Annotated in this window: 43 protein-coding genes, 1 tRNA gene, 1 pseudogene and 1 riboswitch; of the genes and pseudogenes, 26 read left to right on the top strand and 19 right to left on the bottom strand. The window is 64.3% G+C overall.

Translation table 11 applies throughout. The features are described 5' to 3' along the window. Window positions 1–315, top strand: a 315-nt coding sequence (locus tag L630_RS0115365) for a transposase (RefSeq protein WP_024848669.1), incomplete at its 5' end; no start/stop codon positions are given. Window positions 316–700: 385 nt separating this feature from the next. Here L630_RS0115365 and L630_RS0115355 read toward each other — a convergent pair. From L630_RS0115355 to L630_RS22240, 3 genes are all read right to left on the bottom strand, one after another. Beyond that, a complete protein-coding gene (locus L630_RS0115355) occupies window positions 701–2338 on the bottom strand; it encodes a VWA domain-containing protein (RefSeq protein ID WP_024849131.1) in 1638 nt (545 codons plus the stop codon). 148 nt (window positions 2339–2486) lie between these two features. Then, window positions 2487–3383 carry a bifunctional methylenetetrahydrofolate dehydrogenase/methenyltetrahydrofolate cyclohydrolase FolD gene (gene folD, locus L630_RS0115350; RefSeq protein WP_024849130.1) on the bottom strand — a complete coding sequence of 299 codons (897 nt, stop codon included), beginning with the start codon at window positions 3381–3383 and terminating at the stop codon, window positions 2487–2489. Between the two features lie 130 nt (window positions 3384–3513). Then, window positions 3514–5760, bottom strand: coding sequence for a GumC family protein (locus L630_RS22240; RefSeq protein WP_024849129.1), 2247 nt, complete (start codon window positions 5758–5760; stop codon window positions 3514–3516). Window positions 5761–5929: 169 nt separating this feature from the next. Here L630_RS22240 and proC point away from each other — a divergent pair, with 169 nt between their 5' ends. Continuing rightward, window positions 5930–6742, top strand: coding sequence for a pyrroline-5-carboxylate reductase (proC, locus tag L630_RS0115340; RefSeq protein ID WP_024849128.1), 813 nt, complete (start codon window positions 5930–5932; stop codon window positions 6740–6742). A 9-nt stretch (window positions 6743–6751) separates the two neighbouring features. Here proC and L630_RS0115335 read toward each other — a convergent pair whose 3' ends face one another. Continuing rightward, window positions 6752–8071 (bottom strand): NAD(P)H-dependent oxidoreductase, encoded by a 1320-nt coding sequence (locus L630_RS0115335; RefSeq protein ID WP_024849127.1) that lies wholly within the window; start codon window positions 8069–8071, stop codon window positions 6752–6754. A gap of 180 nt (window positions 8072–8251) precedes the next feature. Here L630_RS0115335 and L630_RS0115330 point away from each other — a divergent pair, with 180 nt between their 5' ends. After that, complete coding sequence (locus tag L630_RS0115330; protein WP_144703329.1) at window positions 8252–9223, top strand: hypothetical protein; 972 nt, start codon at window positions 8252–8254, stop codon at window positions 9221–9223. A gap of 9 nt (window positions 9224–9232) precedes the next feature. On the opposite strand, the gene L630_RS0115325 is transcribed toward L630_RS0115330, so the two are convergent. Then, window positions 9233–10105: a MurR/RpiR family transcriptional regulator gene (locus tag L630_RS0115325; protein ID WP_024849125.1), complete on the bottom strand. Its 873-nt coding sequence runs from the start codon at window positions 10103–10105 to the stop codon at window positions 9233–9235. A gap of 176 nt (window positions 10106–10281) precedes the next feature. On the opposite strand from L630_RS0115325, the gene L630_RS0115320 reads away from it, so the two are divergent. Next, complete coding sequence (locus L630_RS0115320) at window positions 10282–11052, top strand: N-formylglutamate amidohydrolase (protein WP_024849124.1); 771 nt, start codon at window positions 10282–10284, stop codon at window positions 11050–11052. 679 nt (window positions 11053–11731) lie between these two features. Beyond that, window positions 11732–13276, top strand: a complete 1545-nt coding sequence (locus L630_RS0115315) for a globin-coupled sensor protein (RefSeq protein WP_024849123.1) — start codon at window positions 11732–11734, stop codon at window positions 13274–13276. On the opposite strand, the gene L630_RS0115310 is transcribed toward L630_RS0115315, so the two are convergent. Continuing rightward, a complete protein-coding gene (locus L630_RS0115310) occupies window positions 13273–14025 on the bottom strand; it encodes a Crp/Fnr family transcriptional regulator (RefSeq protein ID WP_024849122.1) in 753 nt (250 codons plus the stop codon). The two genes, L630_RS0115315 and L630_RS0115310, sit on opposite strands and share 4 nt — an antisense overlap. A 235-nt stretch (window positions 14026–14260) precedes the next feature. On the opposite strand from L630_RS0115310, the gene L630_RS0115305 reads away from it, so the two are divergent. After that, window positions 14261–14689, top strand: a complete 429-nt coding sequence (locus L630_RS0115305) for a L,D-transpeptidase (protein ID WP_024849121.1) — start codon at window positions 14261–14263, stop codon at window positions 14687–14689. On the opposite strand, the gene L630_RS0115300 is transcribed toward L630_RS0115305, so the two are convergent. From L630_RS0115300 to L630_RS0115290, 3 genes are read right to left on the bottom strand one after another with little or no spacing between them, the layout of a single operon-like run. After that, on the bottom strand, window positions 14673–15839 hold the full coding sequence (locus tag L630_RS0115300; protein ID WP_024849120.1) for an osmoprotectant NAGGN system M42 family peptidase: 1167 nt from the start codon (window positions 15837–15839) through the stop codon (window positions 14673–14675). The two genes, L630_RS0115305 and L630_RS0115300, sit on opposite strands and share 17 nt — an antisense overlap. Next, window positions 15839–17596: an N-acetylglutaminylglutamine synthetase gene (gene ngg / locus L630_RS0115295; protein WP_024849119.1), complete on the bottom strand. Its 1758-nt coding sequence runs from the start codon at window positions 17594–17596 to the stop codon at window positions 15839–15841. The genes L630_RS0115300 and ngg overlap by 1 nt, the downstream gene beginning before the upstream one ends. Before the next feature lie 4 nt (window positions 17597–17600). Next, window positions 17601–19376 carry an N-acetylglutaminylglutamine amidotransferase gene (locus L630_RS0115290; protein ID WP_024849118.1) on the bottom strand — a complete coding sequence of 592 codons (1776 nt, stop codon included), beginning with the start codon at window positions 19374–19376 and terminating at the stop codon, window positions 17601–17603. Window positions 19377–19643: 267 nt separating this feature from the next. On the opposite strand from L630_RS0115290, the gene hemA reads away from it, so the two are divergent. Then, complete coding sequence (gene hemA, locus L630_RS0115285) at window positions 19644–20924, top strand: 5-aminolevulinate synthase (RefSeq protein ID WP_024849117.1); 1281 nt, start codon at window positions 19644–19646, stop codon at window positions 20922–20924. Window positions 20925–21005: 81 nt separating this feature from the next. Here the strand turns inward: hemA and mscL are convergent, their stop codons facing one another. After that, window positions 21006–21428 (bottom strand): large conductance mechanosensitive channel protein MscL, encoded by a 423-nt coding sequence (gene mscL, locus L630_RS0115280; protein ID WP_024849116.1) that lies wholly within the window; start codon window positions 21426–21428, stop codon window positions 21006–21008. 104 nt (window positions 21429–21532) lie between these two features. Further along, the gene (locus tag L630_RS0115275) at window positions 21533–25090 is read right to left on the bottom strand and encodes a peptidoglycan-binding protein (RefSeq protein WP_024849115.1); all 3558 of its coding nucleotides are present in this window, start codon (window positions 25088–25090) and stop codon (window positions 21533–21535) included. 446 nt (window positions 25091–25536) lie between these two features. Between L630_RS0115275 and L630_RS0115270 the strand changes: the two genes are divergently transcribed. The 6 genes from L630_RS0115270 (at window position 25537) to L630_RS0115240 (ending at window position 33649) form a co-directional block, all read left to right on the top strand. Beyond that, on the top strand, window positions 25537–25977 hold the full coding sequence (locus L630_RS0115270) for a MerR family DNA-binding transcriptional regulator (RefSeq protein WP_024849114.1): 441 nt from the start codon (window positions 25537–25539) through the stop codon (window positions 25975–25977). Between the two features lie 238 nt (window positions 25978–26215). Then, the gene (locus tag L630_RS0115265; RefSeq protein ID WP_024849113.1) at window positions 26216–28006 is read left to right on the top strand and encodes an acyl-CoA dehydrogenase C-terminal domain-containing protein; all 1791 of its coding nucleotides are present in this window, start codon (window positions 26216–26218) and stop codon (window positions 28004–28006) included. Window positions 28007–28232: 226 nt separating this feature from the next. Next, window positions 28233–29405 (top strand): acyl-CoA dehydrogenase family protein, encoded by a 1173-nt coding sequence (locus L630_RS0115255; protein WP_024849111.1) that lies wholly within the window; start codon window positions 28233–28235, stop codon window positions 29403–29405. Window positions 29406–29437: 32 nt separating this feature from the next. Continuing rightward, window positions 29438–30646 (top strand): acetyl-CoA C-acetyltransferase, encoded by a 1209-nt coding sequence (locus tag L630_RS0115250; protein ID WP_024849110.1) that lies wholly within the window; start codon window positions 29438–29440, stop codon window positions 30644–30646. Between the two features lie 72 nt (window positions 30647–30718). Further along, complete coding sequence (locus L630_RS0115245; protein WP_024849109.1) at window positions 30719–32935, top strand: 3-hydroxyacyl-CoA dehydrogenase NAD-binding domain-containing protein; 2217 nt, start codon at window positions 30719–30721, stop codon at window positions 32933–32935. Window positions 32936–33103: 168 nt separating this feature from the next. Beyond that, window positions 33104–33649 (top strand): thioesterase family protein, encoded by a 546-nt coding sequence (locus tag L630_RS0115240; RefSeq protein WP_024849108.1) that lies wholly within the window; start codon window positions 33104–33106, stop codon window positions 33647–33649. A 1073-nt stretch (window positions 33650–34722) separates the two neighbouring features. On the opposite strand, the gene L630_RS21570 is transcribed toward L630_RS0115240, so the two are convergent. Continuing rightward, a complete protein-coding gene (locus L630_RS21570) occupies window positions 34723–35724 on the bottom strand; it encodes an oxygenase MpaB family protein (RefSeq protein WP_024849107.1) in 1002 nt (333 codons plus the stop codon). A 125-nt stretch (window positions 35725–35849) separates the two neighbouring features. On the opposite strand from L630_RS21570, the gene L630_RS0115230 reads away from it, so the two are divergent. Both L630_RS0115230 and L630_RS22235 read left to right on the top strand, forming a co-directional pair. Further along, a complete protein-coding gene (locus tag L630_RS0115230; RefSeq protein WP_024849106.1) occupies window positions 35850–36476 on the top strand; it encodes a helix-turn-helix transcriptional regulator in 627 nt (208 codons plus the stop codon). A gap of 11 nt (window positions 36477–36487) precedes the next feature. Beyond that, complete coding sequence (locus L630_RS22235; protein ID WP_024849105.1) at window positions 36488–37222, top strand: thermonuclease family protein; 735 nt, start codon at window positions 36488–36490, stop codon at window positions 37220–37222. Here the strand turns inward: L630_RS22235 and L630_RS0115220 are convergent. Further along, window positions 37211–38869, bottom strand: a complete 1659-nt coding sequence (locus L630_RS0115220; protein ID WP_024849104.1) for a lysine--tRNA ligase — start codon at window positions 38867–38869, stop codon at window positions 37211–37213. The two genes, L630_RS22235 and L630_RS0115220, sit on opposite strands and share 12 nt — an antisense overlap. 162 nt (window positions 38870–39031) lie before the next feature. Here L630_RS0115220 and L630_RS0115215 point away from each other — a divergent pair, with 162 nt between their 5' ends. After that, complete coding sequence (locus L630_RS0115215; RefSeq protein ID WP_024849103.1) at window positions 39032–39448, top strand: tellurite resistance TerB family protein; 417 nt, start codon at window positions 39032–39034, stop codon at window positions 39446–39448. Here the strand turns inward: L630_RS0115215 and L630_RS0115210 are convergent. Next, window positions 39442–40299 (bottom strand): transporter substrate-binding domain-containing protein, encoded by an 858-nt coding sequence (locus tag L630_RS0115210; protein ID WP_024849102.1) that lies wholly within the window; start codon window positions 40297–40299, stop codon window positions 39442–39444. The genes L630_RS0115215 and L630_RS0115210 overlap by 7 nt on opposite strands. 287 nt (window positions 40300–40586) lie before the next feature. Here L630_RS0115210 and L630_RS21560 point away from each other — a divergent pair, with 287 nt between their 5' ends. The 3 genes from L630_RS21560 to phoU all read left to right on the top strand — a co-directional run bounded on the left by L630_RS21560 (window position 40587) and on the right by phoU (window position 44592). Continuing rightward, window positions 40587–42647, top strand: a complete 2061-nt coding sequence (locus tag L630_RS21560; RefSeq protein WP_024849101.1) for a glycosyltransferase family 2 protein — start codon at window positions 40587–40589, stop codon at window positions 42645–42647. A gap of 96 nt (window positions 42648–42743) precedes the next feature. Continuing rightward, window positions 42744–43799, top strand: a complete 1056-nt coding sequence (locus L630_RS0115200; RefSeq protein WP_245263760.1) for an ATP-binding protein — start codon at window positions 42744–42746, stop codon at window positions 43797–43799. Window positions 43800–43869: 70 nt separating this feature from the next. Further along, window positions 43870–44592 carry a phosphate signaling complex protein PhoU gene (gene phoU / locus L630_RS0115195; RefSeq protein ID WP_024849099.1) on the top strand — a complete coding sequence of 241 codons (723 nt, stop codon included), beginning with the start codon at window positions 43870–43872 and terminating at the stop codon, window positions 44590–44592. A 90-nt stretch (window positions 44593–44682) separates the two neighbouring features. Here the strand turns inward: phoU and L630_RS0115190 are convergent, their stop codons facing one another. After that, the gene (locus tag L630_RS0115190; protein WP_024849098.1) at window positions 44683–45192 is read right to left on the bottom strand and encodes a GcrA family cell cycle regulator; all 510 of its coding nucleotides are present in this window, start codon (window positions 45190–45192) and stop codon (window positions 44683–44685) included. A gap of 360 nt (window positions 45193–45552) precedes the next feature. On the opposite strand from L630_RS0115190, the gene L630_RS0115185 reads away from it, so the two are divergent. The 5 genes from L630_RS0115185 (at window position 45553) to L630_RS0115165 (ending at window position 49757) form a co-directional block, all read left to right on the top strand. Continuing rightward, on the top strand, window positions 45553–46746 hold the full coding sequence (locus L630_RS0115185; RefSeq protein ID WP_024849097.1) for an aspartate aminotransferase family protein: 1194 nt from the start codon (window positions 45553–45555) through the stop codon (window positions 46744–46746). Next, the gene (gene argF / locus L630_RS0115180; RefSeq protein ID WP_024849096.1) at window positions 46746–47663 is read left to right on the top strand and encodes an ornithine carbamoyltransferase; all 918 of its coding nucleotides are present in this window, start codon (window positions 46746–46748) and stop codon (window positions 47661–47663) included. The genes L630_RS0115185 and argF overlap by 1 nt, the downstream gene beginning before the upstream one ends. A gap of 189 nt (window positions 47664–47852) precedes the next feature. Continuing rightward, on the top strand, window positions 47853–48842 hold the full coding sequence (locus L630_RS0115175) for an Hsp33 family molecular chaperone (RefSeq protein ID WP_024849095.1): 990 nt from the start codon (window positions 47853–47855) through the stop codon (window positions 48840–48842). A gap of 163 nt (window positions 48843–49005) precedes the next feature. Continuing rightward, entirely contained in the window at window positions 49006–49173 is a 168-nt protein-coding gene (locus L630_RS22915; RefSeq protein ID WP_156941767.1) for a hypothetical protein, read from the top strand. A 314-nt stretch (window positions 49174–49487) separates the two neighbouring features. Next, window positions 49488–49757: a hypothetical protein gene (locus tag L630_RS0115165; protein WP_024849094.1), complete on the top strand. Its 270-nt coding sequence runs from the start codon at window positions 49488–49490 to the stop codon at window positions 49755–49757. A 421-nt stretch (window positions 49758–50178) separates the two neighbouring features. Here L630_RS0115165 and apaG read toward each other — a convergent pair whose 3' ends face one another. Together apaG and L630_RS0115155 are read right to left on the bottom strand one after the other, a co-directional pair. Next, window positions 50179–50571 (bottom strand): Co2+/Mg2+ efflux protein ApaG, encoded by a 393-nt coding sequence (gene apaG, locus L630_RS0115160; protein ID WP_024849093.1) that lies wholly within the window; start codon window positions 50569–50571, stop codon window positions 50179–50181. A 44-nt stretch (window positions 50572–50615) separates the two neighbouring features. Further along, the gene (locus L630_RS0115155) at window positions 50616–51800 is read right to left on the bottom strand and encodes an O-succinylhomoserine sulfhydrylase (protein WP_024849092.1); all 1185 of its coding nucleotides are present in this window, start codon (window positions 51798–51800) and stop codon (window positions 50616–50618) included. A gap of 43 nt (window positions 51801–51843) precedes the next feature. Beyond that, window positions 51844–51921, bottom strand: a riboswitch (SAM riboswitch). Window positions 51922–51997: 76 nt separating this feature from the next. Between L630_RS0115155 and L630_RS0115150 the strand changes: the two genes are divergently transcribed. Further along, entirely contained in the window at window positions 51998–53089 is a 1092-nt protein-coding gene (locus L630_RS0115150; RefSeq protein WP_024849091.1) for a 2'-deoxycytidine 5'-triphosphate deaminase, read from the top strand. A gap of 3 nt (window positions 53090–53092) precedes the next feature. Here the strand turns inward: L630_RS0115150 and L630_RS0115145 are convergent, their stop codons facing one another. Then, window positions 53093–53875: an ion transporter gene (locus tag L630_RS0115145; RefSeq protein ID WP_024849090.1), complete on the bottom strand. Its 783-nt coding sequence runs from the start codon at window positions 53873–53875 to the stop codon at window positions 53093–53095. Between the two features lie 134 nt (window positions 53876–54009). On the opposite strand from L630_RS0115145, the gene L630_RS0115140 reads away from it, so the two are divergent. Beyond that, window positions 54010–54083: transfer RNA gene (locus tag L630_RS0115140), tRNA-Gly, on the top strand. 44 nt (window positions 54084–54127) lie between these two features. On the opposite strand, the pseudogene L630_RS0115135 reads toward L630_RS0115140, so the two are convergent. Next, a pseudogene (locus L630_RS0115135) lies at window positions 54128–54365 on the bottom strand (IS481 family transposase); the annotation flags it as partial.

The raw sequence follows: 54365 nt of genomic DNA, 5'->3' as shown, positions 1-54365 counted from the left end.
ACGCTTCTTGCCCACATGCCGGAACTGGGACGGCTGTCGCCGAAGACGGCGGCGGCACTTGCCGGGCTTGCGCCGTTCAACGACGACAGCGGTCAGAAGCGCGGCCGGCGCGCCATTGCTGGCGGAAGGCCGCGGGTGCGCAAGGCACTCTACATGGCAGCGCTTGGAGCCATCCGGGCAAACCAGCGCTTCAAGGACTTCTACAGTGNCATTGCCCNGCGCTCNGGCTCGAAGAAGGTCGCCATCATCGCCGTCGCCCGAAAGCTCGTCACCGTCCTCAACGCCATGCTCCGGGACGGCAAAGCCTTCGCCTGACAAACACAGTTGCCATGCCGGAACGCTTCGGCAGCGTGCCAGCGTTGCGGGATAGGCTACAGGAGGCAGCGCGCCATCGGTGCAGGAAACGCGCTATCCGGACAACACAAACGTCGCGCTCTGGCAGCCCCCTCCACCATGCTTCGCATGGTCCCCCTCCCCCACTTTGTGGGGGAGGACCCGGGCGTCGAGGATCTTAAATACGTTATGCCCCGCCGTCTTTCCTGAGGGCTTCCTCATGGAGCGCTTCCCAATTGAGTGAGCTGTCCTCCACCGGCACGCCCCAGATTCTCCCCCCGAAGCGGGGGAGGTGCCGCCGCAGGCGGCGGAGGGGGCTGATGCGTACGCCCCTCGCGAGCAAAAGCCCCCCACTCACGGCCTGTTCTCAGGGGACGGTAATCTCGACCCGTTCGCCTTCCCTGACCGAAATGGCCTTCTCGACCTTCGGCTTGTCGCCGCTGTACTCGACCTCGACGACATAGTCGCCGCCGTTCAGGGTGGTCTGGAATTCGGCGTCGTAGCTGTAGTCGACCTGCTTGCGGTTGCCCTGAAGGTCCTTCTGCGCCTTGTAGACCCGGGTGATCGCCGCTTCGGGCGCCGTGACGGCGAGAACACCGGCGTTGAGGGGGATCTCGATCTCGGTCCGCTCGCCGACCTTCACGCTGAACGGCGCACCGCCGGCCGCAGCCTGGTAGCTGACCTCGGCATAGTAGTCGCCAGCCGGAAGCGCGACGTCGGCAGAGTTGTAATCGGTGCGGACGGTCTCGCGGGTTCCGTCGATGCGCTTTGCCGCCTTCTGGATGTGGATGGTTGCGCCGCTTTCAAGCACCATGCCCGGGACATAGGAGACGGTGATCGCCGCACGGCCGAGACCCACGACAATGTCCTTCTCGACGGTGCGGCCCGCCTCCAGCCGGAAGGTCTCGGTAGTCGAACCTTCGCCGATCGTCACCGTCGCCTTGATCTCGCCGGCGGGCAGGATGACGTCGGTCTCGCCGTATTCGTTCTCGGACTTGCCGTCATATTCGAAGCGGATTGTCGCACCTGAACTGACCTCGCCGCCCTCATGCTCGCGCGGGCGGATGATGACCCTGCCGGCATTCAGGATGAAATGCGGAGCGTTGAGCTGGTTCTCCTCGACCGTGACAAGCTGCGTGCTCTCGGCGTGCCCGTACCGGACTCTGAGGACATAATTGCCCGGCTCGAGGTTGGTCTTCCAGTCGTTGAATTGGGTTGTGATGCGCTCACCTGCCGAACCATCCGGCTGCGCCTTGTAGAGTTCCCAGGTCGGGCCGTCCTTGAGATCATCCGTGTCTTCTGACAGGGCAACGGTCGGCACGAAGTTGTACTCGAGCACGGCCTGCGTCGGTTCTGGCTCGGGTTCAGGTTCCGGCTCCGGAGCCGCCGCCACGGTCTGCGTCAGCGCATCTTTCAGCGACCCCGCATCCTTCGCCTGGATGAATTTGCCGCCGGTGTTTTCGGCAAGGCATGCGACCTTGCGGCCTTCTGCCTCGGACAGGCCGAAGCCGACGACATGCGCGGTGAAGTCTACGCCCGACTGCTCAAGCTCGCTGGCGAGCGCGCAGGGGTCCGCATTGCAGGTCTCGATGCCGTCGGTGATGAGGATGACAGTCGCCTTCTCCTCGGTGTAGCGCAGCGACTCGGCAGCCTGCTTCACGGCATCCGACAGCGGGGTCATGCCAATGAAGCGCATCCTGTCGGCAGCGTCGGCGATTTTCGATCCCATGCCGGCGGCCGGCTCGACGATCAGCTCGATGTCGGAGCAGACGCCCTTCTGGCGGTGGCCGTAAGCCATCAGGCCAAGTTCGAGATCGTCCGGCAGGGTGGAGAGCACGTTGCGCAGCGTTTCACGCGCGATCTCCAGCTTCGGCTTACCGCCGATCTGGCCCCACATGGAGCCGGAACCGTCGAGTACGATGATGGCGCGGTCAGCAGCAGTGGCCGCAGTGCCCGAGACTGCAAGCATCCCGCCGAGCAGGATGCTTCTGAGTAGTCCTCTCATAAAGTGTTGCCTCCCTGAGATTGCAGAACCCGCCCTTCGCAACCGAGGCTAGTCGAGGAAAATTCGCGTCGCAATCGGGAAGAAGAAGATGAAGAAGCAAAAAGGCCGGGAGTGACCCGGCCTTTGCTGTATCTGCTTAAAAGAAGTCTCAGAACTTCGGCGGCTGGACGCCGGCAACGCGGCAGGCGGACACGAGCGTATTTGCCATCAGCATGGCGATTGTCATCGGGCCGACGCCGCCCGGAACCGGGGTGATCGCGCCAGCGACCTTCGAGGCTCCCTCGAACTCGACGTCGCCGACGAGGCGCGACTTGCCCTCGCCCTTCTCGGGCGCCGGGATGCGGTTGATGCCGACGTCGATGACGGTCGCGCCTTCCTTGACCCAGTCGCCCTTGATCATCTCCGGACGGCCGACGGCAGCGACGAGGATGTCTGCGGTGCGGCAGAGCGCCGGCAGGTCCTTGGTGCGCGAGTGCGCGACAGTGACGGTGCAGTTGGCGGCGAGCAGCAGGTTCGCCATCGGCTTGCCGACGATGTTCGAGCGGCCGACGACGACGGCGTTGAGACCTGACAGGTCAGCGCCGCGCACGCGCTCGATCAGCAGCATCGAGCCGGCCGGGGTGCAGGGTACGAAGGCGGTCTCGACCTCGCCGGTGCCAAGCTTGCCGACATTGGCGAAGGTGAAGCCGTCGACGTCCTTTTCCGGAGCGATCGCCTGGATGATGGCGCCGGAGTCGATGTGGCCCGGCAGGGGCAACTGGACGAGAATGCCGTGGATCGAGCTGTCGGCGTTGAGCTCGTCGATCAGCTTGACCAGCTCGGCCTGCGATGTCTCGGCCGGCAGCGTGTGCTGGACGGACTTGAAGCCGCACTCCTTCGCCTTCTTGGACTTCGAGGCGACGTAGACCTGGCTTGCCGGATCCTCGCCAACGATGATGACGGCCAGACCGGGCGTTACACCCTTTGCCGTCAGCTCCTCAGAGGCTTTCTTCACCGTCGCCACGACGTCTTCGGCGACTTTCTTACCGTCGATAATTTCGGCCATTTCTCTTCCCGATCGCTGCGGATGGCGCCTCCCCCCGAGAGGCGAAGACGGCGCAGGGTATAGCACCTTGCGCCGCGAACAACGCGCTCTATTGCGTCGCGGGTTCTTTACGCTGCGACAGGAAGAAATCTCAAGAGCCGAAGCGGCGATGCTTCGGATTGTATACAGATCTCTCGTCCGCGAAGTCCTCGATGGCTTCGCGGAACTCGCGCAGGCTGCGGCGGATCTCGTTGATCGCCGCGTCGGTGCGCTCGTCGACATAGGCGTCCTGGTCGGTCCACCGCGACTCGTTGGCCGCCTGCGGATGCTGCGGCGTATGGGTCGAGACGTGCTGGGGCACGGCGTGGATCACTTGCGGTGCGGGCAGCGCGGCCGCCTGCGGCTGCACCGGCTGCGGAACCTGGACGACGATCACCTGCGGCATCGGCTGGGGCTGCGGTGGCGGCACCATCTGTGCCCAGCCGCGCATCGCCGCCCACGGATCGTAGGGCATGGGCATTTGCGGCATCGGCATTGCCGCATAGGGATGCTGCGCCGGTTGCGGATAAGGCCATGCGGGCACCGGCTGCGGATGCATCGGCTGCGGCATCATCTGCGGCTGCATGGGCGGCATCGGCGCCGGATACAGCGGTGCCGCGTGCATCTGCGGATAGCCGGGCGCTGCCGGATAATGCTGCTGCGCGGCGGGCGCTACGCCATGTGCGGTCTGCGCCGGCTGTTGCTGCGGGGCGGCGGGATGCTGGTGGTGCGGATAGGCATACATGGTGGCGGGGTCCTTGCCTGTGTCCTGCGCGTAAAGGTCGGAATATTCGGGGATTTCCTGATGCTCCGTCGCCGAAGCGTCGCTGCCTGCTGCCACTTCCTCGCGCCTGCGACGACGCAGGGACGAAAAACCGAAGCCGAACAGGAGACCTGCGAGACCGCCAGCCCCCGCAAGATGCGGAACCGAGGGGCTGCTGGAATTGAGAGGCGGCTCAGCCTGCGAGATGATGCTCGGCGCACCATCGGGCGGCGTGCCCGGCTGCGTTGCCTGCAGCGCCTGCTCATAGGCGGAACGCTTGACCGCGGCCTGGCGCTCGAGTTCGCGAAGCTCGACCAGTTCGTCGCCGATATTGCCCTGGCGCACCTTCATCTGCGCGAGCTTGGCGGCAAGCTGCTGTTCCTGCTCGACGGCGCGCTTGAGTTCAGTCTGCAGCGAAGAGGCAACGCGGCGCAGCTCCGCAGAAATCTCCTGGCGGGCTGCCTCGACCTCGGCTTCGGCGGCAAGGCGTTCCGGATGGCGCGGCCCGAGCTTGACCCGCAGCCGGTCGAGCTGCTGGCGGGCGGCGGCATAGCGGGCGCGCAGCTCGGTCAGCGTCGGCGAGGCAACCTGCTCCGGCAGCGAACCGGTGACGATCGAGTCGACATTGGCATCGCGCGTCGAGGCGGCGCGGGCGTTAAGCTCGACGGTGCGGGCGCGGGCGGCTGAAAGCTGCTCGCCGAGGCGCTGGATCTCCTCGTCGGTAATCAGAGTGCCCTGCGCGTCGATGAGTTCATGGCGGGCCTTGAAGGCTTCGACCGCGCGTTCGGCCTGCGCAACCGCATCGCGCAGCTCGGTAAGGCGGGCCTCGTCGGCCACCTGGCCGCCGCTCTTCTCGACGAAGATCGCTGCGACGGTGTTGGCGATCAGCGCCGACTTCTGCGGATCGGCGGTCTTGGCCGAAACCGTGATGACGGAAGAATTGCCGCTCTGTTCGACGGAAAGCGAGCGACCAAGCGAGGTGATGGCGCGGCGTCGGCGCTGGTCAGCGGCATCATCGCCGGTGAAAAGCGCCAGGATGCCGTTCGGCGCGCCGTTGAACTCGGGGTCAGCGGCGAGGTTGAGCTTGTCGGCCACCGCCGACAGCGTCGAGCCGGAGCGCAGCATGCGCAGCTGGTTGTCGACGCCGCCCTGCTCGATTAGCAGTTCGGAGGTCGCGACATAAGACTGCGGCCAGGCAAGCGCGATCGCGGCGCCAGCCAGCGCGCCGGCGAGCGCCAGCGCCAGTGGGCTTGCGAGCCTGCTGCGCACCGTCGGCGTCTCGGGAGCGATGACCGGCTTTGCCAGCAGTTCGTCGGCAATCGAGGTACGGATTTCGCTTACGGACTGGTCCAGCGCGGGTTCGGGCTGCGCGTAGAACTGCGGCTGAGGCTCGGGCTGATACTGCTGCTGCGGCGCTTCCATCACCGGTTGAGGCGCAACGGTCGGCCGCGCGTCGCGCGCCTCGCCAGCGTTAACAGCAGCAATCGATTCCTTAACGTCTTCCCGCGCACTCGCGCGCTGATCGGCATAAAGCGAAGCCATCGTCAGAAGCGACGGCGCCCGACCCTGCTTGAGATGTCTTTCGGAACCCGCCATTGGAGCCTGCAAATTCGCGGAACGCGGGCGGCTGCCCGCAATCGTTAAGCCAAGCTAAACAACGATGGGTAACAAAAGGTTAATCCGCAGTACAACCAGAAGTGGCAGGCACTAGACGCGGGCTGGCCGGAGTGCTGTTCTCACGCCACGCGACTCACGGAGAAGAACAATGTCAGCGAAACTGGTGCTCGTCGGATGCGGCAACATGGGCTACGCCATGCTGGAAGGCTGGCTGAAGTCCGGTCTTATCAAGGCGGCCGAGACCGTCGTCGTCGAACCCGCCGATGCCCTGCGCGAACGCGCCGCAAAGCTTGGCGTCACGGCGCTTGCCTCGGCAGATGAAACTCCCGCCGACGCGGCGCCGAAGCTCGTCGTCTTCGCGGTCAAACCGCAGGTGATCCTCAACGTTATCCCAGCCTACGCGAAGTACAACGCAAACGCGACGTACCTCTCCGTCGCAGCAGGCACGCCGATCGCCGCCTATGAAAAAATCCTCGGCAGCGACACGCCGATCGTCCGTTGCATGCCGAACACCCCCGCCGCCATCGGCAAGGGCATGATGGTCACCGTCACCAACGGCAAGGTATCGGCGGAAGCCGAAAAATTCGTCCGTGATCTGCTGGCGACAAACGGCGAGGTGGCTTCCGTGGACGACGAGTCACTGATGGATGCGGTGACAGCCGTCTCGGGCTCGGGCCCGGCCTATATCTTCCACTTCATCGAGTGCCTGACGGCTGCGGCGGAAAACGCCGGGCTTCCGCTTGAAACCGCGAAGCTGCTGGCGATGCAGACCGTGTTCGGCGCAGCCTCGCTTGCTGCCGAAAGCCGCACGGAGCCGGGCGAGCTGCGGCGCCAGGTGACCAGCCCGAACGGCACGACCGCCGCTGCGCTCGACGTGCTGATGGGCGAGGACCGGCTGAAGAAGCTGGTGACCGAGGCCGTGGAGGCAGCCCGGCTGCGCTCCATCGAACTTGGCAAGTAAAACGATCGATCAGCCCAGCGCCGCGACCATCTCATCCTGCTTGCGGCGCAGGGCAACCAGCGGGGAATCCGGCCGCGGAGCGGCATTGGCGTAGGTGATGAGCTCGCCCTTCGCGATCGGCGCAGTTACGGTGCCGCCCTCAAGCAGGCCGCACGGAACGGCGTTCGCCGCGCGCGCATCCTCGACCGACATCGCCCACGAGCGATAGGTGTACTCGCCAATCGCATCGAGATGTTCGCCAGGCTTCAGGTCGCGCTTGGCGACCGCGCAGACTTCGGCCACCGGCTTGATCAGCGGCACCATGTCGGCCTTGCCATAGAGCACGGCGCGGGCGCAGGACAGCGGCACTTCCAGGCTGGTAAGGTGATACGGACGGTAGAAGGTGAAATACGGCCCTTCGCCAAGCTTCAGGTCGTTCATGCGCTCCCGCAGGCGCGGATGCGCCATTTCCGCGATCACGAACACGCCGGGCGCCACGCCCTTGCCGATCGAATAATCAACGACGCCCTTGCGCGAGAGGATGCCACCATCCTCGACCGGGCAAAGAACCCGCGGCAGGTCTTCCAGCGAAGCTGCCGGTCCGTGCATGCCGGGAAGATCCGGCACGAGGCCAGTCGCGTTTGCGATCGCCGTCATCTCGACCATGGTCTTGGAGCCGTCGACAAACTCGACCAGCATGCGCGGGTTCATGTTCCGGCGCTCGGCTTCCTCGCGGTACTGGTCGGGCGTCGCGTCGTGGTTGAGCGGGTTGTTCTTGCCCTTGCCGGCGGCGACGACCGTGTGGCCCATCGCGGTGACGAACTCGATCAGCTCCATGCAGGACGACGGCTCGTCACCGGCACCTACGGTGTAGACGACGCCGGCCCTGTCGGCGGCCTGCTTCAGGTAGGCGCCGACGGTCACGTCCGCCTCGACATTCATCATGACGAGGTGCTTGCCGTGCTCGATGGTTTTCAAGCCGATCTCGGCGCCCGCAACCGGCTTGCCGGTCGCATCGACGACGACGTCGATGTGGGGGCTGTTCATCAAGAGGTCGGCGTCAGGGATGATCGCGGTCTTGCCCTGCTCGATCAGCTCGGCCATGCGCGAGGAATTCTGCGCCTCGCCGGCGCTGTCTGCCTCACGGCCGGCAATGGCGATTGCCTCCTGGGCGCGGCCGCCGCGGCGGTCGACGATCGCGGCAACCTCAAGGCCGGGCATCAGCGCGACCTGGGTGACGATATCCGTTCCCATCTCGCCGCAGCCGACTACACCGATACGCACAGGGCGGCCCTCAGCGGCCCGTTGCGCCAGATCACGGGCAAGCCCCGTCAGGGCGACATTGGTCATGCGGCATCCAGTCTTTGGCAGGAACGAGAACTAGACCCGGCGAGATAGACGAGCGCTGGCGATTGTCAACTCTCGCCAGGCCGCCCGGCACCTTCCGCACGGTTCGTGCAAGCTTGCACTGCTAGGCTCCGAAAGGAAACAGGAGCAGGAAGGCGTTAGCCCAACATGGTCAGGCGTATCATGATTCTACTTACCCGCCAGCTTTCGCCGGCGGTGCGGTTCGCGATCATCATCACCGCGGCGACGTGCTGCGTGCTGACGATCAATCTCTTGTTATGGTGGGGCCTGTCTGGCCTCAGCACGCTGTTGTCGGCGCTGCTCCTGGGGCCGGTCTTCCTCGCGTCCCTCAGCGCTGTCGGCACCCTTGCCGGCTATCTTGCCTTCAAAGAACTTGAGCCGCGCGGCCTCGAAATCGAGCGGCTTGAAACCAACCTGCGCTGCTATGAGGCCGAGCTTGAGGAGCGCCAGCGCGCCGCGCGCGCGCATGCGGCCATCGCGCGCCTGATGGAAGCTGGCGTGCGCCACCTCGCCGACGGCACCTACTCCTCGCGCATCACGGTCGAGCTGCCGCAGCCGTACCGCTCCTTCCCAAGCTACTTCAACACGGTTGCGTCCCGTCTCGAGGGCATGACCAACCGACGCGAGGAAAGCATCCACGTTTCCGAGATGATCGATGCCAAGGCGCACGAAATCATCGAGGCTGCGGACACGCTGAAGCGCCGCGCCGAAAAGCTCGCCGAGCGGGTCGTCACGGACCTAGAGGCCATCGAGAAGGGCGCCGAGAAGCACACGGCCGAAGCCCTGAAGCTCGCCCAGTACACGATGGGCGGCGTGAAGATCGCCACCAACCGCAACATCGAGGCAGCAACCCAGCTTGCCGAGATGGGCCGTCTTGTCGCCGAACAGGCGGGACAGCTGCGCGCGATTGTCGAGGAAGAGATCAAGCCGGAGATGAGCGACGTTTCCGAGGGCGAGGAAGAAGTCGTCATCGAGGAAGAAGTCATCTTCGCCGAGAACGAAGAGTTCGCAGCCGAGGTCGTGGCTTCTGAGGACGTTGAGACCGAGGAAGCTGTTTCCGACGAGGAGACCATCATCCCCGCCAAAACCGAGGGATCGGAAAACAGGCAGCTGCCGGCGATTGCCGCCGCCTGACTTCTTCGATCAGACGAACTTGCGGAACATCTTCGTCTGATCGAACAGCTCTTCGAGCGTCTTGACGCGGGCGCTCGTTTCCTCCCAGCCCGCGTCCTGCACCGCGGCGATCACCGCCTCGACGATAAACAGCGTCACGACCGACGAGTCCCACGCCGACGGCGCCTCGATGCGCGCGTGGAACGCATGGGCCGCCTGTTTCGCCAGCGGCGAGCCCCACTGGTCGGTAAACAGTACGATCTGCGCACCCTTCGCCCGCGCCATTTCAGCCAGCCGCATCAGCTCCTGCTCGTAGCGGCGCACGTCGAAGGCAACGAGCACGTCGCCCGGCTTCATGTCGAGCACATAGTGCGGCCAGGTGTTGGCGTTGGGCGCGATCAGTGTCACCCCACTGCGAATGACCTGCATGTGCGTGAACAGGTAATCGGCAAGTGAGCGGGTGATCCTGCCGCCGACGATATAGACAGAGCGTTCACGGTCGCCGAGCAGGGCAACAACCTCGTTGAACGTCTCGGGCGACAGCTGGCGCAACGTCTGCCCGAGGTTTTCCATCACCTGTTCGGCAAAACGATTGAGGATGTGCGTGTCCGGCGCCGGCGCCCAGCGGTCACGGCGCGCAATCGGGTTAGAGATCGTCGCCTCGAGCTCGCTGCGCAGCGCCGCCTGCATTTCCGGGAAACCGGCAAAGCCGAGCTTCTTTGCCATCCGCACGACGGTCGGCGTCGACACGCCCGAGCCCTGCGCCACCGCCGTGATCGAGTCGAGCCCCAGCACCGGGTAGTTTGCCAGCATCGCGTTTGCGAGCTGCCGCTCGGCGCGTGTCAGACGGTCGAAACTCGCCCGCATCCGCTCGGCAACAGTGAGGTCCTGCGTCTTCTTCATTCACGCTCCCCAGGTTGCGTCCGACACCCGCCTTCCGCGTCTGAATAGAATGCATCACCGCACTGCTTTTGGAAGAGAAAGTTTCAGTTCCGTCTTGACTATCACCTAGCGTCTGAAATGATGCTTTTAGTTCAACCGCATGAACCGGTTGCGCGGTTCAGCTACGAGGCGTTGGAATGAGCGACAAGCGTGCTGCCGGACAATATGTCGAAACCAGAAATCCCTCCGGTTCCGGGCCTTACCTGCTCGTCTGCGAACACGCGTCCAAGCATATCCCGCCTGAATTCGCGGACCTTGGCCTGCCAAAGGAAGCGCTGACCAGCCACATCGCCTGGGACCCGGGCGCATTGGCCGTTGCGCTCGAACTGTCGCGGCTGCTCGACGCACCGCTGATCTTCCAGAACGCTTCGCGCCTCATCTACGACTGCAACCGGCCGCCGCACGAGCCGTCGGCCATGCCCGCCGTCAGCGAGGTCTACCAGGTTCCGGGCAACGCCAACCTGACGCAGGAAGACCGCGACCGCCGCGCCGAGGAATTCTACTTCCCATTCCGGGGCGCCCTTGCCGCCCATCTCGACGCGCGCAAGGACACGCCGACAATCGTGACAGTCCACTCGTTCACGCCGATCTACCATGGCAAACAGCGTGCGGTTGAAATCGGCATCCTGCACGACACGGACGACCGGATCGCACAGGGCATGATGAAGGCCGCGCGCGGTGAAGCGACTTCTTACAATGTCCAGCTCAACGAGCCCTATGGCCCGGCTGATGGCGTTACCCATACCCTGCGCGAGCACGCCCTGACGCGCGGCCTGCCGAACGTCATGATCGAAGTCCGCAACGACCTGATTGCCGACGAGGCATCGCAGAAGGCCATGGCGCAGACATTGTGCGGCTGGATCCGGAGCGCACAGGACGGCCTGAGCCACCCGGAAACGGAAGACTGAACCGGCATGGCGCCGGCGCAGCTGGCGCCTTCTTCCCCATCTTCAACACGGACGGCCGAAAACCATCTTCGGGCCTCGGTACTTGGGAACTGCGGCATCTCCGCTTCGCTCCTCTCCCCGTTCACGGGGAGAGGATGCCGGCAGGCAGGTGAGGGCCAGTTTCGGCGCCGGCGGCAGATGGCGACGCTGGCACTTCCTCGCCAGTGCCCCATCCCTGATTCGTGTCCCTGCGTCCATGCTGGCAATGGCCAGGCGCGGCGCTCCTCTGCGCAACTGCCGCAGCCTTGGCGAGGAACTTCGAAGAAGAAGTTTCGCCAAACTAAGATTTTTTATTATATTTCTGCGAACTAATGCGGCATCCGCGCGTCAAATGGGCACTTTCCTGACTTATGCAAAAATGGATGCTTGGGACAAGCGCAGTGCAGTTAGCGAATTACCACAATCACTTATTACACCGAGGCCGAGTAATTCGACACACAACAGAAGAAAATGTCGCTTTAGTTGGGATGCGATCTTCGAGTAACAAGAAGTCATTTGGATTTTCGGGTTCTGTAAATTTCATTGACAGATTTCGGAAATTATTTGTGGCGTCTTGACGGCAGCTTCCGTAACGTTAACTATACGAATGCACGGTATCGTACAAACGGTAGCGTGCATTACTCCGAGCGGGGGCTGGAGCATGATCGGACAGGAGCGAGTGAGGGAGCTCGAGGAACGCCTCGACTTCATCGGCCTTGATGCGCAGGGCAAACAGGCGCTGCAGGACACTGCGCCTCTCGTCAACAAGCTGATCAGGCCAGCACTCGAGAGCTTCTACCGCAAGGTTCGGGGCAGCGAGAAACTCCGGAGCTACTTCGCCGACGAAGCGCACATGAACGTCGCGGCCGATCACCAGGCACGACATTGGGCACTGATCCTCAAGGGCGAATTCACCAAAGACTATCACGACGCCGTGCGCAGGATCGGCGCGATTCACGCGCAGATTGGGCTCGAGCCGCGCTGGTACATTGCCGGCTACGCGATCGTCCTTGAAGAACTGCTGATGGGCCTGCTGAGCGACAGCAACTCGCAGAAGCAGCAACCTTCGTTCCTGCGGCGTTCACATGCAGAAGTCGACGAGAGCCTGCCCGCACGCGTCAGCGCGCTGGTGAAGGCCGCACTCCTCGACATGGAAATCGCCACCTCCGTCTACCTCGACAACCTCGAGGCCAAACGGCAGGAGGCTGAGTCGCAACTTGCCTTTGCGCTGGACGGCGTTGCCGCTGCACTCGACCAGCTCGCGCAGGGCGACCTCTCGGTTTCGGTCAACGCGTCGATCTCGGAGAAATCCGGACACCTCGCGTCCAGCTTCAACGCAGCAGTGGCTAGCCTGCGCAGCGTGATTTCAGCGGTCAACACTGCCGCCAGCAATGTGCGCAGCGGCGCCGCCGAAATTGCCAATGCCTCCTCGGAAGCCGGACGGCGTTGCGAGCGGCAGGCGGCAGCGCTGGAAGAATCGGTCGCGGCCATTTCGGAACTTGCCTCTGCCATCCGCGAAACCGCGTCGGGCGCCACCGATGCTGCGGCCACCGTTTCCGGTATCATGAAGAAGGCGGATGCCGGTGCGTCGCTCGCAGCCAAAACCGTCGCGGCGATGGGCGAGATCAGCGCCTCGTCGAGCCGCGTTTCACAGATCATCGACGTCATCGACGACATCGCCTTCCAGACCAACCTGCTCGCGCTCAATGCCGGGATCGAGGCGGCGCGCGCTGGTGAATCCGGCCGCGGCTTTGCCGTCGTCGCCTCCGAGGTGCGGGCGCTCGCCCAGCGCTCGGCCGAGGCGGCGAAGGAGATCGCCAAGCTGATCCGTTCGAGCAACGAACAGGTGTCCGAAGGTGTAGGTCTTGTCGGCGAAACCGAAACCGCGCTGTCGGGGATTGCCGACGAACTGCGCAGGACCGAAGAACTTGTTTCCAACATAGCAAAGCTCGCCAGTGCCCAGGCGGCGAGCATCGGCGAACTGTCCGCGACGATCGACCAGATCGACCGCGCGACGCAGCAGAACGCCGCGATGATTGAAGAAAATAGCGCCGCGAGCCGCTCGCTGGCGCTTGAATCGGAGACCCTGGCCGACATCGTCGCCAGGTTCCGAGCCACCGGCGGTGAGGCGGGGGGTGTAAGCCGGGGGGGCAACTATGCTCCCCGCCCCGCCGGTTGGTCAGAAGAACTCGCGCAGTCGGCCTAGAAGGAACCGACCTCCGTCGCCTCGAATGTCGTCGCCGTTCCACCGAGCGGGCGCTCGGACGCGATCCGGATGCGGCGGTAGCATTCGCAGGAGCGCTGTTCGAGAATGTCGCGGCGGACGACGTTCATCTCGCCGCGATGGTAGGAGATCGCGCCTGCTTCCATCAGGTCGATGCAGATCGCATTCACCGTCGCGCGCCTCAATGCCAGCAGCGAGGCGATCGCCTCCTGCGTGATGTGGAAATGATCGCTCGCAACCCGGTCGTGCGCATGAAGGAGCCAGCGGACCACGCGCTGCTCGGCCGAATGCAGGCTGTTGCAGGCAACCGTCTCCATCAGCTGGACGATGTGCGCCTTGGCGTAGCGAAGCATGAACTGACGCACGCAGACGAACCGCTCCAGAGCGACGTCGAGGTCCTGCATCGAGACCCAGGCTGCGGTGCCGCCGATCTGCACCACCGAGCGCCCAAGCGTCTCGCCACCGCCCATGATCAGCGAAAAGCCAACGAAGCCTTCGGGGCCGATTGACGATTTTTCGACACTGTGGCCGCTTTCCATCTGCGAGATCAGCGAAATGACGCCCTCATGCGGAAAAATGGCATGAGTAACCGGAGCGCCTTCCTCGTAGAGGACTTCGCCCGCCTTCAACTCGCGCACCTCGGCACATTGCTCGAAAAATTCCCTCGCGTGCGGCTGAACAGAGGCCAGGAGCTTGTTGCCCTTGGTGGATCGCACTAGCGGCATAGTCATCGGCCGAAAGTCTCCTCGCATCTCTGCCGTTTTAGCCACGGTTATTCAGCGATTCTTAAACCACGATTAACCACCACAACCTGTAGGCGACAATACGCCGGGCTCAAACAGAAGATCATGCGTATTCCAATGAAAAAACCCGCATGAAATGCGCCTGTATTTGTAAGATCTCAATATTTTTCGGGGACACTTCCGGCCCAAACGCATTTGAGCGAGGCAGGTCACAGAAATGCGGATGCGCTTTTTTGCTCTTGTTTCGATGCTTCTGTTGTCGGCGGGGATCGGCTTGCATGAAGCGGAAGCCGCGACGGTTGTCGCGAAGGTCGACATCAGCACCCAGACGATGACCGTCACCCACAACGGCAAGGTCAAGTACCGCTGGAAGGTCTCGACCGCGCGCGCCGGCAAGGTGACGCCGACCGGCAGCTGGACCGCGAAGTGGCTGTCACGCAACCACCGCTCGAGCCGCTACAACAACGCGCCGATGCCCTATTCGATCTTCTACAACGGCAACTACGCCGTCCACGGGACGAACCAGATCAGCAGGCTCGGCCGTCCAGCCTCGGCCGGCTGCGTCCGCCTCAACCCGGCCCATGCGAAGATCCTCTACGAGCTCGCCCAGCGCGAGGGGCTGAAGAACACGCAGATCATCGTCCATCGCTAGGGCTTGAGTTCGCGCCGCCGTCGAGATCGATCGGCGGCTGCTCGGCCTCAGCAAGCGGCTGGCGCGGGAAGCCGGCGATGGTCGACACATCCTTCACGTCGCGCGCGATCTCCAGAGGGCTTCTGGCGTAGGCGGTGACAAGGCGCGCGACCGACACAAGCGCATGGGTATGGATGCGCTCGTAACCGTGCGAAGCGTCGATGCCGAAGGCGACCAGCGCGGTGCGGATATCGTGCCCCGCCTCGATCGCCGAGGCAGAATCCGAGCGGTAGTAGCGGAAGACGTCCTTCTGGAACGGGATATCGTTCTCGCGGCAAAGGTCGACCAGCTTCTTCGTCAGGTGATAGTCGAACGGGCCCGACTGATCCGCCATCGCGATCGTCGCGCCGAATTCGGACGAGTTCTGGCCCGGCGCGGTCGTGCCATTGTCGATGGTCACCATAGCCGCGATGTCTTCGGTGACGATGGCCGCGGCACCGACGCCGACTTCCTCCGCGATCGTGAACAGGAAATGGACGTCGACCGGCGTCTTCGCGCCTTCCCGCTCCAGCGCCTCAAGACAAGCAAGCGCGATCGCCACTCCCGCCTTGTCGTCAAGGTGACGCGAAGAGATGAAGCCGTTGTCGAGGAACTCGGCATTGGTGTCGAAGGCAACGAAGTCGCCGACGTCGATGCCAAGTTCCAGCGTCTCCTCCTTCGAGCGCGTCACCGCATCGATGCGCAATTCGACGTGCTGCCAGCCGACCGGCGCGGTATCGACTTCCTCGTTGTAGGTGTGGCCCGATGCCTTCAGCGGCAGGACCGAGCCGCGAAAGCTGCCGCGCTCGCTGTAAAGCGTCACACGCGCGCCTTCGGCAAACCGCGCTGACCAGTGACCGATCGGCACGAGTTCCAGCCGGCCATTGTCCTTGACGAGCTTTACCTGTGCGCCGAGCGTGTCAAGGTGGGCGATGATCGCCCGCGCACCCTTGCGGCGGCTGCCCTGGCGCACGGCGCGGATCGCGCCGCGCCGCGTCAGTTCCGGTGTCAGCCCCAGCCGCTCGATCTCGCGATAACAGTAGCGGACGACCTGATCCGTATAGCCAGTCGGGCTGTCGATCGCGAGCAGCGCCTTCAGCTGCGCCACCAGATATGCTTGGTCGATCGGCATTATGCCCGGCCCAAAGCCATCGCCGCTGCCCGTGCACCCGAAAGCGGGAACAAGAGGTCGAGGAAGCGCTCGGCTGTCGGCTGCGGTTCATGGTTGGCAAGGCCTGGCCGCTCGTTCGCCTCGATGAAGACGTACTCGGGCTGGTCAGGACTTTTCACCATGAAGTCGATGCCGACGACCGGGATGTCGATGGCCCGCGCCGCTGCAATCGCCGCCTCCACCAGCCGCGGATGGACGATGTCGGTGACGTCATGGATCGACCCGCCGGTGTGAAGGTTGGCGGTCTTGCGCACCATGATCTCCTTCCCGCTCTCCGGGACGCTGTCGAGCGTGTAGCCCGAAAGCGCCAGGCAGCGCTCCGTCTCGCCATCGATCGGGATCTTGCTCTCGCCCCCGGTCGCAGCTTCGCGGCGGCGTGACTGCGCCTCGATCAGGGTGCGGATCTTCTTGCGGCCATCGCCGACGATATGCGGCGGCCGGCGTACGGCGGCGGCAACCAGCTTGAAGTCGATCACCACGAGACGAAGGTCCTCTCCTGCGAAGCAGGCCTCAATCAGGACGCGGTCGCAGACTTCCTTGGCCGCCGCTATTGCCGCCTTGGTCTCTTTCAGCGTCTCGAGTCCCACGGCAATGCCGCGTCCCTGCTCACCCCGCGCGGGCTTCACGACGACGCGCCCATGCTTGTCGATGAACGCCTGCAGCGCCTCGTCATCGTCGCTCGCGACCATCTGCTCGGGCACCGACAGGCCTGCCGACTCGACCACCCGGCGCGTCACCGCCTTGTCGTCGCAGATCGACATCGCCACCGCCGAAGTCAGTTCCGACAAGCTCTCGCGGCAGTGGACCGAGCGCCCGCCATGCGACAGGCGGAAGAAGCCGCCCTCTGCATCCGTGATCTCGACATGCACGCCCCTGCGGTGCGCCTCATCAACGATCAGCTTCGCGTAGGGATTGAGCTGGTCGTAGTTTTCGAGCGGCCGCGAGAAAAGCTTTTCATTGATGGGGTTCTTGCGCTTGACCGCGAACACCGGAACCCGGCGAAAGCCGAGCTTTTCGTAGAGCCGGATCGCGTTCTCGTTGTCGTGCAGGACCGAAAGGTCCATGTACGCTCGCCCGCGAGCCGAAAAATGCTCTGCCAGACGCCGCACCAGCATCTCGCCAATACCGGGATGTTTTGCTTGCGGGTCGACCGCTAGGCACCAGAGCGACGAGCCCTGCTCGGGATCGGAAAAGGCACGCGGATGATCGACACCGGTTACGGTACCGATGATTTCGCCGGTGTTTTCATCCTCCGCGACGAGATAGGTGAGCGCGCGACTGTCACGGTTGCTCCAGAAGAAGTCGGGCCGCACCTGCACCATGCCGCGCGAGCCATAGATGCGGTTCACCGCGCGTGCATCGGCTTCGGTCGACAACCGGCGGATGAAGAAGCCGCGCGTCTGGCGGCGGCTGGCGCGATAGGTCGCGAGATCCAGCCGGTAGGTGTGCGACGGGTCGAGGAAAATCTCCTGCGGTGCTGCCGCCAGAAGCACATGCGGGTCGCGGACATAGAAGGCGATGTCCCTTCGCTCCGGTCCCTCCTCGCGCAGTGCGGCAACCACGTCCTGCGGGTTGTCGAAGGTGTGCGAGAAGATCAGCCGGCCCCAGCCGCAATCGACACAAGCCGCTGACTGCGGCGGCTCCAGTCCGGCGGGACCGCGCGACTGTGCGTGAAAGCGCTGAAGCCGGTGCGCCTGCGGCCGTTCGCTACGCGCCATTCGACTAGATCCCATGGCTCTGCATCCACATTTCGAGAAGTCCGACCTGCCAAAGCTCCGAGCCGCGCAGCGGCGTGATGTGGTCGGAAGGGTTGGTGAAAAGTTCGTCGAGATAGTCGTCGCGGAAGAGCCCTCGCTCGCGTGCCACGCGGGAGCCCAGCGCATCGCGCACCATCTCGAGGTACGGGCCGTCGACATATTTGAGCTGCGGTACGGGGAAGTATCCCTTCGGCCGGTCGATGACCTCATGCGGCACGACGAGCCGCGCGGCTTCCTTCAGGACGCCCTTGCCGCCGCTGTGCAGCTTTTCCTCGGGTGGGATTTTTGCAGCGAGCTCGACCAGCTCGTGGTCGAGGAAGGGCACGCGCGCTTCCAAGCCCCACGCCATCGTCATGTTGTCGACTCGCTTGACCGGGTCGTCGACCAGCATCACCTGGCTGTCGAGCCTGAGCGCCGCGTCGACCGGCGTATCTGCACCCGGCATGTTGAGATGTTCGGCGACAAGCTCACGGCTCACATCCGCGTCCGGCAGCCAGTCGGCATTCACCTGCCGCTGCAGCGTCGCGTGCGAACGGTCGAAGAAGACGCGGGCGTAGTCCTCAACCACGTCATTCGAGTTCGCGAGCGGCGGGTACCAGTGGTAGCCGCCGAAGACCTCGTCCGCGCCCTGCCCCGACTGCACCACCTTCACATGCTTCGAAACTTCCTGCGACAGCAGGTAGAAACCGGCATTGTCGTAGGAGACCATCGGCTCGGACATCGCTCCGATTACGCCGGGCAGCGCCTCGATGAGCCGGTCGGAACCGACGAAGATCTTGTGGTGGCGCGTGTCGTAGCGCTGCGCGATCAGGTCGGAGTACTGGAATTCATCGCCCTTCTCGCCGTTGGCTTCCTCGAAGCCGACGGAGAAGGTGGCGAGGCCGTGCTGGCCTTCCTCGGCCAAGAGGCCGACGATCAGGCTGGAATCGACGCCGCCCGACAGCAGCACGCCAACGGGCACATCCGCGACCATGCGGCGCCTCACGGAAGTGCGCAGCGCATCCAGCACCATGTCGCGCCAGTCGGTCGACGAGAGCCCCGCATATTGCGGATCGCGCTGGTAGGGTGGCGCCCAGTAGACGCTGTCTTCCCTGGTGCCGTCCGGTTCGATGACGCGGATCGTCGCTGGCGGCAGCTTGCGCACGCCCTTGATGATCGTGCGCGGCGGCGGGACGACCGCGTGAAAGGTCATGTAGTGGTGCAGCGCATGGCGGTCGATCGAGGTATCAACCTCGCCCGCCTGCAGCAGTGCCGGCAGCGACGAGGCAAAGCGCAGCGAATGCGGCGTTTCGGCGATGTAGAGCGGCTTAATGCCGAACCGGTCGCGCGCCATCACGACGCGCCCCGAGTCGCGCTCATGGATCACGAAGGCGAACATGCCGTGGAAGCGCTTCACACACTCCTTCCCCCAGGCATGCCACGCCTTGAGGATCACCTCGGTGTCGCCGGTCGAGAAGAAGCGGTAGCCCTTGTCCTCGAGCTCTGCCCGCAGTTCGGGATAGTTGTAGATGCAGCCGTTGAAGGCGATGGCGAGGCCGAGTTCTGCGTCGACCATTGGCTGGCGCGCCTTTTCCGACAAGTCGATGATCCTGAGCCGCCGGTGCCCCAGCGCGACATTGCCGTGAATCGCTAGTCCTGATCCATCGGGTCCGCGCGGCGCAAGCGCGTCCATCATCCTCGTCTGGGCTATCGCAGAAGGCTGCGCGCCATCGAAACGTACTTCACCACAAATCCCACACACGGTTCCGGGAAATCTCCTGTTGCAAAACATCAACGTGCCGGGGGGCACGACTCGAAAGGCCCGTCGTCAGGCGGACCCGTCTTGCGAACGTGGGTAGTGGGGGATGGTTCCGAAATTTTCGGGATCCATTTGCGTCAGATCAAATGGATGTCAGGCTTAAGGGCCTAGAAACGCGCAAAATCTGCCGTGGCAATTTGACCACACGCTGTGCGTGGACGCGGCGAGCCGGTGGTACTATTTTCCGGCCGCATTTCTTAGGAAAGCGAAATGAATTACCAGCGATTTTTCGAGGAAGCGATCCGTCAACTCCACGAGGAGCGGCGCTATCGCGTGTTTGCCGATCTGGAACGGATTGTGGGCCGCTTCCCGCAGGCGATCTGGCGCTCCGAAGGCGAGGCGCGCGAGATCACGGTCTGGTGTTCCAACGATTATCTCGGCATGGGCCAGCATCCGGACGTCATTGCAGCGTCGCAGAACGCGACCGGGAACATGGGTTCCGGCGCGGGCGGCACGCGCAACATCTCCGGCACCAACCACCCGCTGGTCGAGCTTGAGCTTGAGCTCGCCGACCTGCATGGCAAGGAAGCCGGCCTCGTCTTCACCTCGGGCTTCGTCTCCAACGAAGCTGCGATCTCGACGATCGGCCGCCTGCTGCCGAACTGCCTGATCCTCTCCGACGAGCTCAATCATGCCTCGATGATCGAGGGCGTGCGTCGCTCGGGCGCGGAGAAGAAGATCTTCCGCCACAACGACGTTGCGCATCTGGAAAGCCTGCTGCAGCAGGCTGGCAACGAACGCGCCAAGCTGATCGTGTTCGAGAGCGTGTACTCGATGGACGGCGACGTCGCCCCGATCAAGGAGATCGCGGACCTCGCCGACAAGTACAACGCGATGACCTATATCGACGAAGTGCACGCGGTCGGCATGTACGGCGCGCGCGGCGGCGGCATCACCGAGCGTGAGGGCCTCGCCCACCGCATCGACGTCATCGAGGGCACGCTGGCCAAGGCCTTCGGCGCGCTCGGCGGCTACATCACCGGCACCCGCGAAGTCATCGACGCCGTGCGCTCCTACGCGCCGGGCTTCATCTTCACGACCGCCCTGCCCCCTTCAATCGCCGCAGCGGCGACCGCCTCGATCCGTCACCTCAAGACGTCGCAGGTCGAGCGCGACGCGCAGCAGCGCCAGGCGCAGCGGACCAAGGACGTTCTGTCGGCTGCCGGCCTGCCGGTCATGCCGTCGCAGACGCACATCGTGCCGGTGCTGGTCGGGGATCCGGAGCTCTGCAAGATGGCGAGCGACCGTCTGCTCGCCAAGCACAACATCTACATCCAGCCGATCAACTACCCGACCGTCCCGCGCGGCACCGAGCGCCTGCGCATCACGCCGACGCCGTGCCACGACGACAAGCTGATCGAAGTACTTCGCGACGCGCTGGTCGAGACCTGGACCGCGCTCGGCATTCCCTTCCGCGACGCATCGGCTCCGAGCGAGCCTGCCCGTTCGGATCGGGTCGTTCCGCTGGTCGTCTCCAAAGCCGGCGGCTGATCCGACCCTTCATGTTTGCCTCCCAAGCAAAAAGCCCCGGTGCATCGCGCCGGGGCTTCTTCTTTGTCTGTTAGCCGGAGCTTACTTGCGGGCCAGCAGGTCGCGAATTTCCGTGAGCAGCTGGACGTCGGCGGGCGGCGGAGCTGCCGGCTCCTCGGCCTTCTGGCGCTCGAGGCGGCGGCGCATCGTGTTCACGCCCTTGACCATCAGGAAGATGATCCATGCCAGGATCAGGAAGTTAATGACGACGGTGATGAAGTTGCCATAAGCGAACACCGCGCCCTGCTCGCGCGCAGCAGCAAGCGAGGTGGCGGTAACGTTGGAAGACAGCGGCAGGAAGTAGTTCGAGAAATCGAAGCCGCCAAAGATCGCGCCGACGATCGGCATGATGATGTCATCGACCAGCGATGAGACGATCAGGCCGAACGCACCGCCGATAATCACGCCGACGGCAAGGTCCATGACGTTGCCCTTGGCGATAAATTCCTGAAATTCCTTGAGCATCATCTCCCTCCTGGAGAATGAGTGTTTGCGAATCATCGGCAGCGGGGGCAACCGACGGTCGTTAAGATAGCAAAGTTGGCGTCTCGCTTACCATATGGCGCGCGTCAGGCACCCTTGGCGTCGCGCTTTGCCAGAAGGGCGCGCACCAGCGGCTCGTCGACCTCGCCGGTCGGCTGTATGCCGTTCGCCTTCTGGAAGGCCTTGATGGCATCCTTGGTGCGCTGGCCCATGACGCCATCCTCGACGCCGGCATCAAAGCCCTGCAAATTCAGGATGCGCTGGATGTTGCGCACCGCCTGCTTCATGTCGATGCTGGCGGTCGTCTCGTGGCCGGTGGTCCAGCTTTCGGGAATTTCAACCGTGTTCGCCTCGGGGTCGATCTGGCGCTGTTGCCAGAGTTCGGCCGAATTGCGTGCGCGCTCCAGCGCCTCAGGCTTCATCACCTTGGCGACCTCGTCGCGCTTTTCGGCAGCGTCCTTGTCGCCCTGGCGGGCAACGATGTCGAACCACTTGTAGGCATCCTCGAGGTTCTGCTTCATCCCGACGCCCTTGGCGGCGAGAATGCCAAGGTTGAACTGGCTGTCGCGCACTCCGAGCTCGGCTGCTTCGAGGAACCAGCGCGCGGCCGACTCATGGTCGCTGACGCCATCGGCGCCCATCGCGAACAGGACGGCGAGGTTGTGCATGGCGCTGGCATTGCCCTGCGCTGCGGCGAGCTGGTACCAGGTCTTTGCCCTCGCGACGTCGCGCTCGACGCCAATACCCTTCTCATAAAGATTGCCGATCCGGTACTGAGCCGGTGCAAGGCCAGCGTCAGCCGCCTGCTCATACCACTTTGCCGCCTCGGCCATGTCAGCGGGAACGCCCCTGCCCTCGGCATAGCGGCTGCCGATCTCGAACAGAGCCTTCGGGTCGCCGGAAGCTGCGGCCTCGCGCAGTGCGACCGGGCCGATGGCATCCGGGATCGCGGCAAGCTGCTCTTCGGTCGGCTCGGCTGGAATATCGATCTCTTCCACCGGCTGGGCAGCAACGGCAACCGGCCCCGGCATCGGCTGCGATGCGTTCGGATCAAGCCAGGCCATCTCGTCCTGCTTCGGCGCCTCCGCAACCGGCTCAACCGTCGTTTCGGCCCGCTCTGGGATGGCGGCGACCGAACCTTCGACCGGAAGTTCCCGGTTGATCGTCGGCGTGCCGGCGGCTTCCGCGTTGTCGGTGCCTTCAGCCGGGACGTTCGCCTGGAAGGCGTCCTCGCTCTCGTAGGCGGCCTGGTCGACGACCTCGCCACCGCCCATGAAATTCTTGCCGATCTGCAGCGCGAGCACCGTGATCGCGAGCAGCGCGACGCCCATCAGCAGCGGCTTGCGGCTGCGGCCAAGGATGCGGCTCACGGCAGAGCCTTCCTTCGCAGGCTTCTCGGCAGCGGCGGCCTTCGCTGTGTTGCCCGCCTCGGCGGCGGCAGCCTGTGCGGCACGGCGCGCGGCGGCGATGAAGTCCGCCTTGGCAATCTCGTTGTCGGCTGCAGATCCCGTACCGCCCTTGTTGCCGCGAACGCGCTTCATGATCGCGTTGAGGTCAGGCGCGCCCGAACCCGGCGCCAGCGGCTCGTTGACGATCCTCGGATCGATCGCGGCATCGATTTCAACCGTCGGCGCGGCGAACTGCTGCTCCATGACAGCCGTCGGCGAGGGCTCAGCGATGTCGGCCTCGTCCTTGCCGCCCTTGCGGCCCAGCGCCTTCGTCAGGCCCGACAGCACCGACTTCTTGCCGGTATCCTTGGCGACAGCCTCCTCGCGCGCGGCCTGGATCGCAGCGGATGCCTTGGCAGCAGCCGCAACCGCCACAGCAGGCTCAAGCGCCAGTTCTTCCTCGACGGGCGCAAAAGCGGGGGTCTCGGCAATCGCGGCGCGCACGCGCTCGCGCTGCTCGCCGTTGCCGCCCTCATGTGCGGCTTCAAGCATGCTGAGGCGGTCGACGATCTTCAGAAGCGTGTCGTGGATCGCCTCGAAGGTCTTCGTGTTGCGATCCTCGGAGCGTCGCGCAAGCGCTTCCAGCGTCTTCAGGTCGTCGGTCAGCGAGGCGATGACGGCGTCGTTGGCCGCGCTCGTCGGCGCGATGTTGCGCACCGCCTCCTCGGCCGCCAGACGCGCGGCCTCGACGACGAGACGACGGTTCTCCTCGATCGTATCCTCGATGCGGTCGAGGCGCGGATTTATCTGCGAGAGATCGGGGCTCGAGATCTGGGAAGCGAGGCCGGCGATCTGCGCCTCGAGGCTGCGGATCAGTTCGGGATCAACACCCGGCGCCGGCTGTGCGGCGACCTGCTGGCGCTCCAGCCGGCTCGCAAGTTCCGCGAAGCGGTCGTCCATTGCCTGGAGCAGATGCTCGCTCTGGACGAAATTTGCGTTGGTCTCGCGTTCGCTGAGGCGCGAAGTGACATCCCCCAGACGGCGTTCGAGATCGCGGAACAAGGCCTGCCCCTGCTCCTGCGCATCCTCGTGGCGCTGCTCCAGCATCGCGGCAAGCGTCGCGAAGCGGCGGTCGATGCCCTCGAACACGGCATCAAGGTCCGGGCCAGCCGGCGTCTCATCGAGCTTGCGCGAGATGATGTCGATCTGGCCGGCGAGCCGGTTGACGATTTCGTCCGGCATGTCGACGCGGCGGGCGATCTCCTCGACGCGATGGCCGAGGTCGGCGAGCTGGCTTGCAAGCGCATTGGCCGGATTGTCCTCGACCACCGAGCCCAGCTGGCGCGCGAGCGACGAGATGCGGGCCTCGATGCGCTCGAAGGGCTCCGGATCGAACGATACCGAATTGGCGGTGACGGCGGTCGCGGCGACCGCGCGCGAAATCTCGTTGAGGCGTTCCTCGATTGCCTCCAGCGCTTCGGAACTGATCCGGTCCTGCTGGTGGGTGAACTGGTCGACTGCCGAGGAGAGGATCTTCATCTTCTCTTCGAGCGAGCGCAGCGTAACCGAACTCGGCAGCCGCTCGATCAGGCCGGCGATCTCATCCACACGCATGCTCAGGGCCTGCAGGGCCGCGTCATCGGCCGGATTGCGCTGCGGCGCGGTGAACTTCTGGGCAATGTCGTTCCAGCGACGGTCGAACTCGTCCCAGCGGCGATCGAAGGACTGGATCGTCTCTTCGCGCGCAAGCTTGCCGAGGGCGCCCTTCACCTCCTCCATCTCCTGCCGAAGCAGGTTGATGTGGCGGTCGTCGCTCTGCTCGGCGAGATGGTGGATCATGCCGGAAAGGCGCTCGAACTCGGCGCGGAGCTCCGCGGCGTGCTGAGAGTTGCCGCTGCCGCGCAGCGCATGTTCGATCTCGTCGCGCAGTGCGGCGAACTCGCGGCGCAGGCCCGTGGTCATTTGCGTGCGCACTTCCTCGCGCAGCGAACGCAACTCGTCGACCATGCGCTCATCAGTGCGCGGCGCCGCGCGACGGGAGAGTTCATCCCAGCGGCGTTCAATGGCTTCATCATGCGGCGCATCACGGAAAGGGCGATCACGGTCGGAACTCCTGCCGCTTTCACGGAATTCGGACGGACGCCTGATCCGGCTCTCCAGCTCGTTCAGGGTCTCATTCAGCTGCTCGAGCGAGGTGCTCGGGCGACGACGCCGGCCTGCATTTATCGAATCCAGATAAGAGCGCCTGTTGTTCATCGACACGTCCGCTGCCGCCTTGCTGACCGGATATCCGGCGCGTTCCCAAACCTAAGCCCTGGAGACGCCGGAACTTGCGCAAGCCGTGCTTGGCCAGGCGTCATCCCCCGACGAATCCCCCGATGACAAATCCGTGATCAACAACAGACAAAATCACACGGATCACCGATGCCCGCACAATCCACTGCACATGGTAAACAAGCCGTTAACCAAGGTTGCTAAGCCGCTACGTGATATTCTTGCATCCGCAATTTTTTACGTGTTAAAAATTTTGTGACCGTGCGACTTCATTTCGCACTTGCAGCATAATTTCCGTGGGAATATATGCCCGCGCAATCGATGCGGTTAACGCCGGTCGGGCAGTGAGCCGGATGCCTTTCGCCCCGAGGACATCCAAGTTTGCGTTCCGCAGCCATGCGGGCGCGAGTACGGGGAATTGTGAAATGATGAACATGATGCCGGCCAGCGAAAGCGTGGCCAATACGGCTGATGTTGCCGAAACCTATATCCGTATCGGTGACATGGCTAACCTGTTCGGCGTGACGTTGCGCACTCTTCGTTTCTACGAAGACAAGGGCCTGATCTCGCCGAAGCGTGAAGGCAATACTCGTCTTTACTCGCGTCGTGACGTTTCGCGTCTCAAGTTGATCATGCTGGGCCGCAAGGTTGGTTTCTCGCTCCGCGAGGTCAAGCAGATCATGGACCTCTACGACCCCGAGGGCCGCAACATCAAGCAGCTGCGTACGCTGATCGACAAGTCCGAGCGCCAGATGGTCAAGCTCGAGAAGCAGCGCGAAGCGATCGAGGAAGCCATGAGCGACCTCCAGAACGCCCTGGACGACTGGCGTTCGGTTCTCGCATCGCGCATGCAGGCGCAAGCTGCATAAGTTTGATCCCCCACCCGATCAGACAGTTCTTGAAGGGCCCGCCGCCGCGCGGGCCCTTTTTTCTTGCCGGGATTCTTCCCCGCTCACCCAATTTTCCTGCCTGGTCGAACAGATCTCCCAATGAGCCAGCGCACAACTCCAAAGTGACGTTTACGCAAACGTCAAAATCCGCTAAGTTCCCGCCCGACGCGTAGTGCCGCCACGTTGCGGCGCGCACCAATGGGATCAGGAGGATTTGATGACGATCTACAAGGCGCCAGTTGCAGACACCCTTTTCGTTCTCAACGACGTGCTTGGCTACGAGCGCTATTCAAATCTTCCCGGGTTCTCCGACGCCTCGGCCGACCTTCTCGACGCCATTCTCGGCGAGGCCGCGAAGCTTGCGGAAAACGTCATCCATCCGCTGAACCAGGTCGGCGACCGCGAGGGCTGCATTCGCCATGAGGATGGCTCGGTCACGACGCCGAAGGGCTTCAAGGAAGCCTACGACCAGTATCGCGAGGGCGGCTGGATGTCGCTCGCAATCCCGGCCGAGTTCGGCGGCCAGGGCCTGCCCTATACCGTCCACACCGCCGTCGCCGAGTACATGTCCTCGGCCAACATGGCGCTGATGATGTATCCGGGCCTCACACAAGGCGCGATCGCCGCGATCATCGAGCACGGCTCGGACGAGCAGAAGCAGACCTACGTTCCGAAGATGGCCGAGGGTGTGTGGACCGGCACGATGAACCTGACCGAACCGCACTGCGGCACCGACCTCGGCCTGCTGCGCACCAAGGCCGTGCCCAACGGCGACGGCTCCTACAAGATTTCCGGCCAGAAGATCTTCATCTCGGCCGGCGAGCACGACATGAGCGAGAACATCATCCATCTCGTTCTCGCACGCATCGAAGGCGCGCCGGAAGGCACCAAGGGCATCTCCCTCTTCATCGTGCCGAAGTTCAAGCTGGATGCGAACGGCAACCCCGGCGAGCGCAACTCCGTCTCCTGTGGCTCGATCGAGGAGAAGATGGGCATCCACGGCAACGCCACCTGCGTCATGAACTATGACGAGGCGGAGGGTTACCTGCTTGGCGCCGAGAACGGCGGCCTCAAGGCGATGTTCGTGATGATGAATGAGGCGCGCCTCGGCGTCGGTCTGCAGGGCCTGTCGATCGGCGAGATCGCCTACCAGAACGCCGTCGCCTACGCGAAGGAGCGCCTGCAGGGCCGCTCGATCTCGGGCGTCAAGGCGCCGGAGCAGAAGGCCGACCCGATCATCGTCCACCCAGACATCCGCCGCAACCTCATGAACATGCGCGCCTTCAACGAGGCCGGCCGAGCGCTCATCCTCTGGACCGCGCTGAAGTCGGATGTGGCTCACCGCTCCGGCGACGAGGCCGACCGGCAGGCGGCTGAAGACCACCTGGGCCTGATGACGCCGATCATCAAGGGCGTGCTGACCGACAAGGGCTTCGAGCACGCCGTCATGGCGCAGCAGGTCTTCGGCGGCCATGGCTACATCGAAGAGCACGGCATGAGCCAGTTCGTGCGCGATGCCCGCATCGCCATGATCTATGAGGGTGCCAACGGCATCCAGGCGCTCGACCTCGTCGGCCGCAAGCTCGCCATGAACGGCGGCCGCGCCGTCCAGTCCTTCTTCAAGGAAGTCGGCGAGTTCTGCGAGCAGTACCGCAGCGACGAGAAGATGTCGCCCTACACCAAGGGCCTCAAGAAGGGGCTCAACGACCTGCAGGCGGCCACCATGTGGCTGATGCAGAACGCGATGCAGAAGCCGGACAATGCGGGCGCCGCCGCCACCGACTACCTGCACCTCTTCGGCCTCGTCGCCCTCGGCTACATGTGGGCTCGCATGGTCAAGGCCGCGCAGGACAAGATTGCCGAAGGCGCCGGCAGCGCGATCCACGAGCACAAGCTGGTCACCGGCAAGTACTTCATGGACCGCATCATGCCGGAGACGGCCGCCCACCTCGCGGGCCTCTCCTCAGGCTGCGATTCGATGATGGCTCTGCCGGAGGATGCGTTTTGATCGGTTCCGCCACCCTCTCCCTCCCCCTTGAGGAGAGGGTGGACAGCCGCCGCAGGCGGCTGGACGGGTGGGGTTGCCTCGGAAGCGCGTCAACGCTTCTATGCAAATCCCGCTCGGGGAGGATTGGGACGATGCCACGCACGCGTGTCAGTTTCGAAATGCGCCAGAAGGCGCGGCCGCTTCGCGGCCACCCTCCCCTCAAGGGGGAGGGAAAGGAAGAAGGCATATGAATACAAATCCCGCGACCGTTCTCAATCTTCCCAAGCCCGCATGGGCGGACGAGGAAGTTGGGATGCTCTACGACATGGCCACCCGCTTCTTCGAGGCGGAGATCGTGCCGCATTACGAAGAGTTCGAGAAGAACGAGATCTTCGATCGCGAGAGCTGGCTGAAGGCGGGCGCGAACGGCCTCCTGTGTGCCTCAATGCCGGAAGAGTATGGCGGCGCGGGCGGCACCTTCGCGCATGAGAGCGCGATCCTCGAGGCGATCAGCCATGTCGGCGTCGACGGCTTCGGCATCGGCCTGCACAGCGCGATCGTCGCGCCGTACATCCTCCACTACGGCACCGAAGAGCAGAAGAAGAAGTGGCTGCCGAAGATGGCGAGCGGCGAGCTGATCGGCGCCATCGCCATGACCGAGCCGGGCGCGGGCTCCGACCTGCAGGGCGTCAAGACGCGCGCGGTCCGCGAAGGCGACTTCTACCGCATCAACGGCTCAAAAACATTCATCACCAACGGCCAGCTCGCCAACCTCATCGTCGTCGTCGCCAAGACCGACCCCGAGAAGGGCGCCAAGGGCACCTCGCTGATCGTCGTAGAGACCGATGAGGTCGAGGGCTTCGAGCGCGGCCGAAACCTCGACAAGATTGGCCTCAAGTCGAACGACACGTCGGAACTCTTCTTCAATGACGTGCGCGTGCCGGCGTCGAACCTCATCGGCACCGAGGAAGGCCAAGGCTTCGTCCAGCTGATGCAGCAACTACCGCAGGAGCGCCTGCAGATCGGCGCGACCGCAATCGCCATGTGCGAGCGGGCGCTGGCGCTGACCATCGACTACGTCAAGCAGCGCAAGGCGTTCGGCAAGCAGATCATCGACTTCCAGAACACCCAGTTCAAGCTGGCCGAGCTCAAGACCGAGATCACCGTTGGCCGCGTCTTCTACAATGACTGTGTCGCGCGCCACGTTCGCGGCGAGCTCGACACCGCCACCGCCTCGATGGCGAAGTACTGGCTGTCCGACTTGCAGGGCAAGGTCGTCGACCAGTGCCTGCAGCTGTTCGGCGGCTATGGCTACATGAACGAATACCCGATCGCCCGCATGTTCCGCGACGCGCGCGTCCAGCGGATCTACGGCGGCACCAACGAGATCATGAAATTGCTGATCGCCCGCACGCTCTGAGCGGTGCGGCCGGCAAACCAAGGGAGAGACTGATGGCAGACGCATTTGTCTATGACGCGGTGCGCACACCGCGCGGACGCGGAAAGAAGGACGGGGCACTCCACGAGGTGCCGGCCGTCCGCCTCGCGGCGAAGACGCTGGAGGCGATCCGCGACCGCAACGGCCTCGACACCTCGACCGTCGACGACATCATCTTCGGCTGCGTCGATCCCGTCGGCGAGGCCGGCTCCGTGATCCCGCGCTCGGCCGCCTTCGAGGCCGGCTACGACAACAAGGCGCCGGGCATGCAGATCTCCCGCTTCTGCGCCTCCGGCCTCGATGCCATCAACCTCGGTGCCGCCAAGATCGCCGGCGGCCTCGACGAGATCGTCATCGCCGGCGGCGTCGAAAGCATGAGCCGCGTCGGCATGGGCATGTCGGGCGGCGCCTGGTTCATGGACCCGTCGGTCGGCCTGCCGGGCTACTTCGTGCCGCAGGGCGTCTCGGCCGACCTCATCGCCACCAAATACGGTTTCTCGCGCGACGACGTCGACGCCTATGCTGTTGAGAGCCAGCGCCGCGCCGCGCACGCCTGGGAGAACGGCTACTTCAGCAAGTCGGTGATCCCGGTGAAGGACCAGAACGGCCTCACCATCCTCGACCGCGACGAGCACATGCGCCCCGGCACCGACATGCAGTCGCTCGCCTCGCTCAACCCGTCCTTCGTGATGCCGGGCGAGATGGGCGGCTTCAACGCGGTCGCCATCCAGCGCCACCCGGAAGTCGAGGCGATCAACCACGTCCATCACGCCGGCAACTCGTCGGGCATCGTCGACGGCGCGGCCGCCGTGCTGCTCGGCTCCGAGACCGCCGGCAAGACGCTTGGCCTGAAGCCACGGGCGCGCATCCGCGCCTTCACCAATATCGGTTCGGAGCCGGCGATCATGCTGACCGGCCCGGTGGATGTCACCCACAAGCTGCTCGACAAGGCGGGCATGACGCTCTCGGACATCGACCTGTTCGAGCTCAACGAAGCCTTCGCCTCGGTCGTGCTGCGCTACATGCAGGCATTCGAGATCCCGCACGACAAGATCAACGTCAACGGCGGCGCGATCGCCATGGGCCATCCGCTCGGCGCGACGGGTGCGATGATCCTCGGCACCGTCCTGGACGAGCTGGAGCGCCGCGACCTCAACACCGCGCTCGTCACGCTCTGCATCGGCGCGGGCATGGGCACCGCGACCATCATCGAGCGCGTCTAGCGCGGTTACCCTCCCCCTTGAGGGGAGGGAAACCGCGGCCCGGCCGCAACCGATTTCGAGGAGGAACTCTCCATGGCCAACTACACCAACTTCACCGTCGAGACCGACAGCGACGGCATCGCGCTCGTCACCTGGGACATGCCCGACAAGTCGATGAACGTCTTCACCGAAGAGGTGATGGACGAACTCGAGCAGATCGTCGACCAAGTCACCGCCGACGAGGCCGTCAAGGGCGTCGTCTTCACCTCCGGCAAGGAGACCTTCTCCGGCGGAGCGGACCTGACCATGCTGCAGAAGATGCTCGCCCTGTACGAGCAGAAGAAGGCCACGAACGAGCAGGAAGCGATCCAGTTCCTGTTCGACAATGCCGGTCGCATGACCTGGCTGTTCCGCAAGATCGAGACCTCCGGCAAGCCGTGGGTATCGGCGATCAACGGCACCTGCATGGGCGGCGCGTTCGAACTCTCGCTCGCCTGCCACGGCCGCGTCGCCGCCGACAGCGACAAGGTGAAGATGGCGCTGCCTGAAGTGAAGGTCGGCATCTTCCCCGGCGCCGGCGGCACCCAGCGCGTGATGCGCCTCACCGACCCGCAGTCGGGCCTGCAGATGCTCACCTCCGGCCAGAACCTGACGCCCAAGAAGGCGAAGAGCATGGGGCTGATCCACGAGATCGCCGCGCCCGACCAGCTGATCGAGGCCGCCAAGGCGATGATCAGGAATGGCCTCAAGCCGGTCCAGCCGTGGGACGAGAAGGGCTTCAAGCTGCCGGGCGGCCCGGTCTATTCGGCCGCTGGCGCAAACCTCTGGCCGCCGGCAATTGCCATCCTGCGTCGCGAGACCTACGGCAACTATCCAGGCGCGGCCGCGATCCTCAAGGCCGCCTATGAGGGCCTGCTGGTGCCGTTCGATACCGGCCTTCGCATCGAGCAGCGCTACTTCACGCAGATCCTGCGCTCGACCGAAGCGCGGATGATGATCCGCTCGCTGTTCGTCTCGCTGCAGGAGCTCAACAAGGGCGCGCGCCGTCCGCAGGGGATCCCCGAAACGAAGTTCACCAAGATCGGCGTCCTCGGCGCCGGCTTCATGGGCGCGGGCATCGCCTTCGTCACCGCCAAGGCCGGCATCCCGGTCGTCCTGCTCGACCGCGAGATCGCCTTTGCCGAGAAGGGCAAGGCGCATTCGGCCGGCCTGATGGACGCTGCCATCAAGAAGGGCCGCGCAACGGCGGAAGAGAAGGAACAGCTTCTCTCTCTCATCACGCCCATCGTCGACTACAAGGATCTCGAAGGCTGCGACCTCGTCATCGAGGCCGTGTTCGAGGATTCCGAAGTCAAGAAGGGTGCGACCGAGCAGACCGAGGCGGTCATTGCCGAGAGCGCGATCTTCGCCTCCAACACCTCGACGATCCCGATCACTTCGCTCGCAAAGAACTCGTCGCGTCCGGCCAATTTCATCGGCATCCACTTCTTCTCGCCGGTCGACAAGATGATGCTGGTCGAGATCATCCTTGGCGAGAAGACGGGCGAGAAGGCGATTGCCACCGCGATCGACTATGTCCGCGCGATCAAGAAGACGCCGATCGTCGTCAACGATACCCGCGGCTTCTACGTCAATCGCTGCGTCCTGCGTTACATGGCTGAAGCGTTCCAGATGGTCATTGAAGGCGTCCCGCCGGCGATGATCGAGAACGCCGCGCGCATGGCCGGCATGCCCGTCGGCCCGTTGGCGCTGACCGACGAGACCGCGATCGACCTTGCCCAGAAGATCATGAAGCAGACGATCCGCGACCTCGGCGAAGGCGCGGTCGACCCCGAGCAGTTCAAGCTCATCAACACCATGGTCGACACTCACGGCCGCCTCGGCCGCAAGAACGGCAAGGGGTTCTATGAATATCCGGAAAAGCCGGCGAAGAAGTATCTGTGGCCGGATCTCAAGACGCTCTACCCGCAGCAGGACGCCGACAAGATCGACGTCGAGGAGCTCAAGCAGCGCTTCCTCGTCACCATCGCGCTCGAAGCAGCGCGCGTGATGGAGGAAGGCATCGTCACCGACCCGCGCGAGGCCGATGTCGGCTCGATCCTGGCCTTTGGTTTCGCGCCGTACACCGGCGGCACGCTGAGCTACATCGACGGTATGGGCGTGAAGAAGTTCGTCGAGCTCGCCGCGCGCCTTGAGGGCAAGTACGGCGCGCAGTTCAAGGCGCCGCAGCTGCTCCACGACATGGCGGCGAAGGGCGAGACCTTCTACGAACGGTTCAACCCGTATCCGAAGGCCGACAAGGCCGCGTAAGGCGCGGCTTACCTCATCTCCGCTTTGCCCGTCCCCCTCCCGGGGGCGGGTCACGCCGGTTGACGGGACCGGCGTTCCTGACCAAAGGACCAGCGAGAGCTTTCCCCTGCAGGGGAAGATCCGCCGGCCAGGGCGGCCCTGCCCGCCCCTTCCGAAAGGTTGACGAGAATGTATGTCTGGCTCCGCCTTGCACGGATGATGGCGACGGCCAGGTCGCGCGGCACCTACCGGATCGGCGGCGAGAGCCGGCTTGCGTTCCGCTGCCTGCCGACCGACATCGACTCCAACATGCACCTCAACAACGCCCGCTACATGATGCTGGCGGACGTTGGCCGCATCGACATCTTTGCGCGGGCTGGCCTGCTGAAGCTCGCGCGCCAGAACAAGTGGGCGCCGATGATGGGCGGCCTGCAGGCCGTTTACGTGCGGGAAATCCGGCTCTGGACGAAGTTCGAGGTGGTCTCGACCGTCGAGACCTGGGAGGATACGCAGGTCATCGGCCGCCACCGCTTCGTGCTGGAGGACGGACGAACCGCCGCCCTCGTCATGACGACCGCCGGCGTCTACGACTTCCGCAACCGGCAGTTTTTGAAGATCGACGACCTTTTTAACGCGCTCGGCGAAACCGCCCGCCCTCGCCCGCCAAGCGAGGAAGAGCGCATCTTCATGGCCTCGCACGCTGGGCTCAGGCAGCTGGCGAAGGGGGCGGTGTAGGGAAGCAGGGGCTTAGGGGTGTAGGGGTGTAGGGGCTTAGCAGCGCAAGGGGCAGGCCTTCGGCTGCTGGGCACCATCTCTGACGGCCACCGCAGAGGACCTAAGAAGCGGCAGCATCCGGATAAGGTGGCTCAGCTGCAAGGGTTGGTGAGTGCGGGGTCGCTGCGAGAATCGCGACCGCCTCATCGGCCTTTTTCGTGGAAACCCCTCAGTGCCGCCGCCGAATGAAGCGCCCAGGGGAAACATTACTGGCCCGCGCTCTACGAGCCCCCTCCGGCGCTTCGCGCCACCTCCCCCATAAATGGGAGAGGATCCGGGTCGTGCAGGTGGAAATTACGGCCCCTTAACTGCAAGCTTGGCCGATCACCAATGCATCAGGTCAGGAAAACCCACAGCGCTGCTGAAGCACTCGGCCTGAGGATCCTCCCCCATTTATGGGGGAGGGGGACCATGCGAAGCATGGTGGAGGGGGCGTGACGGAGCGCGGCGGCGGAGGCGGGCCACCGACCTGCCGGTCCCGGCTTTTTTTTCGTGCCCCCTCAGCCCCGCCCCCGAATGAAGCGCCCAGGGGAAATACTACTGCCCGCGCTCTACGACCCCCCTCCGGCGCTCCGCACCACCTCCCCCATAAATGGGGGAGGATCCGGAGGCCGTGCCTGCTGCTACGCCTCGTCCACTCATCGGCGTTCAGGCATGGATCGTCGGGTCAAGCCCGACGATGACGAGCTGGGAGGTGTACGCTTCTGCTATCCGCGTCCCGCCAACTGAAGCTGCAATGGCTCACGGGCGTCAACGACTATCCCTTCCCCCATCCCATCGTCATCGTCGGATCAAACCCGACGATGACGAAGCTGGGACGTGTGCGCTTCTGCTATCCGCGTCCCGCCAACTGAAGCAGCAATGGCAAGCTCTGCCGCCGCCGACCATCCCTCCCCGTCTTTCCCATCGTCATCGTCGGGCCTGACCCGACGATCCATGCCTGAACATTTCCTCTCCACCAGCGGTGGGTGGTTTGCGCTTACCAGCCTAAGCCAAGAGGGTTTGCCCCTTGCAGGGCGCGCTCATTAAACACCTCACCCCCTCCCCGACCCCGACGTCGCCCTCAGCGCCGGGGGCGGGGTAAAGTCGGGCAGCGCGTCCGGGATCCAGTGGTAGAGATAGTCGGCCGGCAGGCCGAGGCGCAGGCACGATTGCGCCGGCGGCAGCGAGGGAAGTACCAGTCGATCGGCCATCGAGCCCGCCTGCCGCAGCAGGTTCTCCTCCCCAAGCCGCATGCGGTAGCGGTGCGGCAGGCCGAGCATGTGCTGCACGTCCTGCGGCACCAGCGCGACGGCTGCCCGCACCATCGAGCGCTGCAGCGGGCGCAGCACGGCCGGAAACGCCTCCGCTTCGGATACCAGCCACAGGAACTCGTCGATGATCGCCGACGGCTCGAGCCGCGGCTTCATCTCGGCGAGCATCTTCTCCCAGCCGGAAAGCGAGGTAGGCGTGTTCCGCGCGCCATAAAGACGGCCCGGCACCTGCGCCTCGGCGAAAGCCTGCGAGATTTCCTCCGCGCTCAGCTGCGAGACATAGCGGCTGTAGGCCATGGTGAAGCCGAAGGTGGCGGTCGCCTGCACCCAGTCGAGCAGATCGGGATCGTTCGCCTTATAGCTTCGGCCATCGGGCGTGGTGCCACCGACGCGGTCGTGCTGGCGCACGACGCCGGCGATCATCTTTTCGGCGCGGCTCCTGGCGCCATAGACGGTGATCATCGCCGCAAGGCCGGTGCGCTGCAGACGTCCGACGGTGTCCTTGCGAAAGGACGAGTGCTCCCACACGCCCGTGCGCACGGCAGGTTCGGCAAGTTCGAGGATCACTGCAGCAACGCCGCCGATGAACAAGGAGATCGGGTTCTTGAAGATACGCCACGACACCGAGTCCGGCGGCAGCAGCGCCTCCTCGCCGAGCGGCTGGCGGAAGTCGAAGCGCGGCGCGCCGTCGGGCTGCATCAGGCGCCGTCCGACGCGATCGAGCTGGCTTTCAAGCGGCAGAAGCAACAGTCTCGGCAAGGCCGAGCCATGGATCTTTCTCATGCGGGGCTTCCTCCTGAGGGTTAAGAAATCCCCCGCCGAAGTTTTCGTTCCCCCTCTTCTGGACCCCGCCCGATCAAGGTTGTAACCTCTTGAAAAGGCAATTTTCCTGCTCCGACGGATGAGCCATGCTTTCGCATCACCAGTTATGGGCAGCGATTGACGCCCTTGCAGAAATGCATTCGCTGACTCCCTCGGGTCTGGCGCGGCGGGCGGGGCTGGATGCCACCTCATTCAACAAGTCGAAGCGAACCTCGCCGGACGGCCGCCCGCGCTGGCCGTCGACTGAATCTCTTGCAAAGATCCTGAGCGCGACTGGTGTTACCCTGGACGAAATGGTCTCGCTCATCAGCGGCAGCGCCAGCAAGGGGCAGACCGTGCCTCTGATCGGCTTCGCCAAGGCCGGTGCTGGCGGCTATTTCGACGATGCCGGCTTCCCGCAGGGCGAAGGCTGGGAAGAAATCGCGGTGCCGCCGGGAACGCCCGAAGGCTCCTATGCGCTGCAGGTGCAGGGCGACTCGATGCTGCCGCTCTATCGCGACGGCGACATCCTGATCGTCGATCCGTCGGCCAGTGTGCGCAAGGGCGACCGGGTGGTGGTGCGCACACGCGGCGGGGAAGTCACCGCAAAGCTGCTCGCAGCACGCACCAGCGAGGCGGTTGAGCTCGTCTCCCTCAATCCCGAGCATCCCAACCGCACCATCCCAATGCGGGAGGTCGAGTGGATCGCCCGGATCATCTGGGCAAGTCAGTAACAGGTGACGTCATGCGCCCGCTCGCCATCGGAGTAGGTCTGGCCGGACTGGTCGGCGCAACCGCAATCTTCCTCGCGCATCCCACCGTGCCAACACCGGGCGCTTCCGCTAATGAGACCGTCACGGCCGCGCCGGAAGCGCCGGCGGAACCAGCCGCCAGCGCAACAGCTCAGGCGCCGAAGGCGCAGCCGAACATTCAGGTGCGGCCGGCGAGCCCGGACCTCATCACCATCCCCGTCCTGTCGCCGCAGGAGCTCGAGCGGATCGAGCCGCCGAAGGAAGTCCAGGTGGCGCAGGCCGGGCCGTCGGAGCAGAAGCCAACGCTGCTGCACCGCCCGGTGGCGACGAGCTCGGGTGAGTTCACTTCGAAGGACATCACGGTGCGGCTCGCCGGCATCGTTCCGGTCGGACCGGACGAGGAATGTGAGGCCGACGGCAGGAAGTGGCCGTGCGGCATCCATGCCCGCACCGCCTTCCGCAACTGGCTGCGCGGGCGTGCGCTGAGCTGCGTGCTGCCGGCTGAAAGCTCCGGCACGGTCGTTGCCGGATGCCAGCTCGGAAAGCAGAACCCGGCCGAATGGCTGGTCGCGCAGGGCTGGGCACACGCGGAAGCAGGCGGCCCATATGCCGAACTCGAAGAGGAAGCCAAAAAGCAGAAGCGGGGCATCTTCGGCCCCGCTCCCTTCGTTCCTGCTGTGCCGGCAGCGACCTCGCTGCCGGAAGTTTCCCAGCCGTCAGGCGACTAGCTCGCCAGCCAGCGCCTTACCGATCAGAGCCCGGGTGTTGTCGATTCCGTAGAGCGCGGCGAACGAGCCGAAGCGCGGGCCGCGTTCCTGGCCGATCAGCACCTGGTAGATCATCTGGAAGAACGCCACCGACACGCCCGGGCCGCCGTCCGGACCCTTCTTGTTGTGGTCCTGGTAGCGCTCAATTGCGCGAGCAACGTCGAGGGCCGCGTTCTGGATCGTCTCGCCGTCCGCGTCGGCTGCAAGCGAGCCGAGCTTCTCCGACAGCGCCTTGAGTGCGTCCGCCTCGACCTCGTCCGCCGCACGGAACACCTTGGTCGGCTGCACGAAGTCATTGAAGTAGCGGATCGCATAGCCGACGAGGCGGTCGAGCTCCGGATGGGTTTCCGGCGTGACACCCGGCGCATGACGCGAGATGAAGCCCCACAGCACCGACGGCTCGTGCGCGTTCGACGCGCTGACGAGGTTGAGCAGCAGCGCGAAGGAGACCGGCATGTCGACCACCGGCACGTTGCCGCTGTGGATGTGGTAGACCGGGTTGCCGAGGCGCTCCTTCCAGTCCTGGCGGTGATAGGCCGACAGGAAGGTATAGTACTCATCGACGGCGCGCGGGATGACGTCGAAGTAGAGCTTCTTCGCCGTGCGCGGCTTCTGGAACATGTAGAGAGCAAGGCTCTCGGTCGGCGCGTAGGTCAGCCACTCGTCGATGGTCAGGCCATTGCCCTTCGACTTGGAGATCTTCTCGCCATTCTCGTCGAGGAACAGCTCGTAGACGAAGTGCTCCGGCGGCTGCCCGCCCAGCGCCTTGCAGATGGCGTCGTACACGCCCATGTTCGGGCCGTGGTCCTTGCCGAACATCTCGAAGTCAACGCTGAGCGCTGCCCAGCGAGCGCCGAAGTCCGGCTTCCATTGCAGCTTGACACTGCCGCCGAGGATCGACTGCGTGACTTCCTCGCCGTCCGGATCGTCATAGGTGATAGTCGCGTTGACCGGATCGACCTTCTTGATCGGCACGTAGAGCACCTGGCCGGTCTTCGGCGAGATCGGCAGGAACGGCGAATAGGTCGCGCGGCGCTCTTCGCCGAGCGTCGGCAGCATGATCGCCATGATGTCGTCATAGCGCTCAGCGACGCGGCGCAGGATGTCATCGAAGCGGCCGGACTTGTAGTAGTCGGTCGCGCTCGCAAACTCATAGTCGAAGCCGAACGTGTCGAGGAAGCGGCGCAGCATCGCATTGTTGTGATGCCCGAAGCTCTCGTAGTCGCCACCGAACGGGTTCGGCACCGAGGTCAGTGGCTTGTGCAGGTGCGGCTCGAGGAACGAGCGGTCCGGCACGTTGTCCGGGATCTTGCGCATGCCGTCCATGTCGTCCGAGAACGACAGGAGGCGCGTCGGCACCTTGTCTTCGGTCAGAACGCGGAAGGCATGGCGCACCATGGTCGTGCGTGCCACCTCGCCGAAGGTGCCAATGTGCGGCAGGCCAGACGGGCCATATCCGCTCTCGAACAGCACAGCTTCCGGCCAGTCGCGACCCTCATAGCGTTTGACGATCTTGCGAGCCTCCTCGAACGGCCACGCTTTGCTTTCGCGTGCCGCGGCAAGGATTTCCGGCGTCACATGAATCGAATTCGATCGCGAAGAACTCATTTCTGGCTTTCCATGAGGGTTTGGCGGCACTCTGCACGCGCGTGAACCTCTAAGGCTGCAGGTGCGGTGCGTCAATCTTTGCGCCGCTTTTTCGTTGCGGCGAACGGGCCGGCTTCCTACCTTGCGGTGCGTCACGCCTACCCTTCAGGACAGGAGCAGTTCATGGCTAAGCCGACCCCGCAGGAAGCGCTGGTCTACATCATGGTCATCGTGTCGGCATCCGACCGAGTAATGCGCGACGAGGAGCTTTCGCGTATCGGCGCGATCATTCGCACGCTGCCGGCCTTCGCGGGCTTCCCGCAGGCGAAGACGCTCGAGGTGGCGCAGGACTGCCAGAAGCTGCTGAGCAAACCGTCGGGCTTCGAGAGCGTGCTAGCAATGGTCAAGGACGTCCTGTCGCCGGAGATGCGTGAGACCGCCTATGCGCTGGCGGTCGATGTCGCCGCAGCCGACCATGCCTTCGAGCTGGAGGAGGTCCGCATCCTCGACATCCTGCGTCAGCATCTTGAGGTCGATCATGCGGCGGTCGAGGCGATCGACAAGGCGGCGAGCATCCGCCACCGCACCTTCGCTCAGTAGAAGCTGACCGGGAAATATTTGAGATAGAGCTCGGCGAAGGTGCCCTTCGCGGCGATCTCGCGCAGGGCGTGATCGAACGCCTGCACCAGCAGTTCGTTCTCCGGCCGGACGGCAATCGCGAGCCCTGCCCCCAGGAACTCCGGCGCGAGATAGGGCCCGCCGGCGAAGCGGCAGCAGCCGCCGGCACCGGATCCCGCAAGCCAGAACGACAGGCGCATGCCATCTCCGAAGACGCCGTCGATCGTTCCCTTGCGCAGAGCTTCCATCATCCATTCCGGGCGGGCAAAGGTCACCGGCCGTGCGGCAGGAAAATAGCTGCGCAGCATCGCCTCATGCGCAGACGAAGCCAGCACGCCGATGCGCTTGTTGGCGACGCCTCGATAAAGCGGCTCGGCAAGCGGCTTGCCTTCCGGCACCACGAAGCGCGCGGGAAAACGCAGGTGCGGGCGGGTGAAGATGTAGCGCTGGCGCGTTTCAGCATTGATCGGCGTACCCGCAATCAGCGCCTCGCCCTCGCCCTTCTCGAGCGCCGTGTCCAGCTCTTCCCACGGCAATGCCTGGATCTGGCAGCGCGGCAAGATGTCGAGTTCGCGGCAGATGGCGCGGGCGAGCTCGACATGGAAGCCGGTCAGACGGTTCTGGCCATCGAGATAGCTGAAGGGCGGAAAGTCCAACGTCATGAGAAAGCGAACTCGCGCGACGCTGCTGAGGTCAGGGCGCGGCAGCCGCTCCTTCTCGTCCCAATAGTTCGGGATTGTCGGCCCCACCGCCCCCGCCGGCACACCGGCTGCGACCGCCAGCAGGCAGGCGAGCAGGATGCGCAGGACGGACCGGAAGGACTGACGGAACATGGGCAACGGTTCTCGAAACGGGCCTATATCTGCGCCTCCCCTTGAAGCAGTGTCAACCGGCGCCTCGGCACGCACAAACCAAGCAACGCTACCGCATTTCAGAGACGTTGCTGCACCAATACCAAAAATATTTGAAAATTCTAAAATACCGTGCCACGATCCCCAACAACGGGGGCGTACATGAGCAGAACATCAATCTGCCAACTCACAGGTCATGTGAAGCCGCATCCGGTCGCCGCGATGGCGACGCGCGCGAGAAGTGCGTCCTGCTGGCAGGAGGTGGCCTCATGACACGCCTCGCCACCTCCCCGGCCACGACACCACACACCCTTCTCAAGCCTCCTGCCCCGCGTCCGCTCCGGCGCACGTTTCACCCAGCGGAAGACCGGTTCGAGATCCTGCTGCCGTCGGTCCGGCAGATCCGTGAAATGCGCGTGGACGCCAAGCTGCGCGAATGGCGACCGGTACTGGCACGGATCGGGCTCGGCGCCGAGGATGCCCGCGCCATCGCCCGGCGTGCGGTTGCCAACGACACCGGCTTTGCCCGCGAGCTGCTCGCCTCCGGCAAGGTGGTGGAGGATCGCTTCTTCCGCGCCATTGCCGTGGAAGTCGGCCTCGGCTTCATCGCAAGGATCTCGCCCAAACAGATCGTCATGGACGCCGACGCGCGGCTCGATGCGCTACGGCGCAGCTTTGGTGCCCGCGTGATGATGGTGAGCGATGCGTCGGGCAATATCATTCACGTTATGGCGCGGACCGATATCGAACTCGGCACGCTGCGCAAATGGGTGAACGAGCATCCGGACCTTTCCAACCGCCTGCGCCTTGCGCCGCCTTCCGTCGTCCGTAAGGCGCTGGTCGAGCGGACCAGCCGGCGGTTGCTGTTCGACGCGGAGAACGCGCATGCGCTGCACTCGCCGCATCTGACTGCCCGCACCGTCATTACCGGCAGGCAAGGCCTCGTCATCGGCGTACTGCTGGCACTTCTCGGAACCTGCCTTGCGCTCGCTCCCGCCGTCACGATCCTGGCAATCCACGTACTCGCCGCGCTCACCTTCTTCAGCTGCATCATGCTGCGGCTGCTGGCGCTGCGCGATGCGCGGCCGATCCAGCGCCGGCACATGCAGCCGGGCGAACCGGATGAGCTGCCTGTCTATTCCGTCATCGTCGCGCTCTACCGCGAGCGGGAGATCGTGCCGCAGCTGCTGGTCGCACTCGGCAAGCTGCAGTGGCCGCGCAGCAAGCTCGAGATCAAAATCGTCTGCGAGGCGGACGACGGTGAGACACTTGCCGCGCTGCGCGCGCACCGCCTGCATCCGTGCATCGAGATCATCGAGGTCCCGCCGGGCCTGCCGCGCACCAAGCCGAAGGCGCTTGCCTATGCGCTGCCGCTCTGCAGCGGCGAGTTCGTCACGCTCTATGACGCCGAGGATCGGCCCGACCCCTACCAGTTGGCCGCCGCCTATGCGCGTTTCCGTCGCGACGGGCAAAGGCTTGCCTGCCTGCAGGCGCCGCTCGTCATCGGCAACACGAAGGCGAGCATCCTCGCAACCATGTTCGCGTTCGAATATGCGGGGCTGTTCCGGGGACTGCTGCCATTCCTGGCTCGAAGCGGGCTGCCGCTGCCGCTCGGCGGCACGTCCAACCATTTCCGCCGTTCGGTGCTCATCGAAGTCGGCGGCTGGGACGCGTTCAACGTCACCGAAGATGCGGACCTCGGCCTGCGCCTTGCCCGCTACGGCTATGAGATCGGCATCATCCGCAACCCGACGCTCGAGGATGCGCCGGAGCAGCTCCGCGAATGGCTGCCGCAGCGCATCCGCTGGTTCAAAGGGTGGATGCAGACCTGGCTCGTCCACATGCGCCATCCGGTCTTGCTCTGGCGCGAGCTTGGCTTCGCCGGTTTTCTCGCCGTGCAGATCGTTGTCTTCGGCATGATCCTGTCGGCGCTTGTACACCCGGTCTTCCTCGCCTCTGTACTCTACGTCAGCGCGTCGGTCATTGCTTCCGGCTCGATCGACACGTTCGAGGCACAGATCGTGCTGCTGGCGCTCGCGGCGCTGGTGTGCGGCTATGGCGCCTTCATCATGCTCGGCTGGCGCAGCCTCGCAGCGAGCGAACGGCCGCCGCTCTGGAAGACGATCTGCCTGACGCCGGTGCACTGGGTGCTGCTGTCGGTCGCGGGTTGGGTCGCGATCTGGGAGCTCTGGTGGCGCCCGCACCACTGGCACAAGACACCGCACCGGCGCTCAGTCAGCTACCCCGCCACGCAAGCACCGGAGAGGCGTGCTTCCCGTGCTGCCGCCATCATCCCGCCGCCCCGTGTCGCTGCCCTGCCGGCCGAATGAGCCAGCGTCCTGCGATTGTCGCACAACTGTGATACTGCTGTGCGATGAGCCGTTCCTGATGGGGAGCCGGCAACAGGCATGCAGGGAATGCGGGACATGAAGGTGCAACCTGGCGAGCGGCCAGACGAGGTGGACCTCCTGCCGGCGCGCGAACTTGCGGATGTGCTGCCCGATCCTGTTGTCCTGATCGACGCGCACGGTGCGACGCGCTACGCCAATCCGGCCGCCATCGCCTCGTTCGGAGCGCTGCGCACCGGCACGCTGCTGCAGCACCGCTTCCGTTCGCCAGAGGTGCAGAAGCTGCTGATGAGGGCGCTGAGCGACGGCTCCGAGGGGCAGATCGAATATGCCGAGCGCGTACCGGTCGAGCGCGCCTTCCTCATCTCGATCAAGCCGCTCGGCACGGCAGCGGGACTGTTCCTCGTCCACTTCAAGGACCAGAGCGAGACCCGCCGCATCGACCGCATGCGCGCCGACTTCATCGCCAACGCCAGCCACGAGCTGCGCACGCCGCTCGCCTCGATCGCCGGCTTCATCGAAACGCTGCGCGGTCCCGCCAGGGAAGACGCCAGGGCGCGCGAAAACTTCCTGCAAATCATGCAGGCGCAGACCTCGCGCATGGCGCGGCTGATCGACGATCTTCTCTCGCTCTCGCGCATCGAGATGAAGCCGCACATGCGACCGCAGCAGAAGGTGGAGCTTGGCCCGCTGATCTCGGGCGTGCTGGAGACCATGTCGCATCTGATGAGGGACTACGATGTCGAGGTCTCCTTTACGCCGCCCGCCGAGCCCCTTTCCGTTCCCGGCGACCGTGACGAGCTGATCCAGGTCTTCTCCAACCTCCTCGAAAACGCCTGCAAGTACGGACAGGAAGGCAAGCGCGTCGAGATCTCGATTAGCGAAGGGTACGGCAGCGGCCCGGAAGCCATAGTCTGCTTCCGCGACTATGGGCCGGGCATCGCCGAGGAGCACATCCCGCGTCTCACCGAGCGGTTCTACCGCGTCGACGTCGAGAAAAGCCGCGTGCGCAACGGCACCGGGCTTGGCCTTGCGATCGTCAAGCATATACTCACCCGCCACGAGGGGCGGCTGACCATCCATTCAACGGTGGGCGAAGGCTCGACCTTCTGCGTCCACCTGCCGCGCGGCTAGCCCCGTTCTTTTTCCTGTCATCCGGCTGCTCTAGCCTGATGCAAACCGCCTGAAGCAGTCTGGCTTGACCATGCAGTCATCTCACATCGTCCGCGCCTATGACCAGGAACTCGCCGAACTCGGCAACCGCATCGCCGCGATGGGAGGCCTTGCCGAGCGCATGGTCGACGAGGCGATGTCAGCCTTGGTTAATGCCGACGGCGACCTTGCGCGAAAGGTGATCGCCGACGACGCGGCGCTCGACGAAGGTCAGCGCTGGATTGACGAGCAGGCGGTCCAGATCATCGCCCGGCGCCAGCCGGTGGCGGATGACCTCCGCGAAATCCTCGGCACCATCAAGATTGCCGCCGACCTTGAGCGTGTCGGCGATCTCGGCAAGAACATCGCCAAGCGCGTCGTGGCGGTAGCGGAGATGCGCCAGCCGGTGCAGCTCTTCCGCGGGCTGGAGGCCCTGACGACGCTCGCGCTGACCCAGCTCAAGGAAGTGCTCGACGTCTATGCCTCGCGCGAGGTCAGCACGATCGGCTTCGTGCGCAACCGCGACGAGGAGATCGACGCGATGTACACGTCGCTGTTCCGCGAGCTTCTGACCTACATGATGGAAGACCCGCGCAACATCTCGCCGTGCACGCACCTGCTGTTCTGCGCCAAAAACATCGAGCGCATCGGCGACCACGCCACCAACATCGCCGAGACCGTCTATCACGTCGTTACGGGCGAGCAGCTGCCGCTCGATCGCGTCAAAGTAGACAAGAGCCACCAGATAGTCGTTCGCGCCCGCACGTCCGACTAAACGGCTGACGCAAAGTCATCCTTTTTGCTTGCCAAACAAAATAAGGGAGCCTTGCGGCTCCCCAGTCTTTCTGGACTTCAAACTTTTCGATCAGCGCACGCGGCGACGATCCGAAGCCGGCTGGTACGCCACCTTGGCGTGGTAGCCGCAGTACGGGCTGCTCTCGCCGGACTGGTTGCCGCAGAAGCTGAAGTCTTCCGACAGCGGGTCGCCATTCGGCCACTTGCAGGTCCGCTCCGTGAGTTCGATCAGCTTCAGGTTGCGGGAGATCGGCACGACGACGTCTTCGACCGGGCGCAGCACCTGGCGCGCCACCGGCTCGGCGTCGAACTGGGCGGCAAGCGCGGTTGCACCGACGGTTGCGGTGATGGTGCGTGCCGGACGCGTCTGAACCTTCACGGGAGCCGCGGCAGGGGCCACCTTCTTGGCGCGCGGCTGGGCCGGCGTCGTGCGCCCCCTGCCCGACAGCTTCAGGCGGTGTACCTTGCCGATGACTGCATTCCGGCTGACGCCCCCCAGCTGCGTAGCGATCTGGCTGGCGCTCAGACCTTCCGACCAGAGTTTCCTCAGCAGTTCAACGCGTTCGTCGGTCCAGTTCATGAGGAGAGGCTCCTGCTTCCATTTTGCGGACGGAATCGGAATCCACTCCCGTCCGGCCAGAGCCGGCGCGACACCAAATGTATCGGGGTAGTTAGATCCGCCGCACGAAATCTAGTTCTTGTGGCTCTCAAGCTACCTTATGGGCTGACTCCGTGACAAGAGTCCCCGTCGGCACCCGAATCAGTTTTTCGGGTTTTCCCCAACTTGGCGCCATCAAGAGCAAAGGCGCTAACGCAGCGGAAAGATGGTGCGACGTTTTATTTGACACACCTGGCTCAAAGGTCGATATAAGCTGCCCTTTGCCGCCCTTGGGCGGCTTTTTTTTAATGTCGGTGACCGGAACGACCGGAGTAGCTAGCAATGAGCGGATCAGCAGCGCTTTTCGAAACCTTCGCACGTGCCCCACTGGCATTCGAACGAGGTGAAGGCAGCTGGCTGATAGCCGAGAGCGGCGAGCGATACCTCGACTTCGCGGGCGGCATCGCGGTCAATTCGCTGGGCCACTCGCACCCGCATCTCGTCAAGGCGCTGACCGAGCAGGCCAGCAAGGTCTGGCACGTCTCCAACCTCTACGAAATTCCCGGCCAGGCCCGCCTCGGCGAGCGCCTTGCCGCTGCGACCTTCGCCGACAAGGTGTTCTTCACCAATTCCGGCGCCGAGGCGCTCGAGTGCGCGATCAAGACCGCGCGCCGCTACCAGTACGTGAATGGCGCTCCTGAGCGCTTCCGCATCATCACCTTCGAAGGCGCGTTCCACGGCCGCACCCTGGCGACCATCGCCGCCGGCGGCCAGAAGAAGTACCTCGAGGGCTTCGGCCCCAAGGTCGAGGGCTTCGACCAGGTACCGTTCGGCGACCTTGAGGCTGCCGAGAAGGCCATCACCGATGAGACCGCCGCGATCCTGATCGAGCCGGTCCAGGGCGAAGGCGGCATCCGCCCGATGCCGCCGCAGTTCCTCGAGAAGCTGCGCGCGCTGTGCGACAAGCACGGCCTGCTGCTCATCCTCGACGAGGTGCAGTCAGGCGTCGGCCGCACCGGCAAGCTGTTCGCCTACCAGTGGTCGTCCATCGAGCCGGACATCATGGCGATCGCCAAGGGCATCGGCGGCGGCTTCCCCGTCGGCGCCTGCCTTGCCACCAATAAGGCCGCGATGGGCATGACGGCTGGCGTGCACGGCACGACCTTCGGCGGCAACCCGCTCGCCATGGCCGTTGGCAACGCCGTGCTCGACGTCGTCCTTGAGGACGGCTTCCTGGACGCTGTGCAGCAGAAGGGCAACGCGGCGCGCCAGGCGCTCGCCTCGGTCGTCGACGAGTTCCCAACCGTGTTCGAGGAAGTGCGCGGCACAGGCCTGATGCTCGGCCTTAAGTGCAAGATGAACAACGGCGCCGTCGCCGGGGCAATGCGCGACGAGCATCTGCTGTCGGTTCCGGCTGGCGACGACGTCGTGCGCCTGCTGCCGCCGCTCACCGTCACCGAAGATGACATCCGTCAGGCAGTTGAAAGAATTCGCAAGGCGGCCGCCAAGCTCGCCGCCTCCGAGGGAGCCAAGTAATGAACAGGGACTACCGGCATTTCACCGACCTGTCGGCCGTCTCGGCCGAAGACCTGCGCCAGATCCTCGATGACGCCGCAGCACGCAAGCACCGCCTGAAGGCTGGCGAAGTCTCGAAGCCGCTCGCCGGCAAGGTGCTGGCGATGATCTTCGAAAAGCCGTCGACCCGCACGCGCGTCTCGTTCGACGTCGGCATGCGCCAGCTCGGCGGCGAAACGATCATGCTGACGGGCACCGAGATGCAGCTCGGCCGCTCGGAGACGATTGCCGATACCGCCCGCGTTCTTTCCCGCTACGTCGATGCGATCATGATCCGCACGACGGAGCACTCGCGCCTGCTGGAGCTCGCCGAGCATGCGACCGTGCCGGTCATCAACGCGCTGACCGACGACACGCATCCGTGCCAGATCATGGCTGACATCATGACCTTCGAAGAGCATCGCGGCCCCGTCCGCGACAAGCTTTTCGCCTGGACCGGCGACGGCAACAACGTGCTGCACTCGCTGATGGAGGCGTCGGCCCGCTTCGGCTTCCGCCTGAACATCGCCGTTCCGGAAGGCAGCGAGCCGTCGCAGAAATATCTCGACTGGGCGCTCGCCAATGGCGGCCGCATCCAGTTGACCCGCTCGGCCGAAGAGGCCGTCGAAGGCGCTGATTGCGTCGTCACCGACACCTGGGTGTCGATGGGCCAGGAGCACCGCGCCCGCGGCAACAACGTCTTCATGCCTTATCAGGTGAACGCCAAGCTGATGGAGCGCGCCAAGCCAGACGCGCTGTTCATGCACTGCCTGCCTGCCCATCGCGGTGAGGAGGTCACCGACGAGGTGATCGACGGCCCGCACTCGGTCGTGTTCGACGAAGCCGAGAACCGGCTGCACGCCCAGAAGGCGGTCATCGCCTGGTGCTTCCGCGCTTGATCCGGAAGGTGAGCCTTCCTATCTGAGGGGCTCACCAGGATCTTGAGCGCCTGATCGGTGTGCGACATCACCCCGATGCGCAAGGTCAATGCGTGCCGGCCCTCTTGCAAAGGGCCGCATCTCAACGCAAAACCCGACAAACGACCCCGCGCCAACCAGCGACGCAGGCATAACTGACAGGATACTCCAGTGGCTGAGACCCAAAGACATCTCGGCGAATTCGGATTCGCCGGCGACGATCATGTTGTTCCGTTCGCGGTGGAAGCGCTCGACATACGCGGGCGCGCGGTTCAGCTCGGCCCGTTGCTGGACTCGATCCTGTCGCGCCATGACTATCCCGAGCCGGTCGCCCGCCTCCTCGCCGAGGCGATGGCGCTCACCGTGCTGCTCGGCACGTCGCTGAAATTCCAGGGCAAGTTCATCGTGCAGACCCGGTCCGACGGCCCGGTCAGCATGCTGGTCGCCGACTTCACGACGCCGCATGCGCTGCGCGCCTATGCGAGCTACGACGAGGCGCAGGTTGCCGAAGCCATTGCCGCCGGCAAGACCTCGACCGAGGACCTCCTTGGCAAGGGCGTGCTTGCGCTGACCGTCGACCAGGGCGCGCACATGCAGCGCTACCAGGGCATCGTCCCCCTCGATCAGACCTCGCTCGAGGAAGCCGCGCGCATATACTTCCGCCAGTCGGAGCAGATCCCGACCGACGTGCGCCTTGCGGTCGCGCGGCAGATGGTCCGCGGCGAAGGCGGCGGCACCCGCTGGCGCGCAGGCGGCCTGCTGACGCAGTTCCTGCCGGCAGCCCCGGAGCGCGCCCGCCTGCCCGACCTGCACGGCGGCGATGGCGACAATGGCGACAACGGCCAGACCGCCGATGACGCGTGGAACGAGACGCGGATGCTGATGTCGACCATCGAGGCCGACGAGCTGATCGATCCGACCGTCGGCGCCGAGCGCCTGCTCTTCCGTCTTTTCCACGAGCACGGCGTGCGCGTGTTCGAGGGCACGACCGTTCGCGACCAGTGCTCCTGCTCGCGCGATCGCATCCAGGGCATCCTCTCCGGCTTTACCGCCGAGGAGATCAAGGAGAGCACCGAAGACGGGAAGATCAAGGTCACCTGCGAGTTCTGCTCGGTGAGCTACGACTTCGACCCGTCCGAGTTTGCTCCGGCGGATCAATAAAAATTACTCCTGCCGCATACAATTTACGTATGCGGCAGATCATTCGGTCTGGTCATCGTCCCAACCGGATGGTTAATATTCGAGTAAGCCTTCGTGAACCGGATGGGGCCATGTTTGGCATGGGCAACCGGGCGGTGCGGGCCAGCACGAAACCGGACAGACGATGACGCTGAAGATACTCCTCATAGTTCTTGGTGCCGCAGCCTTCGGCTGGGGCTTCTCGGAGCTGGTCGAACATTCCGATCAAATGGGAATACGCGACGCGCAGCGCGCAAGCCTGGCGTGCCAGGACTGGATGGGAGGCTCCTGCGAGCGCACCTTCCAGCGCTAGCAAGCGTCGGCAGAGAAAGAAGAGCCCGGCAGTTGATGCCGGGCTTTTTTGTCTTCGGCGTCAGGGTCGTGAGGACTGAACCTCCCGCGTCCATTACCTTCTCTCCGAATCTTCCCGAGGACGCACATCGCCGTCCCGCGCGCCAGATCCGCCAGGCCGTACCGTCAGGGTTCAGCAGCGCTCCCCTGCTCCGCCCGGCACCTTGCCGGGTGTCCGATCCCGCAGAAGCCCCCGCAAATCCCCGCGTGTATTGAATAGTTAACTGCTGCCGTGCAGAGTCCTGCTCCGAGCAAGGGCTAGCAGGCGATTTACGGATGGCCGAGAATTTCCCAACCCGCGCCGAGATGCGCGAAGAAATCGCCGAGGCGGTCTGCGAGATCGCGATCTGCCTCGCGCAGTCGATCCACCGTCTGGACCCGCAGGCGCACCGCCAGATGAACTTCGAAGCGGGCAAGGCCTACAACCGGCTGATCGGCGAACGCCGCGAACTGGCCGCCGACATCCTCTACCGCTTCGGCCGCTCGCTCATGGACCGCAAGCTGTTCCCCGAGCCGGAACCGGACGACCTGCAGGAAGAAGCGTAGACCCGCTCGGCAGCGCATCATCGCCAGCGCCCCGCGAGCGCAAACGTTCCGGCATGGATCGTCGGGTCAAGCCCGACGATGACGATAGGAAAGGCGGGACGGAAAAACCTCCACCGGCCGCGCATCCATCACCGCTTTTGCCGACGGGACGTGGATAGCGCCGGCACCCACGTCTCACCTTCGTCATCGTCGGGCTTGACCCGACGATCCATGCCTGAACGCTAAAGGGCGCACACGGCGTACCCACGGGCTCTGCGCGAGGATCCTCCCCCATTTATGGGGGAGGTGGCGCGAAGCGCCGGAGGGGGCGTCGTGGAGAGCCGGCGGTGACGCGCATTCGCGAGCGGAACCAGCAAAATCAGGCACGAGTGCGAGGCCGTAAAGACAGCCCCGGTTCCTGCGGCGCGCCCCAGCACGCCCCTCAGTTCAGCGACCGCGCCGCATCCGGCAGGTCGAGCGAAAAGGCCGGGATGTCGACCTCAAAGCGTTCGCCGCTCTCGGTCTCCATCGTGTAGGTGCCGAGCATGATGCCGGAGGGCGTGCGCAGAGGGCAGCCGGAAGTGTACTGATAGCTGTCGCCGGGATTGAGTTCCGGCTGTTCGCCCACGACGCCCTCCCCGCGCACTTCCTCGACGCGGCCGAGGCCGTCGGTGATGCGCCAATAGCGTTCGAGCAGCTGAACGCGCATCGGCGAGTTGTTGACGATCGTCACCCGATAGCCCCAGACGAAATGGCTTTCGTCCGGGTCCGAACGGTCGGGCAGGAAGAACGGCTCGACCTCAACCTCGATGTCGCGCGTCGTGCACCGGTACATCTGCTGCCTGTCCCTAACGCTGCTGGCGCATGACGTTATCTGGGTCAGCCCAGCGCGCGGTCGATATCCGCGATCAGGTCGTCGGTATCCTCGAGACCCACGGACAGCCGCATTGTGCCACCGTAGATGCCGATTGCAACGCGGGCCTCCTCGCCGAGGTTCTTGTGCGTCGTGGTCGACGGGTGGGTGATCAGGCTCTTGGCGTCGCCGAGATTGTTGGAGATCTTGATGATCTCCAGCGCGTCGGCAAACTTGAACGCGCCGTCCTTGCCACCCTTGACGTCGAAGCAGATCAGCGTCGAGCCGCCCTTCATCTGGCGGGCAATGAGATCGGCCTGCGGGTGATCCTTGCGGCCCGGATAGATGACGCGCTCGATCTTCGGATGGCTGGCGAGGAAGTCAGCGATCTTCAGGGCGCTTTCCGACTGCTGACGCACGCGCAGCGGCAGGGTCTCCAGGCCCTTCAGCAGCGTCCAGGCGTTGAACGGCGACAGCGACGGGCCGGTGTGGCGGAAATAGTCGTGAAGGTTCTCGTCGATCCACTGCTTGTCGGAGAGCACGACGCCGCCGAGGCAGCGGCCCTGGCCGTCAATGTGCTTGGTGGCCGAGTAGACGACGACATGCGCGCCGAGTTCGAGCGGCTTCTGATGCAGCGGGGTGGCGAAGACGTTGTCGACGACGACGCGCGCGCCGATGCTGTTGGCGATCTTCGCCACGGCAGCGATGTCGATGACCTCGAGCGTCGGGTTAGTCGGGCTCTCGAAGAAGAACAGCTTGGTGTTCGGGCGAACCGCCTGCTCCCACTCGTCGATCTTCGTGCCGTCGACCAAAGTCGTTTCGATGCCGTACTTCGGCATCAGCTTCTCGACGATCCAGCGGCAGGAGCCGAACAGTGCGCGGGCGGCAACGACGTGGTCGCCAGCCTTGACGCTGCAAAGCAGCGCGGCGGCAACCGCGGCCATGCCCGACGCCATTGCGCGCGCATCCTCTGCGCCCTCAAGCGCGCACATGCGCTTTTCGAACATGTCGACGGTCGGGTTCGCGTAGCGCGAGTAGATGAAGCCAGGCTCTTCGTCCTTGAAGCGTCGCTCCGCGGCGCCGGCGGTCTCGTAGACGAAACCCTGGGTGAGGAACAGCGCTTCCGACGTCTCGCCATACGGCGTGCGGACGGTGCCGCCATGCACGAGTGTGGTTGCCGGCTTCCAGTTGCGCTTCGCTTCGTTGGTCATCTTACACCTGAATACAAAAAAACCGGCCGCGAAGTCGCATGCCGGTTCCTCCATAGCGGTCCCTTTAGCGACTTATTTAACGTGGCTGCAAGCCGACCGGCAAATCACCACGGGATAAAGGGTCCTTTATCCCTCGACAGAGCTTGCGTCAATTGCCGAGGTCGTTAAACCTCGCCGGTCAAACATGAGGTACCGCCGTGCGTATTACGGGAATCCTGCCGGATCGCGACATTGCTGCACTCTTTGACGCAGGTGCGTTGTCTTCGTCGCGCGCGCTCGATCCTGACCAGATCCAGCCCGCGAGCCTCGACCTCAGGCTCGGCACCAAGGCCTACCGCGTACGCGCCTCCTTCCTGCCCGGCCCCAACAGCAGCGTCATCGAAAAACTCGACCGGCTGAAGCTGCACGAGATCGATCTGACCGAAGCCGGCACGGTGCTGGAAACGGGCTGCGTCTACATCGTGCCGCTTGCCGAGACGCTGGCGCTACCCGACGACATTTCGGCCTCCGCCAACCCGAAGAGCTCGACCGGCCGCCTCGACATCTTCACCCGCGTCATGGCGGACCATGCGCAGGAGTTCGACAAGATCCCGGCAGGCTACCGCGGCCAGCTGTTCCTGGAAGTCAGCCCGCGCACCTTCCCGATCATCGTGCGCCCCGGCTCGCGCCTGTCGCAGATCCGCTTCCGCAAGGGGCATTCGACGCTGAACGAAAGCGAGCTGCAGGAGCTGCACGAGCGCGAGACGCTGGTTGCCGCCGAGGCGCCGAGCATCACCTATGGCGGCATCGCGCTCTCGATCGACCTTTCGGGCGACCGCGACGGCCTGATCGGCTATCGCGGCAAGCACCACACCGCCGTCATCGACGTCGACAAGCGCGCGGCCCAGGACGTGCATGATTTCTGGGAGCCGCTCTACGTGCGCGGCCGCCACGAACTGATCCTCGATCCGGACGAGTTCTACATCCTCGTCTCCCGCGAGGCGGTGCACGTCCCGCCGGACTATGCGGCCGAGATGACGCCGTACGATCCGCTCGTCGGCGAGTTTCGTGTCCACTATGCCGGCTTCTTCGATCCCGGCTTCGGCCACTCGGCGGCAGGGGGCACCGGTAGCCGCGCGGTGCTCGAAGTGCGCAGCCACGAAGTCCCGTTCATCCTCGAACACGGCCAGATCGTCGGCCGCCTTGTCTACGAGCACATGCTGTCGCGGCCAGCCAAGCTCTATGGCGCTGATCTCAAGTCCAACTACCAGGCGCAGGGCCTGAAGCTGTCAAAGCATTTCCGCGCCTGACGCTCAGGCGCCGGCGTCTTCGCGGCGCAGCGCCCTGACCTCTGCGCGCAGGGCCCTGATCTCCTTCAGCAGCTCTGCCTGGTCGTCCGACCTCTCCTGCTGCATCATCGCCTCGGCTTCGACCTGCATCGCGTTGACGATGATACCGATGAACAGGTTGAGGACGGCAAAACTCGTCGCGACGATGAAGGGCAGGAAGAACGTCCACGCCCACGGATGCGCTTCCATTATCGGCCGCACGGTGCCGGTCGACCACGAATCCATCGTCATCACCTCGAACAGCGTGTAGGCCGACGCCGCCAGCGTGCCGAACTTTTCCGGATCGGTATGGCCGTACATCTGCGTCGCCATCACCGAGAACACATAGAAGACAAGGCCCAGCAAGAGCACGATCGAGCCCATGCCCGGCAGCGCCGAGACGAGCCCGCTGACGACGCGGCGCAGCGACGGGATGATGCTGACCAGGCGCAACACGCGCAGGATGCGCAGCGCCCGTAATACCGAGAGGTTGCCGGTCGCCGGCAGCAGCGCCACCGCGACGACGAAGAAATCGAACACGCGCCACGGGTCGCGGAAGAAGCTGGTGCGGTAGACCATGAACCGCAGCAACAGCTCGAAGACGAACACGGTCAGGACCGCATGGTCGATCACCTTGAGCAGGTGACCGTAGCTCGCCATGACCGCCGCCGAGGTTTCGAGCCCCAGCGTAATTGCATTGATGATGATGAGCGCCGTTATCGCGTATTCGAAACGGCGCGACTGAATCAGCGATTCAAGTGCCTTCACGATGATTCCCCGAGCCGGAAAGCCCGGCGAGGTTTATCGCGATCAGGGTAACATGAAGCTTAATGCGGGCGTTGACCGCCGCGTCGCAATCAGCTTGACAAGCAGGGGGCCGATGAACCAGAAATGCGGCTCGCGCGGGTGTAGCTCAATGGTAGAGCAGAAGCTTCCCAAGCTTACGACGAGGGTTCGATTCCCTTCACCCGCTCCAGCGATACTTCTGTCCGACCCGGAGACATAGGTAACAGTTTGTCCCTAAGACATNGGTGACAACCTCGTGCCAAACGGGTTGTCGATTGTTTGCAGTGTCCTCTGTTCCAGGTCGATATATCCAAGATCATAGCGCAGGAAGCTGACGAGCCAAATGCCGTCATCGACTTCCTTAATTCCCAGCTTCTGTCCAGCCAGCACGGTGGAGATGTTGATCTTCTTGCGGTGAAGGCAAAGCCGGCCGCAATGGGTGACGATGGCGTCGCGGTCATGGAAGGGATAG

The sequence above is a fragment of the Aminobacter sp. J41 genome (assembly GCF_000526635.1).
Classification (GTDB): domain Bacteria; phylum Pseudomonadota; class Alphaproteobacteria; order Rhizobiales; family Rhizobiaceae; genus Aerobium.
Note: the sequence above shows the minus strand (reverse complement) of the source record. Positions and strands in the feature narration are given on the sequence as shown.

Bases quoted from the DNA above. Each gene is read 5' to 3' on its own strand.
- L630_RS0115185 (WP_024849097.1), top strand. From the start codon at position 45,553: ATGAGCGGATCAGCAGCGCTTTTCGAAACCTTCGCACGTGCCCCACTG.
- L630_RS0115155 (WP_024849092.1), bottom strand. From the start codon at position 51,800: ATGACCAACGAAGCGAAGCGCAACTGGAAGCCGGCAACCACACTCGTG.
- apaG (WP_024849093.1), bottom strand. From the start codon at position 50,571: ATGTACCGGTGCACGACGCGCGACATCGAGGTTGAGGTCGAGCCGTTC.
- L630_RS0115220 (WP_024849104.1), bottom strand. From the start codon at position 38,869: ATGAGTTCTTCGCGATCGAATTCGATTCATGTGACGCCGGAAATCCTT.
- L630_RS0115240 (WP_024849108.1), top strand. From the start codon at position 33,104: ATGTATGTCTGGCTCCGCCTTGCACGGATGATGGCGACGGCCAGGTCG.
- L630_RS0115300 (WP_024849120.1), bottom strand. From the start codon at position 15,839: ATGCCGATCGACCAAGCATATCTGGTGGCGCAGCTGAAGGCGCTGCTC.
- L630_RS0115200 (WP_245263760.1), top strand. From the start codon at position 42,744: ATGAAGGTGCAACCTGGCGAGCGGCCAGACGAGGTGGACCTCCTGCCG.
- L630_RS0115215 (WP_024849103.1), top strand. From the start codon at position 39,032: ATGGCTAAGCCGACCCCGCAGGAAGCGCTGGTCTACATCATGGTCATC.
- argF (WP_024849096.1), top strand. From the start codon at position 46,746: ATGAACAGGGACTACCGGCATTTCACCGACCTGTCGGCCGTCTCGGCC.
- L630_RS0115250 (WP_024849110.1), top strand. From the start codon at position 29,438: ATGGCAGACGCATTTGTCTATGACGCGGTGCGCACACCGCGCGGACGC.
- mscL (WP_024849116.1), bottom strand. From the start codon at position 21,428: ATGCTCAAGGAATTTCAGGAATTTATCGCCAAGGGCAACGTCATGGAC.
- L630_RS21570 (WP_024849107.1), bottom strand. From the start codon at position 35,724: ATGAGAAAGATCCATGGCTCGGCCTTGCCGAGACTGTTGCTTCTGCCG.
- folD (WP_024849130.1), bottom strand. From the start codon at position 3,383: ATGGCCGAAATTATCGACGGTAAGAAAGTCGCCGAAGACGTCGTGGCG.
- L630_RS0115255 (WP_024849111.1), top strand. From the start codon at position 28,233: ATGAATACAAATCCCGCGACCGTTCTCAATCTTCCCAAGCCCGCATGG.
- proC (WP_024849128.1), top strand. From the start codon at position 5,930: ATGTCAGCGAAACTGGTGCTCGTCGGATGCGGCAACATGGGCTACGCC.
- L630_RS0115330 (WP_144703329.1), top strand. From the start codon at position 8,252: ATGATTCTACTTACCCGCCAGCTTTCGCCGGCGGTGCGGTTCGCGATC.
- L630_RS22915 (WP_156941767.1), top strand. From the start codon at position 49,006: ATGACGCTGAAGATACTCCTCATAGTTCTTGGTGCCGCAGCCTTCGGC.
- hemA (WP_024849117.1), top strand. From the start codon at position 19,644: ATGAATTACCAGCGATTTTTCGAGGAAGCGATCCGTCAACTCCACGAG.
- L630_RS0115165 (WP_024849094.1), top strand. From the start codon at position 49,488: ATGGCCGAGAATTTCCCAACCCGCGCCGAGATGCGCGAAGAAATCGCC.
- L630_RS0115355 (WP_024849131.1), bottom strand. From the start codon at position 2,338: ATGAGAGGACTACTCAGAAGCATCCTGCTCGGCGGGATGCTTGCAGTC.
- L630_RS0115210 (WP_024849102.1), bottom strand. From the start codon at position 40,299: ATGTTCCGTCAGTCCTTCCGGTCCGTCCTGCGCATCCTGCTCGCCTGC.
- L630_RS0115270 (WP_024849114.1), top strand. From the start codon at position 25,537: ATGAACATGATGCCGGCCAGCGAAAGCGTGGCCAATACGGCTGATGTT.
- L630_RS21560 (WP_024849101.1), top strand. From the start codon at position 40,587: ATGACACGCCTCGCCACCTCCCCGGCCACGACACCACACACCCTTCTC.
- L630_RS0115305 (WP_024849121.1), top strand. From the start codon at position 14,261: ATGCGCTTTTTTGCTCTTGTTTCGATGCTTCTGTTGTCGGCGGGGATC.
- L630_RS22240 (WP_024849129.1), bottom strand. From the start codon at position 5,760: ATGGCGGGTTCCGAAAGACATCTCAAGCAGGGTCGGGCGCCGTCGCTT.
- L630_RS0115325 (WP_024849125.1), bottom strand. From the start codon at position 10,105: ATGAAGAAGACGCAGGACCTCACTGTTGCCGAGCGGATGCGGGCGAGT.
- L630_RS0115190 (WP_024849098.1), bottom strand. From the start codon at position 45,192: ATGAACTGGACCGACGAACGCGTTGAACTGCTGAGGAAACTCTGGTCG.
- L630_RS0115335 (WP_024849127.1), bottom strand. From the start codon at position 8,071: ATGACCAATGTCGCCCTGACGGGGCTTGCCCGTGATCTGGCGCAACGG.
- L630_RS22235 (WP_024849105.1), top strand. From the start codon at position 36,488: ATGCGCCCGCTCGCCATCGGAGTAGGTCTGGCCGGACTGGTCGGCGCA.
- L630_RS0115275 (WP_024849115.1), bottom strand. From the start codon at position 25,090: ATGAACAACAGGCGCTCTTATCTGGATTCGATAAATGCAGGCCGGCGT.
- L630_RS0115230 (WP_024849106.1), top strand. From the start codon at position 35,850: ATGCTTTCGCATCACCAGTTATGGGCAGCGATTGACGCCCTTGCAGAA.
- L630_RS0115315 (WP_024849123.1), top strand. From the start codon at position 11,732: ATGATCGGACAGGAGCGAGTGAGGGAGCTCGAGGAACGCCTCGACTTC.
- L630_RS0115265 (WP_024849113.1), top strand. From the start codon at position 26,216: ATGACGATCTACAAGGCGCCAGTTGCAGACACCCTTTTCGTTCTCAAC.
- L630_RS0115310 (WP_024849122.1), bottom strand. From the start codon at position 14,025: ATGACTATGCCGCTAGTGCGATCCACCAAGGGCAACAAGCTCCTGGCC.
- L630_RS0115320 (WP_024849124.1), top strand. From the start codon at position 10,282: ATGAGCGACAAGCGTGCTGCCGGACAATATGTCGAAACCAGAAATCCC.
- L630_RS0115245 (WP_024849109.1), top strand. From the start codon at position 30,719: ATGGCCAACTACACCAACTTCACCGTCGAGACCGACAGCGACGGCATC.
- phoU (WP_024849099.1), top strand. From the start codon at position 43,870: ATGCAGTCATCTCACATCGTCCGCGCCTATGACCAGGAACTCGCCGAA.
- ngg (WP_024849119.1), bottom strand. From the start codon at position 17,596: ATGGCGCGTAGCGAACGGCCGCAGGCGCACCGGCTTCAGCGCTTTCAC.